The organism is Bacillus sp. MT94 (genome assembly GCF_058792475.1).
Genome location: NZ_JBXAEZ010000001.1, coordinates 230,685 through 288,355, shown reverse-complemented (window position 1 = coordinate 288,355; position 57,671 = coordinate 230,685). Strand labels below are relative to the sequence as shown.

At 34.0% G+C, this 57,671-nt stretch carries 61 protein-coding genes and 1 pseudogene (2 of these 62 cut by a window edge); 14 read left to right on the top strand and 48 right to left on the bottom strand.

What is annotated here, in order from left to right; translation table 11 throughout:
• From AC1Q51_RS01375 to AC1Q51_RS01365, 3 genes are all read right to left on the bottom strand, one after another.
• On the bottom strand, window positions 1-213 hold the beginning of the coding sequence (locus tag AC1Q51_RS01375; protein WP_000824276.1) for a peptide ABC transporter substrate-binding protein. Its footprint begins 1,449 nt before the window's first position; 213 of the gene's 1,662 nt are visible here — the first part of the coding sequence; its start codon is at window positions 211-213; its stop codon lies off the left edge, out of view.
• Window positions 214-297: 84 nt separating this feature from the next.
• On the bottom strand, window positions 298-1,302 hold the full coding sequence (locus AC1Q51_RS01370) for a DUF2628 domain-containing protein (protein WP_097924402.1): 1,005 nt from the start codon (window positions 1,300-1,302) through the stop codon (window positions 298-300).
• A gap of 7 nt (window positions 1,303-1,309) precedes the next feature.
• Window positions 1,310-1,762, bottom strand: a complete 453-nt coding sequence (locus tag AC1Q51_RS01365; RefSeq protein ID WP_000283912.1) for a methylated-DNA--[protein]-cysteine S-methyltransferase — start codon at window positions 1,760-1,762, stop codon at window positions 1,310-1,312.
• Between the two features lie 133 nt (window positions 1,763-1,895).
• Between AC1Q51_RS01365 and namA the strand changes: the two genes are divergently transcribed.
• On the top strand, window positions 1,896-2,933 hold the full coding sequence (gene namA / locus AC1Q51_RS01360) for an NADPH dehydrogenase NamA (RefSeq protein ID WP_053564694.1): 1,038 nt from the start codon (window positions 1,896-1,898) through the stop codon (window positions 2,931-2,933).
• Between the two features lie 29 nt (window positions 2,934-2,962).
• On the opposite strand, the gene AC1Q51_RS01355 is transcribed toward namA, so the two are convergent.
• Both AC1Q51_RS01355 and AC1Q51_RS01350 read right to left on the bottom strand, forming a co-directional pair.
• Window positions 2,963-3,622: an oxidoreductase gene (locus AC1Q51_RS01355; protein WP_492331322.1), complete on the bottom strand. Its 660-nt coding sequence runs from the start codon at window positions 3,620-3,622 to the stop codon at window positions 2,963-2,965.
• Window positions 3,623-3,737: 115 nt separating this feature from the next.
• Window positions 3,738-3,887: a hypothetical protein gene (locus AC1Q51_RS01350; protein WP_000540932.1), complete on the bottom strand. Its 150-nt coding sequence runs from the start codon at window positions 3,885-3,887 to the stop codon at window positions 3,738-3,740.
• A 265-nt stretch (window positions 3,888-4,152) separates the two neighbouring features.
• Here AC1Q51_RS01350 and AC1Q51_RS01345 point away from each other — a divergent pair, with 265 nt between their 5' ends.
• Both AC1Q51_RS01345 and AC1Q51_RS01340 read left to right on the top strand, forming a co-directional pair.
• Window positions 4,153-5,103, top strand: coding sequence for a metal ABC transporter substrate-binding protein (locus tag AC1Q51_RS01345; RefSeq protein ID WP_492331321.1), 951 nt, complete (start codon window positions 4,153-4,155; stop codon window positions 5,101-5,103).
• Window positions 5,104-5,241: 138 nt separating this feature from the next.
• Window positions 5,242-5,712 carry a GNAT family N-acetyltransferase gene (locus tag AC1Q51_RS01340; RefSeq protein ID WP_050843336.1) on the top strand — a complete coding sequence of 157 codons (471 nt, stop codon included), beginning with the start codon at window positions 5,242-5,244 and terminating at the stop codon, window positions 5,710-5,712.
• Between the two features lie 112 nt (window positions 5,713-5,824).
• Here the strand turns inward: AC1Q51_RS01340 and AC1Q51_RS01335 are convergent, their stop codons facing one another.
• Window positions 5,825-6,775, bottom strand: coding sequence for a CobW family GTP-binding protein (locus AC1Q51_RS01335; RefSeq protein ID WP_053564697.1), 951 nt, complete (start codon window positions 6,773-6,775; stop codon window positions 5,825-5,827).
• A gap of 164 nt (window positions 6,776-6,939) precedes the next feature.
• Here AC1Q51_RS01335 and AC1Q51_RS01330 point away from each other — a divergent pair, with 164 nt between their 5' ends.
• Window positions 6,940-7,842: an aldo/keto reductase gene (locus AC1Q51_RS01330; protein WP_097924398.1), complete on the top strand. Its 903-nt coding sequence runs from the start codon at window positions 6,940-6,942 to the stop codon at window positions 7,840-7,842.
• Window positions 7,843-7,866: 24 nt separating this feature from the next.
• Here the strand turns inward: AC1Q51_RS01330 and AC1Q51_RS01325 are convergent, their stop codons facing one another.
• Together AC1Q51_RS01325 and AC1Q51_RS01320 are read right to left on the bottom strand one after the other, a co-directional pair.
• Window positions 7,867-8,451, bottom strand: coding sequence for a GNAT family N-acetyltransferase (locus AC1Q51_RS01325; protein WP_097924396.1), 585 nt, complete (start codon window positions 8,449-8,451; stop codon window positions 7,867-7,869).
• Between the two features lie 84 nt (window positions 8,452-8,535).
• Window positions 8,536-9,999 carry a flavin monoamine oxidase family protein gene (locus AC1Q51_RS01320; RefSeq protein ID WP_001168111.1) on the bottom strand — a complete coding sequence of 488 codons (1,464 nt, stop codon included), beginning with the start codon at window positions 9,997-9,999 and terminating at the stop codon, window positions 8,536-8,538.
• Window positions 10,000-10,177: 178 nt separating this feature from the next.
• Here AC1Q51_RS01320 and AC1Q51_RS01315 point away from each other — a divergent pair, with 178 nt between their 5' ends.
• Entirely contained in the window at window positions 10,178-10,369 is a 192-nt protein-coding gene (locus AC1Q51_RS01315) for a DUF3896 domain-containing protein (protein ID WP_000683366.1), read from the top strand.
• Between the two features lie 104 nt (window positions 10,370-10,473).
• On the top strand, window positions 10,474-11,475 hold the full coding sequence (locus tag AC1Q51_RS01310) for an LLM class flavin-dependent oxidoreductase (RefSeq protein ID WP_000594040.1): 1,002 nt from the start codon (window positions 10,474-10,476) through the stop codon (window positions 11,473-11,475).
• A gap of 44 nt (window positions 11,476-11,519) precedes the next feature.
• Here the strand turns inward: AC1Q51_RS01310 and AC1Q51_RS01305 are convergent, their stop codons facing one another.
• The 3 genes from AC1Q51_RS01305 to AC1Q51_RS01295 form a co-directional block, all read right to left on the bottom strand.
• Entirely contained in the window at window positions 11,520-12,464 is a 945-nt protein-coding gene (locus AC1Q51_RS01305; RefSeq protein WP_071731025.1) for an alpha/beta hydrolase, read from the bottom strand.
• A gap of 227 nt (window positions 12,465-12,691) precedes the next feature.
• Entirely contained in the window at window positions 12,692-13,147 is a 456-nt protein-coding gene (locus AC1Q51_RS01300; protein ID WP_000488209.1) for a DUF3939 domain-containing protein, read from the bottom strand.
• 105 nt (window positions 13,148-13,252) lie between these two features.
• Window positions 13,253-13,696: a Dps family protein gene (locus AC1Q51_RS01295; RefSeq protein WP_000105199.1), complete on the bottom strand. Its 444-nt coding sequence runs from the start codon at window positions 13,694-13,696 to the stop codon at window positions 13,253-13,255.
• Window positions 13,697-13,937: 241 nt separating this feature from the next.
• On the opposite strand from AC1Q51_RS01295, the gene AC1Q51_RS01290 reads away from it, so the two are divergent.
• Complete coding sequence (locus tag AC1Q51_RS01290) at window positions 13,938-14,978, top strand: YkvI family membrane protein (RefSeq protein WP_000370207.1); 1,041 nt, start codon at window positions 13,938-13,940, stop codon at window positions 14,976-14,978.
• 34 nt (window positions 14,979-15,012) lie between these two features.
• On the opposite strand, the gene AC1Q51_RS01285 is transcribed toward AC1Q51_RS01290, so the two are convergent.
• The 5 genes and pseudogenes from AC1Q51_RS01285 to AC1Q51_RS01265 form a co-directional block, all read right to left on the bottom strand.
• Window positions 15,013-15,378 (bottom strand): DUF3979 family protein, encoded by a 366-nt coding sequence (locus AC1Q51_RS01285; RefSeq protein WP_000965063.1) that lies wholly within the window; start codon window positions 15,376-15,378, stop codon window positions 15,013-15,015.
• Between the two features lie 323 nt (window positions 15,379-15,701).
• Window positions 15,702-16,007, bottom strand: a complete 306-nt coding sequence (locus AC1Q51_RS01280) for a hypothetical protein (RefSeq protein ID WP_000539572.1) — start codon at window positions 16,005-16,007, stop codon at window positions 15,702-15,704.
• Between the two features lie 196 nt (window positions 16,008-16,203).
• Window positions 16,204-18,186, bottom strand: coding sequence for a methyl-accepting chemotaxis protein (locus tag AC1Q51_RS01275; protein WP_097821628.1), 1,983 nt, complete (start codon window positions 18,184-18,186; stop codon window positions 16,204-16,206).
• A gap of 201 nt (window positions 18,187-18,387) precedes the next feature.
• Complete coding sequence (gene rsgA, locus AC1Q51_RS01270; protein WP_065228694.1) at window positions 18,388-19,437, bottom strand: ribosome small subunit-dependent GTPase A; 1,050 nt, start codon at window positions 19,435-19,437, stop codon at window positions 18,388-18,390.
• Between the two features lie 182 nt (window positions 19,438-19,619).
• Window positions 19,620-20,146, bottom strand: a pseudogene (locus AC1Q51_RS01265) (DinB family protein).
• A 196-nt stretch (window positions 20,147-20,342) separates the two neighbouring features.
• Here AC1Q51_RS01265 and AC1Q51_RS01260 point away from each other — a divergent pair.
• Window positions 20,343-20,690: a DUF4257 domain-containing protein gene (locus AC1Q51_RS01260; RefSeq protein WP_000426317.1), complete on the top strand. Its 348-nt coding sequence runs from the start codon at window positions 20,343-20,345 to the stop codon at window positions 20,688-20,690.
• 84 nt (window positions 20,691-20,774) lie between these two features.
• Window positions 20,775-20,999: a hypothetical protein gene (locus tag AC1Q51_RS01255; protein WP_000162602.1), complete on the top strand. Its 225-nt coding sequence runs from the start codon at window positions 20,775-20,777 to the stop codon at window positions 20,997-20,999.
• 294 nt (window positions 21,000-21,293) lie between these two features.
• On the opposite strand, the gene AC1Q51_RS01250 is transcribed toward AC1Q51_RS01255, so the two are convergent.
• Window positions 21,294-22,469 (bottom strand): MFS transporter, encoded by a 1,176-nt coding sequence (locus AC1Q51_RS01250; RefSeq protein WP_097821626.1) that lies wholly within the window; start codon window positions 22,467-22,469, stop codon window positions 21,294-21,296.
• Between the two features lie 47 nt (window positions 22,470-22,516).
• The gene (locus tag AC1Q51_RS01245; RefSeq protein ID WP_097821625.1) at window positions 22,517-23,452 is read right to left on the bottom strand and encodes an aldo/keto reductase; all 936 of its coding nucleotides are present in this window, start codon (window positions 23,450-23,452) and stop codon (window positions 22,517-22,519) included.
• A gap of 106 nt (window positions 23,453-23,558) precedes the next feature.
• Here AC1Q51_RS01245 and AC1Q51_RS01240 point away from each other — a divergent pair, with 106 nt between their 5' ends.
• The gene (locus AC1Q51_RS01240; RefSeq protein WP_053564708.1) at window positions 23,559-23,867 is read left to right on the top strand and encodes an ArsR/SmtB family transcription factor; all 309 of its coding nucleotides are present in this window, start codon (window positions 23,559-23,561) and stop codon (window positions 23,865-23,867) included.
• 39 nt (window positions 23,868-23,906) lie between these two features.
• Here AC1Q51_RS01240 and AC1Q51_RS01235 read toward each other — a convergent pair whose 3' ends face one another.
• The 3 genes from AC1Q51_RS01235 to AC1Q51_RS01225 all read right to left on the bottom strand — a co-directional run bounded on the left by AC1Q51_RS01235 (window position 23,907) and on the right by AC1Q51_RS01225 (window position 27,414).
• Window positions 23,907-24,854: a S8 family peptidase gene (locus AC1Q51_RS01235; protein WP_098284416.1), complete on the bottom strand. Its 948-nt coding sequence runs from the start codon at window positions 24,852-24,854 to the stop codon at window positions 23,907-23,909.
• Window positions 24,855-25,129: 275 nt separating this feature from the next.
• Window positions 25,130-25,417 (bottom strand): AbrB/MazE/SpoVT family DNA-binding domain-containing protein, encoded by a 288-nt coding sequence (locus AC1Q51_RS01230; protein WP_000648324.1) that lies wholly within the window; start codon window positions 25,415-25,417, stop codon window positions 25,130-25,132.
• Between the two features lie 116 nt (window positions 25,418-25,533).
• A complete protein-coding gene (locus AC1Q51_RS01225; RefSeq protein WP_097924388.1) occupies window positions 25,534-27,414 on the bottom strand; it encodes an FtsX-like permease family protein in 1,881 nt (626 codons plus the stop codon).
• Between the two features lie 274 nt (window positions 27,415-27,688).
• Between AC1Q51_RS01225 and nadE the strand changes: the two genes are divergently transcribed.
• On the top strand, window positions 27,689-28,507 hold the full coding sequence (gene nadE / locus AC1Q51_RS01220) for an NAD(+) synthase (RefSeq protein WP_000174904.1): 819 nt from the start codon (window positions 27,689-27,691) through the stop codon (window positions 28,505-28,507).
• A 44-nt stretch (window positions 28,508-28,551) separates the two neighbouring features.
• On the opposite strand, the gene AC1Q51_RS01215 is transcribed toward nadE, so the two are convergent.
• The 4 genes from AC1Q51_RS01215 to AC1Q51_RS01200 all read right to left on the bottom strand — a co-directional run bounded on the left by AC1Q51_RS01215 (window position 28,552) and on the right by AC1Q51_RS01200 (window position 31,413).
• Window positions 28,552-29,013, bottom strand: a complete 462-nt coding sequence (locus AC1Q51_RS01215) for an NUDIX hydrolase (RefSeq protein ID WP_000024996.1) — start codon at window positions 29,011-29,013, stop codon at window positions 28,552-28,554.
• Window positions 29,014-29,044: 31 nt separating this feature from the next.
• Window positions 29,045-29,242, bottom strand: a complete 198-nt coding sequence (locus tag AC1Q51_RS01210) for a DUF4083 domain-containing protein (protein ID WP_001048104.1) — start codon at window positions 29,240-29,242, stop codon at window positions 29,045-29,047.
• 107 nt (window positions 29,243-29,349) lie between these two features.
• Window positions 29,350-30,510: a transglutaminase domain-containing protein gene (locus tag AC1Q51_RS01205; RefSeq protein WP_000520865.1), complete on the bottom strand. Its 1,161-nt coding sequence runs from the start codon at window positions 30,508-30,510 to the stop codon at window positions 29,350-29,352.
• A gap of 150 nt (window positions 30,511-30,660) precedes the next feature.
• Entirely contained in the window at window positions 30,661-31,413 is a 753-nt protein-coding gene (locus AC1Q51_RS01200) for a YwqG family protein (protein WP_090976248.1), read from the bottom strand.
• 218 nt (window positions 31,414-31,631) lie between these two features.
• On the opposite strand from AC1Q51_RS01200, the gene AC1Q51_RS01195 reads away from it, so the two are divergent.
• A complete protein-coding gene (locus AC1Q51_RS01195) occupies window positions 31,632-31,772 on the top strand; it encodes a YjcZ family sporulation protein (RefSeq protein WP_000540419.1) in 141 nt (46 codons plus the stop codon).
• Between the two features lie 87 nt (window positions 31,773-31,859).
• Entirely contained in the window at window positions 31,860-32,825 is a 966-nt protein-coding gene (locus AC1Q51_RS01190; RefSeq protein WP_000686807.1) for a patatin-like phospholipase family protein, read from the top strand.
• Window positions 32,826-32,932: 107 nt separating this feature from the next.
• On the opposite strand, the gene AC1Q51_RS01185 is transcribed toward AC1Q51_RS01190, so the two are convergent.
• The gene (locus AC1Q51_RS01185) at window positions 32,933-33,100 is read right to left on the bottom strand and encodes a DUF3933 family protein (RefSeq protein WP_000816390.1); all 168 of its coding nucleotides are present in this window, start codon (window positions 33,098-33,100) and stop codon (window positions 32,933-32,935) included.
• Between the two features lie 12 nt (window positions 33,101-33,112).
• Window positions 33,113-34,555, bottom strand: a complete 1,443-nt coding sequence (locus AC1Q51_RS01180; protein WP_069355447.1) for an aminotransferase-like domain-containing protein — start codon at window positions 34,553-34,555, stop codon at window positions 33,113-33,115.
• A gap of 118 nt (window positions 34,556-34,673) precedes the next feature.
• On the opposite strand from AC1Q51_RS01180, the gene AC1Q51_RS01175 reads away from it, so the two are divergent.
• The gene (locus AC1Q51_RS01175; protein WP_001287303.1) at window positions 34,674-35,288 is read left to right on the top strand and encodes a LysE/ArgO family amino acid transporter; all 615 of its coding nucleotides are present in this window, start codon (window positions 34,674-34,676) and stop codon (window positions 35,286-35,288) included.
• 53 nt (window positions 35,289-35,341) lie between these two features.
• Here AC1Q51_RS01175 and bcbE read toward each other — a convergent pair whose 3' ends face one another.
• From bcbE to AC1Q51_RS01070, 21 genes are all read right to left on the bottom strand, one after another.
• Window positions 35,342-36,571 (bottom strand): bacillibactin exporter BcbE, encoded by a 1,230-nt coding sequence (gene bcbE / locus AC1Q51_RS01170; RefSeq protein WP_141241086.1) that lies wholly within the window; start codon window positions 36,569-36,571, stop codon window positions 35,342-35,344.
• 235 nt (window positions 36,572-36,806) lie between these two features.
• The gene (locus AC1Q51_RS01165) at window positions 36,807-37,013 is read right to left on the bottom strand and encodes an alpha/beta-type small acid-soluble spore protein (RefSeq protein ID WP_000113545.1); all 207 of its coding nucleotides are present in this window, start codon (window positions 37,011-37,013) and stop codon (window positions 36,807-36,809) included.
• Window positions 37,014-37,136: 123 nt separating this feature from the next.
• Window positions 37,137-37,979: a sugar phosphate isomerase/epimerase family protein gene (locus AC1Q51_RS01160; protein WP_000877687.1), complete on the bottom strand. Its 843-nt coding sequence runs from the start codon at window positions 37,977-37,979 to the stop codon at window positions 37,137-37,139.
• A 37-nt stretch (window positions 37,980-38,016) separates the two neighbouring features.
• Complete coding sequence (locus AC1Q51_RS01155) at window positions 38,017-39,000, bottom strand: DUF6005 family protein (RefSeq protein WP_139213213.1); 984 nt, start codon at window positions 38,998-39,000, stop codon at window positions 38,017-38,019.
• Window positions 39,001-39,023: 23 nt separating this feature from the next.
• Window positions 39,024-39,299, bottom strand: a complete 276-nt coding sequence (gene asbD, locus AC1Q51_RS01150; protein ID WP_001250560.1) for a petrobactin biosynthesis protein AsbD — start codon at window positions 39,297-39,299, stop codon at window positions 39,024-39,026.
• Complete coding sequence (locus AC1Q51_RS01145) at window positions 39,296-40,534, bottom strand: AMP-binding protein (RefSeq protein WP_000909573.1); 1,239 nt, start codon at window positions 40,532-40,534, stop codon at window positions 39,296-39,298. The genes asbD and AC1Q51_RS01145 overlap by 4 nt, the downstream gene beginning before the upstream one ends.
• Complete coding sequence (locus AC1Q51_RS01140) at window positions 40,521-42,359, bottom strand: IucA/IucC family protein (RefSeq protein WP_492331320.1); 1,839 nt, start codon at window positions 42,357-42,359, stop codon at window positions 40,521-40,523. The genes AC1Q51_RS01145 and AC1Q51_RS01140 overlap by 14 nt, the downstream gene beginning before the upstream one ends.
• 60 nt (window positions 42,360-42,419) lie before the next feature.
• Window positions 42,420-44,228, bottom strand: coding sequence for an IucA/IucC family protein (locus AC1Q51_RS01135; protein WP_001163337.1), 1,809 nt, complete (start codon window positions 44,226-44,228; stop codon window positions 42,420-42,422).
• A gap of 316 nt (window positions 44,229-44,544) precedes the next feature.
• Window positions 44,545-45,087: a GNAT family N-acetyltransferase gene (locus AC1Q51_RS01130; RefSeq protein ID WP_090976241.1), complete on the bottom strand. Its 543-nt coding sequence runs from the start codon at window positions 45,085-45,087 to the stop codon at window positions 44,545-44,547.
• 92 nt (window positions 45,088-45,179) lie between these two features.
• Window positions 45,180-45,860, bottom strand: coding sequence for an MgtC/SapB family protein (locus AC1Q51_RS01125; RefSeq protein ID WP_000119510.1), 681 nt, complete (start codon window positions 45,858-45,860; stop codon window positions 45,180-45,182).
• Window positions 45,861-46,019: 159 nt separating this feature from the next.
• Window positions 46,020-46,676: a YkyA family protein gene (locus AC1Q51_RS01120; protein ID WP_000873563.1), complete on the bottom strand. Its 657-nt coding sequence runs from the start codon at window positions 46,674-46,676 to the stop codon at window positions 46,020-46,022.
• Between the two features lie 14 nt (window positions 46,677-46,690).
• Window positions 46,691-47,512 (bottom strand): peptidoglycan-N-acetylglucosamine deacetylase, encoded by an 822-nt coding sequence (locus AC1Q51_RS01115; protein WP_061661212.1) that lies wholly within the window; start codon window positions 47,510-47,512, stop codon window positions 46,691-46,693.
• A gap of 101 nt (window positions 47,513-47,613) precedes the next feature.
• A complete protein-coding gene (locus tag AC1Q51_RS01110; protein ID WP_000824526.1) occupies window positions 47,614-48,972 on the bottom strand; it encodes a sensor histidine kinase in 1,359 nt (452 codons plus the stop codon).
• Window positions 48,969-49,658 (bottom strand): response regulator transcription factor, encoded by a 690-nt coding sequence (locus tag AC1Q51_RS01105; protein WP_000036074.1) that lies wholly within the window; start codon window positions 49,656-49,658, stop codon window positions 48,969-48,971. Before AC1Q51_RS01105 ends, AC1Q51_RS01110 begins: the two co-directional genes overlap by 4 nt.
• 12 nt (window positions 49,659-49,670) lie before the next feature.
• Window positions 49,671-50,918: a hypothetical protein gene (locus tag AC1Q51_RS01100; protein ID WP_001174878.1), complete on the bottom strand. Its 1,248-nt coding sequence runs from the start codon at window positions 50,916-50,918 to the stop codon at window positions 49,671-49,673.
• A gap of 162 nt (window positions 50,919-51,080) precedes the next feature.
• The gene (locus AC1Q51_RS01095) at window positions 51,081-52,082 is read right to left on the bottom strand and encodes an LCP family protein (RefSeq protein ID WP_002093954.1); all 1,002 of its coding nucleotides are present in this window, start codon (window positions 52,080-52,082) and stop codon (window positions 51,081-51,083) included.
• 319 nt (window positions 52,083-52,401) lie between these two features.
• Window positions 52,402-54,705: a glycoside hydrolase gene (locus tag AC1Q51_RS01090; RefSeq protein WP_090976239.1), complete on the bottom strand. Its 2,304-nt coding sequence runs from the start codon at window positions 54,703-54,705 to the stop codon at window positions 52,402-52,404.
• Window positions 54,706-54,912: 207 nt separating this feature from the next.
• Window positions 54,913-55,122 carry a DUF6366 family protein gene (locus AC1Q51_RS01085; RefSeq protein ID WP_001031479.1) on the bottom strand — a complete coding sequence of 70 codons (210 nt, stop codon included), beginning with the start codon at window positions 55,120-55,122 and terminating at the stop codon, window positions 54,913-54,915.
• Window positions 55,123-55,255: 133 nt separating this feature from the next.
• Entirely contained in the window at window positions 55,256-56,149 is an 894-nt protein-coding gene (gene thrB, locus AC1Q51_RS01080; RefSeq protein ID WP_090976237.1) for a homoserine kinase, read from the bottom strand.
• The gene (gene thrC, locus AC1Q51_RS01075; protein WP_000276434.1) at window positions 56,146-57,204 is read right to left on the bottom strand and encodes a threonine synthase; all 1,059 of its coding nucleotides are present in this window, start codon (window positions 57,202-57,204) and stop codon (window positions 56,146-56,148) included. The genes thrB and thrC overlap by 4 nt, the downstream gene beginning before the upstream one ends.
• Window positions 57,197-57,671: the end of a homoserine dehydrogenase gene (locus AC1Q51_RS01070; RefSeq protein WP_001066894.1), read on the bottom strand. The gene runs 821 nt beyond the window's last position; 475 of the gene's 1,296 nt are visible here — the last part of the coding sequence; the start codon falls outside the window, past its right edge; it ends in the stop codon at window positions 57,197-57,199. Before AC1Q51_RS01070 ends, thrC begins: the two co-directional genes overlap by 8 nt.

Sequence of the window (57,671 nt, the reverse complement as noted above, 5' to 3'; positions counted from 1 at the left end):
TACAAATACACGGAAAGATACAGAATCCGTTGATTTAGATGTATCCATTGAAGGAATTTCAGCTGTTTCTAGCAAATTTAAAACTTGTTTATCGGCCATTCCCTTATTCGATTCTTTCTTCGTTGTCGAAGCCTTCTCACCATTCCCACATCCTGCAACCAATACACTTGTCGTTAACGCAAGTGCAGCAATTGTTGTTGTCTTTCTCTTCATTCTTCCTTCCCCCAATCTATATGTATAAGTTAAATCCTATATAATATATTTCATTATACAAAAGATTCTGATTATTTTAAATATTTATTTTAACAAACATAGAAAAAAGCGATCGGAAATTTCTTTCCAGTCGCTTTCTTGAATAGCATTTACTTGTAATCCATCCTCTATATCAAATGGATTTTGAACTTTAAATATTTCTTCCATCAGCTTCAAAAACTCTTCTTCAGTTTTAGATTCACCATTAACCATAAGTGAGTATGGTTCCACTTCACCTAATTTATAATCGACAACAAATTGAATCTTCACCTTTTGTCTTGGCGTTCCGGTGTTATATCCTTGGAATTCTACTAATTCTAACCCTTCCGTTCCACGATAATATATCCAACCTGAATTTTGAAAATAATTTTCGAAAGATTCACCTATTGAAAAGAAAGGATATTCATAAAGCGAGCTTGTACGAACCTTTTGAATAACGTCTCGATCAGTCGGAAAAAAGAAATGACTAAAAAATATGCTAGCAACTGCTAAAATAGTAACAATTGTCGCTCCCATTTTGCTCGTTCCGCCGCTATCATTGATTAGATAGTTTTCAACTGATTTATCTTTTATTTCTCTTGCTTTTATTCGGTATATACGTCTTTCCGCAAATTGATAGTATAATCCATTTGCAAAAATCCCCATTCCAAACAGAATAAAAATGAGTAATAAAAACGTCAGAGGCACCATATTAATGATTGGCAACGCTACATTAAATCCCATATAGTACGAAAATGCATCACAAGCTACTAATAACAGCATAAATAAAGCAGCTGGTATATAATATTTACGATATCCTAGCCAGCCTATATTGAAAATTGCAGCCCAACCATTCCAGCTCCACCTAGCAATCCGCTTATTCTCAAGCTCCCATTTCCTTTGATAATACGGATATTGTCTCCCTACATATACTTCCAGTTCTTTATCTATTAACGAGCTACCTTCATCTTGTTCATTATCCAAGTTTCGCTGACAACTTGCACAATTTAACTGTTCCTCCTCGCAAGGTTGCCCACAATTTATACATTTCAAAACAATCCCTCTTCCCATCCATACGTCATTTCAAAATACCTTCGTGTTTTAATAACCACTCTTTCCTCCATAAACCACCAGCATATCCAACAAGCTTTCCACTCTTTCCTATTACACGGTGACATGGAACAATTATTGAAATTGGATTCCGACTATTAGCCCCTCCTATTGCCCGTACAGCTTTTATATTTCCAACTTTCTCTGCAATATCTAAATATGAAGCACTTACGCCGTATGGAATAGTATAAAGTGCATCCCATACATTTTTTTGAAATGCTGTTCCCTCTGCAGACAGCGGGACCGTAAACTCTTTTCTTTTCCCTTTAAAATATTCATCTAACTCATTTATACATTGTTCTATCATTTCATTTTTATTTTCTTCTTGTCGTTCATCAACAAATATAACAGACGTAATTCCTTCTTGATTCGCTGTAATTTCAAGCAAACCTACTTCGCTCTCATAATAAGCCTGGTACATATGCCATCCTCCAATTCAGTTCATATTAGTCATTGTAACACGAATATACAAAATTTTTCGTATAAGCGTTTTATTAGAGAAACAAAAAAGAGAATGGTAAAATATAAGAAAATTCAATCAAGGAGGCTATTTGATGAATTCCAAGCTTTTTTCACCTTATACAATTAAGAACGTTACACTAAAAAATCGTATCGTTATGTCGCCTATGTGTATGTATTCATCAGGGAGTGAGGATGGCAGCGTTACGAATTTTCATCTCATTCATTATGGAACTCGCGCTGCTGGCCAAGTAGGTTTAGTTATGGTTGAAGCAACTGCGGTGTTAGCTGAAGGACGAATTTCTAACAAAGACTTGGGCATTTGGGATGACAACCTAATTGAAGGCTTACATAAAACAACTACTTTTATACATGATAACGGTGCAAAAGCTGCCATTCAACTCGCTCACGCCGGAAGAAAAGCTGAATTAGATACGAATGCTTTCGCTCCTTCTGCAATTCCTTTTAATGATACGATGAAAATACCAGTAGAAATGAATATACAACAAATCAAAGAGACTATATTAGCTTTTCAGAAGGCCGCGTTACGTTCAAAACAAGCCGGATTTGATGTTATCGAACTACATGGCGCTCACGGTTACCTTATCAATGAATTCCTATCACCACTTACTAATAAACGAACGGATGAATACGGCGGCTCACCTGAAAACCGTTATCGTTTCTTACGCGAAATCATCGACTCTGTAAATGAAGTTTGGGACGGACCAATATTTGTTCGTATTTCAGCAAATGATTATCATCCTGACGGGCTAACAGTTCAAGATTATGTTCAGTATACAAAGTGGATGAAAGAACAGGGAATAGATTTAATCGATTGTAGTTCTGGTGCAGTTGTACCAGCACATATTGATGTGTATCCTGGTTACCAAGTACAATACGCCAAACATATTAAAGAGCATACTAAGATTGCAACTGGTGCAGTTGGATTGATTACGACTGGGTCACAAGCAGAGCAAATTTTAAATAATAACGAAGCAGATTTAATTTTCATCGGACGTGAATTACTTCGCAATCCGTACTTCCCAAGAATAGCGGCCAATGAACTTGGCTTTGAATTGCAAGAACCTCACCAATATAAGCGAGCACCAGGAAAAATTCATACGAATAAATAAAACCGAGAAGTCATTCTTCTCGGTTTTATTTATTCTATCGTTGTAATTTCATTTGAATTATAAGTATGGATACCCGATTCTTCTCGCAGCGCGGTTATATACATACCTTTCGCCACATCTTTAGCTGAAATTGGTTTATACTTTTTGAAAGCCCCTTTAAAAATAAAAGGAATAATACGAGATAAATTTTCAGCCATTCGTTCGCCGAAACGAAATTCTTGTCGGTTTCCTACTAATAATGATGGTCTAAAAATGTGAATACCACCAATCACTAACTTTTGCAATTCTTCTTCCATTTTTCCTTTCACTTGTGAATAAAAGAAAAATGATTTAGGATTCGCTCCCATAGAAGACACAACAAGGAAATTTTGCACCCCTTGTTTTTCAGCTAAACAAGCAGCTCGTAACGTATATTCATAATCTACTTTTTTAAAATTTGCTTTTGTTTTTGCTTTTTTTATTGTTGTTCCTAAGCAACTAAAAACATCATCCACAGCAAAGAACTCTTTATATTCCTCTAATATCGAAAAATCAACTTGTTTCTGCTGTAACTTCTCATGTTGCAATTGCATTGGCTCTCTTACAAAAATAGTAACCGAATCGTAGTAATCTGATTCAAGTAATAGACGCGTTATCTCTTGTCCAACTAAACCACTTGCACCAAGTATTAACGCTGTTCGCTTATTCATATATGCATATACCTCTTATTTTACTTTTCTCTCCTTCAGTAAAATACAACCTTTAGGAGTTTCCTGCTCTTATTTTACCACAAGTAAAACACTATGCGTACGCATAGTGCTTTACTCACTCTTTTTTCTCATCTCTCTCTTGTAATTTCGTTATTGTTGTAGCGTCCCCTAAATTACTTATTAATCTTCTTAAAAAAATTAATACGAAAGATAATGGCAATACTACCGCTAATATTAATAAAATAGCTTCCATTAAGTAACCCAAGCGCTCATCCCCCTCTTTACCTCCTTTTCAATATATGAAAACAGCGTTGTCACATATGCATGCATTTGCAAAAATAATACACCTATATTTGACAACTTTATAACAAAAACAAATCGGAATGATTATTATTTATTGCAACTTTATTAAAGATGTATTATACTAAGTTCGCAAACTAAAACGTAATTATTCCGTTTTGTATTAAAATGATATTTTTCTTCTATAATTGGGGAAAATATATCCGTAAAAAAGAAAAGAGGAGAACTTCATGCCTAAAAGATTGACTATATTTTCATTCTTACTTATTTTTATCTTAATTTTCGCTGGCTGCTCAAATAAAAAAGAAAGTAATGCCAAGAAAGATGGAAAGCTAACAGTTTATACAACGATTTTCCCACTTGCTGATTTCGCAAAGAAAATCGGTGGCGACTATGTAAATGTTGAAGCAATTTACCCACCTGGTGCAGATTCACATACATTTGAACCAAGTCAAAAACAAACAGTACAAGTTGCAAAAGCCAATTTATTCGTTTATAACGGCGCTGAATTAGAACCATTTGCTGAAAAAATGGAAAAAACATTACAAAAAGAAAATGTTAAAATTGTAAATGCATCTAAAGATATTGAGCTTCGTGCTTCTACTGAAGAAGAGCATCATGATCATGGAGATGGCCATAAAGAAGATGAACATCATCACGATAAAGATCCACATGTTTGGTTAGATCCTACTCTAGCAATGAAACAGGCAGAAAAAATTAAAAATGCACTTGTAGAATTACAACCTGAACATAAAAAAGAATTCGAAAAAAACTTTGCAGCACTTCAAACTAAATTTACTGATTTAGACGATCAATTTAAGGCAGCTGTAGCGAACGCAAAAACGAAAGAAATTTTAGTTTCTCATGCTGCCTATGGTTACTGGGAACAACGATACGGCCTAAAACAAATTCCTATCGCTGGAATTTCAGCTTCTGATGAGCCATCTCAAAAACAGCTTGCTGACATTACAAAAACAGTAAAAGAACATAATCTAAAATATATTTTATTCGAAACTTTCTCTACTCCAAAAGTAGCATCTGTTATTCAAAAAGAAACTGGTACAAAAGTTTTACGCTTAAATCACTTAGCTACTATTTCTGAAGATGATGCAAAAAATAATAAAGATTACTTCACTTTAATGGAAGAAAACGTAAACACATTGAAAGAAGCAACAAACTAATCCATTATATTTTCTAGGCAGCTGAATCTAATATTCAGCTGCCTTTTTATGTATTTATCCTTGACTTGACCAAAATAACAAGTAAAATTATCCATATTAGCTTTAAAGCTATATTAATTTAGAAGGTGAGTTGGAATTATGAATCTTCACATTTGTGAAGTAACAGCAAAAAATTGGCGTTCAGTAGTTGCTTTAGACGTCGCAAAAGATCAGCAACAATTTATTGAAAGTAACGCGTTTTCTTTAGCAGAATCATTATATGAAGGAAACGGAACGTCAGTAGGTTTATATGATGGAGAAACACTTGTAGGTTATGCAATGTATGGATGGTATTCAGTAAAACATAAAAGTGTATGGCTCGATCGCTTTATGATTGACCAACAATATCAAGGAAAAGGATACGCAAAACGTTTCCTTCGCTTACTCATTCAATTCTTACAAGAAAAATTTGAATGCAAAATAATTTACTTAAGTTTACATCCAGCCAACAAACTTGCAATGGGACTGTATGAATCATTTGGTTTCCGCTTAAATGGTGATATTGATGATGAAGGTCCAGTTGTGGGTGTTGTAATGGAGTTACTAATAGACGAAAATACAAGCCTGTGAAAACAGGCTTTTTATTATACATGTATCAATTTTTAGTTTCTTTCCCTTATTTAATTCTGTTTTGTAATCTAATAGAATGCTCATAAAAAATAAGCCTGCAATTTACGCAGACTTATTTCACACACTCCTCGAAATGTTCTTGGAACCACTCTTTATTAATATCTCTTCCGATAAAAACTACTTCACTTACTCGCTCTTCACCCTCTTGCCACTCTCTATCGTATGAAGCGGCAAATAACGTATGTACACCTTGGAAAACGATACGTTTATCTACTCCGTCTATCGATAAAATTCCTTTGTAACGATATAAATATTCCCCTAGCTCTTGAACGACAGCTGACATCCACTCATTAAGCTTTTGTAAATCCAGCGGACGTTCTTCACGTAATACAAATGATTTCACACCTTCTAAGTGGTTATGTTCTTTATGAGGGTAAATTTGCAACGTATCTTTCGTTTTAAACGTTTGAATTTGTAATAAAGATGGTATATCTACCTCACAGTTAGTCGCCTCGATTAACTTTGCAGTCGGGTTAATTCCTTGAAGTTCATGCAAAAGATTTTCTTTCTCACTCTCTTCAATTAAGTCTAATTTATTTACTAAAACGACATCAGCAAACGCAATTTGCTCTTTTGCTTCTAATCCTTTTTCAAAATGTTTATGTATATGATAACTATCTACCACCGTTACAACACCATTAATTTGGTATGCAGATTGAATGACTGGATCTAAAAAGAATGTTTGAATAATCGGCCCTGGATTTGCAAGGCCAGTCGTTTCAATTACTAAACCATCAAAATCCATTTTCCCTTCTGCTTTTACGTCCAGTAACTGTTTTAAAGCAACAAGTAAATCTTCACGTACAGTACAGCATAAACAGCCATTTGTCATTTCCATAATTTCTTCTTCTACATTCATAATCAACTGATTATCAATGCCAATTTGCCCTATTTCATTTACAATCACCGCTAATTTCTTACCGTGATTTTCTGATAAAATACGATTTAATAAAGTCGTTTTCCCTGATCCAAGAAAACCAGTTAATATTGTTACTGGAATCATTTCGTACCTCTCCTTATCGCTATATGTTTCTACATTATAGCATATAGAGAAAATCATTTTTGTAGCAACACATATTTATTGTCTGTACACCTAATTAACTATATAATAACATGTAGTAAGAAAGCCTTTTCAAAACATTATTATTCATCAAGGGGGTACTTATAATGGAACGAGTTCAAATGGCTGAAACGCTAGAATTCTCTCGTATTATTCAAGGATTTTGGCGTTTAGCAGAATGGAATATGACAAAACAAGAATTACTTTCTTTCATTGAAGATTGTATGGATATGGGAATTACTACTTTTGATCACGCTGACATTTACGGCGGATATACGTGTGAAGGATTGTTTGGAGAAGCTTTACAATTAAAGCCTTCCTTACGAGAAAACATGCAAATTATTACAAAGTGTGGAATCGCTCCCCCATCACCGAAATTTCCAGAGCGATATGTTGCTCACTACAATACTAGTGCAGAGCATATTATGCAAAGTGTAGAAGCATCACTTAAAAATTTACATACAAATTATATTGACGTATTACTTATTCATCGCCCCGATCCTTTTATGGATCCAAATGAAGTGGCAAAAGCATTTTCACAATTAAAACAAGAAGGAAAAGTTCGTCACTTCGGTGTATCTAACTTCTTACCTTCACAATTTAATATGTTAAGTTCGTACTTAGATTTCCCGCTTATTACGAACCAGATTGAAGTTTCTGCATTGCAGCTTGAGCATTTTGAAAAAGGGACAATTGATTTATGCCAAGAAAAACGAATCAATCCAATGATTTGGTCACCTCTTGCTGGTGGGGAAATCTTTACTGGTCAATCAGAACGCGCCGTACGTGTACGTGAAACTATGCAAAAAGTTGCTACTGAGCTAGGTGTTACTAGTATCGATACGGTTATGTATGCTTGGTTACTTGCTCATCCAGCTAATATGATGCCAATCGTTGGATCTGGTAAATTAGATCGTGTAAAAACGGCGGCTCTTGCTACAAACGTTAACTTAAATCGTCAACAATGGTTTACAATTTTCGAAAGCTCTAATGGACATCCTGTACCATAATGCATAAAAAGAAGAGCTGTTTTCTTACAGCTCTTCTTTTTCATATGTATTTCTAGTCATGGCAAATACACACATATCCCTTAATCCGTTTCCATCTACCGCAACACTCGCACTTTCTAACGTACCTTCTAACTTAAAGCCTAATTTCTCAGGTATCGCTCTACTCTTTTCATTTAAAGAATCACAACGAATTTCTACACGGTTTGCTTTCAATTCAGAAAAAGCGTAATCCGTTATACCTTTCGCAGCCTCTACCATATAGCCTTTTCCGCTAAACCTTGTATCAATCCAATATCCGATTTCAAATTGAGGTATATCCCAATTAATACGATGTAATCCGGCTGAAGCAATAAATTCACCTGTTTCTTTCGAAAACACTAGTAATCTTAAATCCTCACGTTGCAAAAATTGAATATGTGATTTTCTAATACTTTCTTCTATTTCTTGCTCTGTTTGCTCTTTTTGTGCAAACACCATCCAAGGTTTTAGTTCTTCTATTGAAGCCTGAATTGCATCATATACAACTTTACCATCTCCTGGTTTCGGCATTCGAATAAAAAGCCTGTCAGTATAAAATTCAGAAGGAAAATCGAATAATAACGGATTCACTGTAAACACTCCCTATATTTCTTTTATATATAATAATATCCATCTCAAATTATATAGTAAAGAATTTTCTGAATTGAAAACCTTTTACTCATTCACTTCCGCCGCTACACGAATTCCAGATTCAATCGCACCTTGAATCCATCCGTGATATAGCGTTGTATGATCTCCAGCGAAGAATATTCTCCCCTCTGGTTTGACAATCGCTGGTTGCAGCTCAGATTCTTGACCTGCTTGAAAAAGTGCAAATCCTCCAAGCGCATACGGATCCAATGTCCAGCTTTTTGATATTCCAGATATGAACTCATCATACACTTGACCACCTAATATTGTTGCTAAGTTGTGTAATGCGTAATAAATACGATCACCTTTTGATAAACCATCCCATAACAATGCGTCATAAGACCATGTATAGCTACCTAACATCATAGCCGGTCCTTTCTCACCAATTCCATAACTTGGATAATAGGCATAACGAATTGGCAAATCTGTTATAATTCTGCCACCTAATTGTCCTTGTTCTTCCCAAAATCGGCTTTTAAATTGAATTCCTATTTTCGTCGCAGGCATATAATGTAATTCACGAATTGCTTTCCATTTTTCATGAGATATAGAATCAAACGGATCTACTTCTACAAAACGCATTGTCGAAAACGGAATGGTAACAATAACTAAATCTCCTGTAATACTGCTATATTCAAAAGTTTCCTCGTTCCGATAGAAAGCTGTCACACCATTATCGTGTTGATGTAGCTTCATTAATTTTTGATTATATATAATATTCTCTTCTAATTGCGGTAAAAATGACTTTGGCAATCTATCGTTCCCGCCCACAATTTCACAAAATCCGCTCTCCTCTTGCATAATGTATAGAAAGCGTAAAGTCTCTACAAACGATCGTTCCAAAAAACCTTCTAAATCTAATAGAACACCAATCATCTCAATTGTTACTGGCGAAAAGTAAGTATTATACTGATAAGGGTGATACTTCAAAAATTGTCCTGTGGAATATCTCCCAAAATCCTTCACTACAACATCCCAATTTTTCTCTGGATTTCTTTTAATAAAATTTATTATCGGCTGTACTGCTAATAACAATAGTTCTTCAGACGTTTTTCCCACTTCATTCATTTCCACAGGATACCTTAAAATACTTGGATCCTTTTCATATTGTTTCAACGTCGTTTTTCGTCCATTTACGTATATAATATCCGTCTCATTTCTATTAATAAATGGACTCACCTGTAGCCCAAATTTTCTTATATAAGCCATCGTTAATGTATGCGAATACGGAATTCTCATTGCTCCGACATCTAAATATAATCCGGTATCTTCCATTCTAACCGTTTCTATACGGCCACCTACCCGGTTGTTTGCTTCAAAAATTTTCACATCATGTCCTGCAGCCTTTAATAAAGATGCTGAAACTAATCCAGCCATACCAGCTCCCACTACAATAATTTGTTTTGGATTTATCGTCTTCTTCAATCCTTTATCTATAACTTTTAACGCTTCATCCATTTCAGTGTTATACATTATATCTTTCTGCACAATTCCACCCCTTACTTCATCAAATGGACGTTAGTGGTTTAGTGCATTTTATTCATAAATCTCCATAAACATAACACCATTGCAATTTGAATATTCACTAAAAGTACATAAGAGACAGATTTCATATTTCTTTATGCTTCGTATAATATAGCAACCGCAACGAAGGAGTGACTAAAAAATGAAACATACTTATGATTACCACGCTACAAAAAAGCATTTAGAATTAAAGAAACAAAACTTATGTAAAAAACTTAGCAATATGACACTATCTGAAAAAGAACGTGAACAGCTAAAATGTGAAATTGACAACTATGAATATATTTTAAATCTGGTCGAAATGAATCATTATGAACGCGGATTTTCTCGTTAAAAGCGGAAATAGGATTATCCGCTTTTCATTTTGAGCATTTCACTACGCATTTTTCATAAGTAAATATATAATAGGATGTACATTAAGATTGAGAGGTATATTCTATGATCAAGTTAAGTGTATTAGACCAATCACCTATTTCAGATGGTAGCACAGCAGCCCAAGCTTTTTCACATACAGTTACGCTTGCACAAGAAGTTGAAAAACTCGGATTCACACGTTTTTGGGTATCCGAACATCATAATTCCGTAAGCTTAGCTGGTTCAAGTCCAGAAATACTTATTTCTCATATTGCAGCAAAAACGGACCGTATTAGAGTTGGTTCAGGTGGTGTTATGTTACCACATTATAGCCCATATAAAGTTGCTGAGAATTTCCGTGTTCTAGAAGCACTGTATCCGAACCGCATCGATCTCGGTGTTGGTAGAGCTCCTGGTGGTATGCCAATAGCAACTCGCGCACTTCAAGAAGGGAAAATGGTCTCACTTGATCAATATCCAGAACAAATTGCAGACGTTGCAATGTACTTACATGATCAAATACCAGAAAACCATCACTATGCAAACTTAAAAGCTACTCCAGTTATCCCAACATCTCCTGAAATGTGGATGCTCGGTTCTAGCGGAGAGAGCGCTAAAATTGCTGCAAACAACGGAGCTTCTTTCGCATTTGCACAATTTATTAATGGCTTCGGAGGCCCTGAAGTTATGAGGGCTTACCAAGAACAATATCAGCCTTCATTTTTAGGAGATAAGCCTAATTCAATCGTTGCCATCTTTGTTATATGCGGAGAAACAAATGAAGAAGCGGAAAAAATTGCTTCTAGTTTAGATTTATCAATCTTATTATTAGAGCAAGGAAAACGAACTACTGGTACACCTTCTATTGAAACTGCTCAAAATTATTCATACAGTGCTTATGATTTATTCCGTATAAAAGAAAATCGTCAACGTATGATTGTTGGTGATCCGTCTTCTGTAAAAGAAAAAATAATAAACTTAAGCAAAGCATACAATACTGACGAATTTATGATTGTCACGATTACCCATCAATTTGAACATAAATTAAAGTCTTATCGCTTACTAGCAAATGCTTTTAATTTATAACTCTAAAAAGAGATGCATCACATATGATGCATCTCTTTTTCTTACTACTTATTGTTTTTATTTCCTATATATTCAATAGCTTCTTTTAATAGCTCATCAAAGTTAATAGGATAATCATGATCTAAGTTAGGCACAACTTTATACTTATGTTCTATATTCTTATCTCTTAATAATCGTACAAATTGCTGCGTGGATTCGAAACAATCTTCATCTTGATCCCCGCATACTATATATCCTTTTATATGTTTATCCTGCAGCACTCTTAGCAACTCATCCCATTCTTCAATCTCAGGAAGCCATGGTGCCATAAAAATAAAACCATCTACATCTATATCTTTTTGTAAAATCGTATATAAAGCTACTCTTGCCCCTGCAGAAAAACCACCAATTATCACATTTTCTACTGTATGATTTTCTATAAACTTATTGTAATGCTCTTTTAATTCCCCTTTCCCTCTCTCTAAATCATCCCAAACAAATCCATCTGAAAACTGAATTTGTGAAGACTGTAGTAAAGCTAACGTGTAATCTTGTGTCAAAACTGATTTCCAATATGGCTCTATTATTTGAATATTTTCTTGGTCACCATGTATTGTAAGTAGTAGATTCCCCTCTTTCTTGCTATATATATATTTCACATCTGGTCTTTCCTTTTTATGTGCTAATTCTTCTCTTTCTTTACATAATTGCACCATTGTATGAAATTCTTTAAATTTATGTAGTGATTTTAAATCTTCGTCGGAAATCAAATATTCATTTCCATACCAGAATCCCTTTTCTATAATGGCCTCCCTCATTAAATGTAATGCTTCTTTTTCAAGTCCTGATGCACTTGCGAGCGCATACTTAAAATTATATATTTGCGCCTCATTCCCTATTACACCTATAGCGTTTTCCATTATATAATTGTACGCTTCAAAACTTCCTTTATTTGCATAACAACGTAACGTTTCATTTAATAATTGAATGTAAGTCATACTATTTTTCATGTACCAATTCCCCCGAAACTTTTTATAATATTTATTTTGCGAATCTTTATACCACTTTGTGAAGATTTTATATAACTCGCCCTAGCAATATCTTATTCTCCGAATGATACTTAATAGTTATCCTTCTCTGTCCAATACATTTAATATAAATATTAATAAACTGAAAAGTCAATATTTTAACAAACAAAAAAAAGACAACAATATATGTATTGTTGTTTTCATTACGTCTACCCGCTCTTTTGTTTTTTTCTATCTGGTTTACTTGAAACTAAATAATGTTTTTCTGAAATATATAAGTCTCTTTTTAAGCTACGATTTAAGTAAGGTCCTAGTTTCATTCCGCATATGAGGCGATCTTCGCTACCTTCAACAATTGGGAACATTTCTTTTTCTGTTACGTATTGATCTACTGCCTTTTGTACGACATCAATTTCTTTCACTAGGTTTAAATTTTCTGCTGTATGTTCAAATACCTCAAGCGTTTCCTTCGTTATGAGAAAATCATTTGTTGGAAATGCAGGTAAATACGGTTTTAACAAATCATAATTTACTGTATAATCTTCATTTACTAATACTGTATAAACGATATTAGCATTCGTTTCTAAAAACTGAGCCATCGCTTGTTCTAATTCATCTTTCGTAATTTCCCGCTCTTCTTTTCCAGTTCTGAAAAAGCGAAACATCGCATCGCCTCCTTTTTACTATATTATAGCATAAAAGAAAACTGAAAAATCATAAAAAAACCCATTGAAATAATTTTTCAATGGGTTTCTTTATATTTTTTATCGTTATTTTAAGAATGCACTTAGCATCCATACATGTTGTTCTAATGTTGTATGAATTGCTAACAGCATGTCAGCTGATGTTTCATCGCCAGCTTCGCCCGCAACTTCCATACCTTCTTTTAATTCTTGAATAAGTGCAGAATAATCATTCACTAATGTTTGCACCATTTCTTCTGCAGATTCTTTGCTTGTCCCTTCGCTGACACTAGATGTTGCGAGATATTCTTTCATTGTCGCTAATGGTTTACCTTCTAAAGCTAAAATACGTTCTGCTAACTCATCAATATACGTTCCAGCTTCATTATAAAACTCTTCAAATTTCTCATGTAATGTAAAGAAGTGTGGCCCTGTCACATACCAGTGATAATTATGTAATTTCACATATAACACATTCCAGTTTGCTACCTGCTTGTTTAATACTTCAACAACATTTGTTTTCGTACTCATACAATCCACTCCTCTTATCATTTTGTAATGTTTATCTTTTAATAACCTAATTACATTTTACCATACATTCCCTTTCCTTTCGAACAATCGGCTTATATGTAACAAAGTTTTAACACCTTTAATACTTCCCTAATATCATTTAATTCATGTATTTTTTCAAACACTTCATACGTCTAATTGTCCAAGCTCATACATATGCATAATAGTACATCAAGCTCATCATAGTAGAAAGAGGGATAACATGGACAATCAACAATGGCAAGTAGCAAAGAAAGTAGCTGCTACTTATATCGGAACTGTCGTTGGAGCTGGATTTGCTACTGGACGAGAAATTGTTGAATTTTTCACAGTGAATGGATTATACGGGACAATTGGCATATGTGTAAGTGGATTTTTTTTTATTTGGCTCGGCACAAAGATGATGTTACTTTCATCACAAATCGGGGCATTTTCAGCGCAAGAATTTAACAAATATTTATTTGGGGATGTATTTGGGAATGTTGTAAACACATTATTATTACTCGTTTTATTCGGTGTAACGAGCGTTATGTTATCAGGGGCTGGTGCAGTATTTGAAGAGCAACTTCGCTTACCAAGACAACTCGGTATTCTCATTACAGTTATCGCTTGTCTCATTATAAGTAGCCGCGGATTACAAGGTGTTTTTGAAGTAAATACACTTGTCGTACCTATTATGATGATTTTTATTATCGGACTTGCTATTACAACCTTTTTTCACGGTACACCTTCCATTAATAACACTATTCCTGCAGAGAGCTGGAATATGAAATGGATTACTAGCCCTATTACATATGTCGCCTTAAATCTTTCTCTCGCCCAAAGTGTTCTCGTCCCATTAGCCAGTGAAGTAAAGGATCGAAAAGCCATTTTTTGGGGTGGGATTTTAGGTGGTGCTGGACTTTCTTTAATTTTATTATGCAGCCATTTAGCAATCTTATCAGTCGATCAATTTTATCAATATAACATCCCAATGGCTGAAGTCATAAGAAGATTTAATGCAACTTTTCACTTCTTCTTCGTTCTCATTATTTTCGGTGAAGTTTTCACAACTTTAGTTGGTAATGTGTTCGGAATGACAAAACAGATGCAATCTATTACTGGGTGGAAAAATCACAATATTATTTTCTTCATTTTACTAATTAGTTATTGCTTTAGTTACATCGGTTACAGTGACTTACTTCATATTCTATATCCTATCATCGGATGGGTAAGTATTGTTATACTTCCAATCATTGCGTTTAAACAACTTCAAAAAACATAAAAAAGCATCCATGTTATTGGATGCTTTTTTATGTTCATTCACAATCATCACATACTTCCCAGTACGGTCCCATTTCTAATGCTAAATACGGCTTTAACTGCAACCGGATCATTCGACTAGGCATGCGCTCTAAAACAAATTGAATACCTTCTTCATCTTCGTCTAATTCAACTTTTGAAATCACAATTCTTTGTATAGTCGTAATGGGAATTCCATCTTTATATAAAGTGATTTTCACCTCATCGTATTCATTAAAATACAATTCGACACTCATTTGATTTTTCAGTATTTCATCAACAATTTTATATGTATCATTTTGTTCTTGGATTATATATTTCCATCCGCCTCTATCTTCTTTCGGAGCTGTTTGAAATAATGTCTCCAAATCCTCGTATAGCATAAGATAACCCCTCTCTTACTAAAAAACGATGAGTATTTTATATACCCTTTATCTCTATCACTATCCATAGCTATTGTACCATATATCACCGTTCTTACCGTATTCATTTGCTTCATAGATACTTATAAAATAACTAATTCTATCTCCATTATTATGTTATATTACCTCATTACTCCATACACTCTTACAAGTTTAAATAGCGTCAGGATTTAATCCATGCAAATATTGTCTACTCTCCGCTTTTATTAGCTCACAGCATTCATACTTTTATATATAGTAAGACTACCACAAATAAAAAAGGAGAGTGACTTATACCACTCCCCTTAAAAGAAATTCCCTATAGCTGCTAAAACTAATACGATTATTAAAATTGCAAATAATAATGAGACAATGAAACTAAAAATAGGTAACGCTTTCTTTTCATTCTTCTTAAATAGTAACTTTAAACTAAGAAAAATATTTACTGGTACAAGTATAAAATAAAAATATTTAACAATTTGTACCGAGCTATTCGAAAGTGTTTTTAATATAAACACTTCAATTAGAAAAACAATAAAAAATGAAATACTTAGCCAAAATGAGACGTAACTAAGCCAAGAATGTCTTTTTGTCCCCCAATACACTCCCATAATACTCTCCTTTTATTTGTATTCTATACGTTAATAATTATACACAAAGCTAACAAATACCTCTATTTTTCGACAAACATTATGCAAAATGCCATTTTAAACGTCATAAAGGAAGTCTACATCCCTATTTGATTTTACACAATAAAACAGACTACCCTCTAGTGGCATAATGCTACTAGGGATAGTCTGTTCTCTATTAAACTTTAAATCTGTCAATTAGTCCTTGTAACTCTTCAGCCATTTGAGATAACGTGCCCGCTGCGGATCCAATTTCCTCCATCGAAGCTAGCTGTTCTTCAGCTGAAGCCGCAACATTTTGTGTGCTTGTTGCATTATTTTGCGCTGTCATTGCAATTTGTCCTACCGAAATAGATACTTCATTTGCCCCTTTTGACATTCCATTAGCCGTTTCAACCATCGTCTTAATTTGATTAGCTATTTCATTTGTAGATTGTAAAATTTCAGCAAAGTTTTGCTTCGTTTCATTTGCGATAACAAGTCCAGATTGAACTTCCTCATTTACATGATTCATAGATTTGACTGTCTTACCCATATCATCTTGTATTTCACATATTAATTTACTAATTTCACTAGAAGATACGCTAGACTGCTCTGCCAATTTACGTACTTCATCTGCAACAATTGCGAAACCTCTTCCATGCTCACCGGCTCTTGCGGCTTCAATCGCCGCATTTAGAGCTAGAAGGTTTGTTTGATCTGCAATATTTTGAATTACTTCTAAAATATCACCAATTTGTTTTGATTTATTATTTAGTAATTGTATAACTGCATCTGATTGTGACACAGATTCTGCAATAGACTGCATCTGGTTTACTGTTCTTCCTACTAGTTTCCCACCATCTTCTGCTTTTTCACGAGTATGTGCAGAAGCCGTATTAATAGATGATGAACTATTTGCTACATGTTGAATTCCTTCCGTTACATCAAACAGTAACATAGCGCCATTTTCTACGCTTGTTGTTTGCGTCGTTGCCCCACTTGATATTTCATCCATTGCGATTGTGATTTGCTCAGTCGCTTCACTTGCTTGCCTTACACTTGCAGTTAGCTCTTCTGATGCCGCTGCAACATGCCCAGCTGAATCGTTAATTCTTCCGATTAACGTCCGTAACGAATTCGTCATCTCATTAAATCCTTTAGCAAGTTGGCCGATTTCATCATTAGAATGAATTTCAATTGTTTGCGTTAAATCCCCCTCACTTATTTCTTTAGAGGTAACAACTAATCTCTTTAAAGGCTTCGTAATTGAAAGTGTTACAAAATAAATAAGTGCTCCACCTATTACTAATGAGATAAGCATAACAATTAACATATTATAAAATACAGGTTGAGCAGCTTCAATTACTTCACTTGAGTACATAGTCCCACCAATTTTCCAACCTGTTTTTACATTTGTAGCAAATACCATATTCTTTTCACTACCGCCATAAGAATATGAAAAAGCACCGTGATTATCTTCATAAATTTTCTTTGCCCAAGAATCAGCCGCTTTTTCCCCTGATTTTTCTTGTGGATGAGCAATTATTTTTTGCTTTCCATCTAAAATGAAGGCATATCCTTTTTTACCAATATTAATTAACTTTGATGTTTTTAATAAATTATCTAAACTTAAATCTAGCGCAACAACCCCATTTTTATCTTCTGTTTGTTTTGCGATTGTTACGACAATATGTCCATTTCCTTTTGCCTTATATGGCTCAGTAACAACAATACCACCTTGTTTTGCAACCGCATCTTTATACCAAGAACGCTCTGTTGGATCATAGTCTGTTGCCATTTGTATATTTGGTTCTTGTACAAATTTTTTATCATTTCCGGCAACATATACTTGTTCAACATCTTTATTTAAATTTATATATTGAGATAACATTTTTCTTAATTCATCCTGATTATCTCCTTGATACATATTCCCCTGAATCACCCGTGCAAAATTATTCACATCATTAAATTTTGCATCAATCATTTGATTGATTAAATTATCCAGTATTTTTATATTGTCGTTGGCACTACTCTTAATTTGCGATTCAAAATTCTTTTTGGCTGTTTGATAAGACATGCCTCCGATAATAGACACAGCCGCAATTAAAATTACAAAGAATGAAATTAATAGCTTTTTTGCTACTTTCATATCACGAAACAAATTTAATAGTTTATCCATTATGAACCTCCTAATTTTCAAATTTAAAAGTTAAATTGAGTTAATTATGAATATTTCCCAATCCCTAATTATTATTTTCATAACCTATTATGATGAATACTTTGTAAAGTTTAAACAATTAAATTCCCTTTGTCTATATATATGAATAATATTATTATAAAATTTACAAATAGAAAAAACCAAAGGGGCACCCTTTGGTTTTTACATTTTTTTATGTTGTTTAGAAAGCTTTTTCCACTTATCACGCTCTGCTCTGGCAAGGATTACATCTTGTTTTCTCATAAAATACGCCAGTTCTCTTTGTAATTTTTTATAGCTTTTCAAACGATCTATCGTAATAAGTCCGTTATCAATTGCACTATGCACCGCGCATCCTGGTTCATTCTCATGCTTACAATCACGAAAACGGCATGTTGTCGCAAGTTTTTCAATATCAGAGAATGTTGTTTGAATCGCTTCGCTTCCTTCCCACAGTTGCAATTCTCTCATGCCGGGAGTATCAATTACGAGAGCGCCACTTGGCAATTGAAATAACTCTCGATGCGTTGTCGTATGCCTCCCCCTACTATCCTCTTCACGTATATCTCCCGTTTTTGCTACCTCAATTCCTATTAGCGCATTTAACAAAGTTGACTTTCCTACCCCTGATGACCCAACTAAAGCAATTGTTTTCCCTGAAGAAACGAATTGTTTCAACGAATCAATACCTGTATGCTCTAAACTATCAACAACGAAAATAGGAACACCAATTGCTATAGCTTCCGTTTCTACAATTTTCCGTTCCACATCATTACATATACTACTCTTTGTTAAAACAATAACTGGCATAGCACCGCTTTCATACGCTAATAATAAATAACGTTCCATCCTTCTAACATTAAAATCATGATTAAGTGCATTCACTAAAAATAAATAATCTACATTTGCTGCTATTACTTGTTCTTCCGTTCGAGTACCAGCCTCTTGTCTAGAAAAAGAGCTTCTTCTCGGAAAAATACGATGAATGATAGCTTTCTTTTCATTCTCTATTTTCTTTATATACACCCAATCACCAACAGCTGGATAATCTCCCTTCGTTACTGCTTCATGCCGAAACTTTCCAGACAGTTCTGCCATATATTCACCATCATTACAAATAATTCGATATATATGCTTATGCTCAAGTAAAATACGCCCTACTTCAAAGTTCTCTACAGCTTGTTCCTCAAAAAAAGAATCCCAGCCATACGATTCTAAAATATTTTGATTCAAATTGATATCCTCCCTAGTTTAAGCTAAGTGGAAGGATAGTGCGCTCACTTATATCGTTTCGCCCTTTCCATCCACCTTTGTATTTGATTTATTATTCATATAAGTTATTTTCGCCATAATACATCACCCCGTTCTTATTTTAATTACTCTCATTATATGGAATTCTCCTATAAAAAGCTACATCATTTAACGTAATTTTCAAATAACTTGTTTTTGAGCATTCTAATTTGTCCTCGGTGACTAATTTCATCTTCTAGCACATGAAACCAAAGATAGTGCTGGTTATATACTACACCGTTAGGCCACTTTCTTTCTGACATGAGCCACTCATTACCTTGTTCACTTAAATACTTCAGAGATTCTTCTCGAACACTTTGTAGAAGTTGTACATAATACTGTATTTCATGACCACAGATTGCTCTACCCGCTTCCCCTAAATACAGTGCATCTTCCCATATTTCTAATTCTTCTTTTGTAAAGTCACGATCTTGAAATGAAATAAGCTGATGAACTTTTTCAATAGCTGCTATATGCTTTAATAAGGCGCCAATTGAATTTCCGCTGCTTTGCATAATTAAATCTAATTGCTCAACTGATAAATTTTTTACTTCGCCTAATGTTACAGCTCTCGTATGCTCAAGCAGGCTTACTAATTCCCCTATTTTTTTGTATAACCATCTACACTTCTTATTCGATAATCTATATTCATATCACGCACCCCTTTCTGCATTCATATTATTGTAAAAATGATTCATATAATAGACTGAAATCTATCTAAATTTTCTGTTATAATTAATTTGAATACAAAATATACCCAAACAAACTTTCTCAATATGCTTATATGAAATATTAAAAGGAATCAATATAAAATAATCGAATCTTATTCACTAAAAGGAGTGGATTCGATGGAAATGTATCAATGGCTAACCGCTGTTCTCGTTGGTGGCATTACCGGCTTCGTTTCCCATCTAATCAATAACCAAGGTAAGTTATTGCTTCCACGCCGTTTGAAAACATTTTTTCATTTTGGATTTTTAACTGATATTTTTACTGGTAGCCTAGCCGCACTTCTTGGGCTCGTTTTATTCGATGTCACCGCAATAAAAGAAATTATAAAAGTATCCATTGTAACTGCTATTTCCGGTCAAACTTTTTTACTACATCAAGCTCTTGGTGGCGAACAGGCTAAAAATACGCAAATTGGGAAAGCTGATGAGAAGATTCAAGAAATTGACAAATTATTGCGACGTTAGTGTATACTTTCTTTTAAAATTATTGTTATAATGAGAAATAAATATTTTCTATTGCGTCGTTTGTCAGGAGAAAGGGTGTTTCGTATGACAAAAAAGAAAATAGAAGATTTCTTAACAAACTCCGAAAAAGAGGAACTGCTAGAAAACTATAAATGTTTACGAGAAGCCCGCACAAAAAGCGAAGCTAACTATTTTGGCGAAGCAGTAAACCATCTATTAAATAAAGCAAAACAACGAATTATTAAAGATGCAGGTATACATGATGAAAATGCTGCAACTGTTCAATCAAAGAGAAAAGCACTGTTTTAGCTACATTAGCTAAAACAGTGCTTTTTATTACAACATTTTTCACATTACTTTCACATCTATTTCACAATTATAAGTACTCCTATATGTTAAACTAGGTATATCCTTTTCCGAGGAGCTATATGCCGATATATAAACCCCTATCTATATAGGGGTTTTTTATTTTCCCATAATTTTATTACAAATCCTTTTCAATCATACAGCTCAACGACGAATTATTAAAAATACAGCAACTATGCAATCAAAAAGCACCTTTTTAACTTATCCTAAAAAATTGTTTTTTGATTTACTAAAACTTTATGATGCAATTCCTTTTTCATTATCTTTACTAATGTGTTCACCTTTTCTAAGCAGAAATAAAGCTACAACATATAATAACGCTGTAAAGCTACCTACTAGTATAAAATTGTGAGATGTTGCAAATAACATTCCTGCTATTACCGCACCAATCATTTGGCCAATGTACATCGAGGCGTTAGCAAGGGCAGCACCTGTTCCCCGTGCTATAGTAGACATGTTTTGTAAATGTCCCATCATTAATACAAACAAAATTCCTGTCACAAAAAATAAAACAAAGAAAAAGAATTCAACAAAAATAAGATTCTTTAAATAGGGAAGTATTACATATAACACTGCCGTAAATACAATTCCACCATAGAAAGAAAGATTGTATCCAATTTTATTTACAAGTCTAGGGCCAAAAATATTACCAGCTAAATTTCCTAATCCTAGTACAAGCATAGCCGTACCTACTTCATGAACCTGTAAGCCAAATTGAATGGAAAGCCATACACCAAAAAATGAAAATGCAGCAAAATTTCCGGTTTGAAAAACAAAGTATGCAAAATAAGAAAGTGAAACCTTTGAATCTGTAAGTAATTGTTTATAACGCTGTAAAATCACTTTTTTATTTCCATCTATATGAACCGACTGTATTTCTGGTAATACAACATAAATAAGAATAACAAGTAGTGCTGATAATATACCAATGAAATAGAATGGGATTGTATAATGTATCGTTGCTAAATAAGCTCCCAGTGGCAGCCCTAAAATTTGAGAGATTGATAACCCTGCTGTTGCAACCCCAATTGCTTTCACAATTTGCTTTTTCTCTATAAGGAGCGGAATGGATGCCCACACTTGTGGAGATACAAAAGCTGCACTTACACCTGCTAAAAATCTAAATGTTAGCATCCATAAAAAACTCGGTGCAATTCCACACAAAAACGTACTTATTGCAAAAAAACTCATACCTAGTACCATCACTTTTTTTCTGTTTAATCCATCTGATATAGGACCAGCAATAAGCGCAAATCCAGCATACCCTAAAGCATACGAACTCACCATCCATCCTGACAACTCGGTTGAAACATGATACACCTGTTGTAATGTCGGCAACAGTGGTGAAATTAAGAAAGTGTCTGTACCGATCATAAACATTATCGTGAAAAATACAGCTAGTACTCTATTCATTTAGACCTTCTCCTTATATAAACAGAGGGTACTATCCCTCTGTTTCACTAATCTTCTAAAATAGATTGGATTTCTTTCATGACTCTTTCATTCAATGAAACGTCTACCGCTTTCACACTTTCTCTTATTTGCTCTGCCCGCTTTCCACCAGGTATAACTGTATCAATTCCTTCTTTATTTAATAACCATGCTAACGCTAAATGAGACACTTCAATATCATTTTCTTTAGCTAGCCCTTTTAACTTTTCCACTTTCTTAAAATTACTCTTATATGTATTTTCTTCAAATAGATTTACATTTTGGCGCCAATCGACTTCGTTCAATTTAAAATCTTCTGTATATTTCCCACCTAATATTCCAAAAGCAAGAGGCCCATATGGAATAAATGAAATACCCGCTTCTATACAATACGGCAACAGTTCTTCCTCTGCCGTACGTTCTAACACATTGTACGGAGATTGTACAACATCTATATGACCATGTTGGTTCGCTTCTTTTAATTGTTCTATGTTTACGTTCGATATTCCAATTGAACGAATTTTCCCTTCTTCTTTTAAACGAGTAAGCTCTCCGATTGAATCTATGTAACTTGTTTCAGGATTTGTAAAATGTAAATAATATAAATCAATATAATCAGTCTGTAATCTTCTTAAGCTATTCTCCACAGCATTTCTTAAATAACTTGGTTCATTGTTAATATAAGTTTCTCCATTTAACAACGGTTGAATTCCACCTTTTGTAGCAAGTATAAACTCATGACGTTTTCCCTTTAATACTTCTCCTACTAATTCCTCTGATCTACCAAAACCATATGAATCTGCTGTATCAAAAAATGTAATCCCTTGCTGAATAGCTTCTTCTACTAATTGCTTTCCCTCTTCTTCATTCACATCAGCATATAAATTATGTCCCCCTACTGCATTTGTACCTAAACCCAACTTTGAAATATTTAGTCCTGCCTTTTGCAATTTTGTATACTTCATTTTTTCTCCCCCTATATTTCTATTGTTCGAATATATTCGAACAATAGAAATATATCACTTTATATGTTATAGTGCAAATATCTTAACTTATACAAGTAGGTGAAATATGCGTACACTCTATCATCCAAATCGAGAAGAAATTCAATTTTCTTCTGTCTTATATGCACTTAGCGATCAAATTCGTTTACAAATTGTAAATATGTTACTAGAGAAAAGTGAACAATCTTGTGGTGCTTTAAACATCCCTATTGCGAAATCAACTTTATCTCACCATTTCAAAGTTTTACGTGAGTCAGGTGTTATGTACACGCGCCTTGAAGGAACACAACGTTTCATTTCAATTCGTGAAGAAGATTTAAATGCTAGATTCCCAGGTTTGTTACAAGTTGTATTACATGCGACAAAGCCATATTAAAAAACATCTCATATTCATATGAGATGTTTTTTAATATGGCTATTCTTTTAATAAATCTATTAATCCATTCCCTTCAGATGTACGTTCGTACCCTAAAGGTACAGTTCTTTTAATAAGTTGTGCATATACTTCCGGCTCTGATAACTTTCGACCGTATTCTTTCTCACACTGTTTAATGAGCAAGGCGAGCGCCCCAGCAATATGCGGCGTCGCCATGGAAGTTCCACTTAACACGGCATATTTCCCATCTGGATACGTAGATAATATTTCATCACCTGGCGCTACTAGATCAATTTCTTGATTTGAATTACTAAAACATGCAATCTTCCGCTCTAAATTAACAGCACCAACTTCAATTACCTCAGAGTAAGCACCTGGGAAATCTAATTCCTCTGTTTCATCATCGCAATCTCCATTATTTCCAGCAGCACATACAACGAGAACATCCTGCTTTACCGCATTTTGAATTGCTTCATGTAATTCTGGAACATCTTGCGGACCACCAAGTGACATTGAAATAATTCTCACTTTCTCTTGATTCGGCCCTCTCCAATTTACAGCATAATGAATTGCCTCAATAATTTGCTCATAACTTCCAGAACCATCTCCCGCTAAAACTTTTAATACTAACATTTTAGCAAGTGGTGCAACTCCTAATACACCGACACCATTTTCAGTCGCGGCAATCGTCCCCGCTACATGAGTACCATGTCCGTTATTATCAAGATACACATTTGGATCAGCTTCATAATCTTTTGTGAAATTTCTTCCGTCGATAATACGATCTTTTAAATCCATATGATTAGTATCACACCCTGTATCTAATACGGCAACGACTACATCTTGCCCCTTCACACTCTTTTCCCATACTTGCGGAGCGTGAATCATTTGTACACCTGGTGGAATTTCATTTACTTGTTCTACCACCTTATTTACGGTAAACGGAATCAATTGTATACCTTTTTGTTTATTCACTGTACTACTCATCGTAATCCCTCCTGAAAATGTATTATTTTCATTTCAGACCACTTTTGAATACGTGTAAATGTAACATTCGTTTTATTCTTTTTGTTTTCCTTCTTTTCAAATATTTCTCAACATCATTTACTAACTCTATACTACTTTTTTATTTTCCCTATGATTTGTAGGAAGTAACACCCCATGTCGTTCAACTACTAACCAAAATAAGAGAACCAATTAATGGTCCTCTTACAGTCTTTTAAAAGAATGATATGTAATTTGAAAAATAATATAAATTAAGACTAAACCTCACTCTTGTTTAAAAACTTTTCTATCTCTTTTACTAAATATTCCGCTCCCTCTATCCCAACAGTAATATTTCCATTTGCTAATGATATGTTCTGTTCTGAAACATCACCTGTGATTTGGCAAGCATTGTAAGGTTGATATTTTTGTAAAATGATTTTATCTGCTTCTACAAAAATTTCAAGCGGTGATTTGATTTGTATTCCCAATACATCGCGTAATTCTTTAGGGATAACAATTCGTCCTAATTCGTCTACTTTTCGAATAACTCCTGTTGCTTTCATATTTCTCCCCCCCTTACTCTATATTAATTTTTTCACCTCGCTTTTTCCATTTTATCACTTTTTGGCAATACTTGCCTCTTTTTAGAAAATTTTGTACTCGAGTTAAAAAAACACATTTAATGCATATGTAATCTCTCTTTCAATTGTTTTACATAACGGGATCTTATAAGTAAGAAGTATACAATTTGAATACCTATGAAAATACTTAATACAACTGTATTTTCTTTAAACAATGAGTACTCAAACATTTGCCCTAACGCAGTTAAGGCTACTGCCCCATGTAATGTTGCAACACCAATTGGAACGAAGAATAAAAGCGCTAATCGAATTGTAACTACCTTCGATAATTCCCCACTCGTCAATCCAACTTTTCGAATCATTTCGAACAAGCGAACATCATCCTCCAAATCGGAGAATAAACGGAAGTAAAGGAAACTTCCTGCGCAAACGAAAAATACTATACCAATAAAGAAACCTACAAATAAAATCGGTCCTGCAATTTGTAAACTTTGGTTTTGTTCGTACTCTTCCGCACTAAACGTTGACTGTTCTTGATACGGTTTAATTTGATGAGTAAGCTCTTTACCAATTTCAATCTCATCTTTCGTTCTTTCAGTTTTATACATATAATCTTTTGTCTCTATAAATCCATCTTGTAATGAATCATATTGATTATTAGAGATTACATAAACATTTCCTCTTAATATTTTCCCCAATGAAGATGAAGTAACTTTTTTCACCTTTAAACTTTCATTCATATTGAGTAAAGTAATTTCTTTTCTTTCTTTCATCGCTGGCCCTGGTATATCAGCTGACAAAAATACAATCTCTTTATTGGCTACAGTATTAAATGGTTCTCCTGTTAACTTTGCATATTCCTTATAATCTGATTCTTTTATAAAAGTGGCGCTTCTTAACGACTGTTCCTCCGTTTTCTTTGTCGAAATATTAGTTTTTGAAGCTGCTATATTATGTTTCTTTAATCCTTTGTCAATCATTTGTATATGTTGTGATTCGTTACTATTCCCTTGCTTAGAATGGTAATGAAACGCAATTGGTCTCTCCATTATCCCTTTCGTCATGGATGCGAAGCCGACTAATGTCCCTATTGCGGAAAATGCTACAGTAGAAATAATGGTTACAATAAAGAACATTCTTGCGTTATCTCTCATGCGATACGCTAAATCTGATAACGTAATAATATTAGTCTGTGTCCAATAGAAACGTTTACTTTTTTTACATAATCGAATAATAAAGACACTCAGCTGCTTGTACAACAAATACGTCCCAATAATAACTACCGTTGTAACAGGAATCATCATAATAAATACCATTGCGCCATGCGATAGAAGAGCTCCTACATAGCCAGCACTAAGCAATACTACTGCTAATATTGAAGAAATGATTGATGCTTTCGGTTCCGGTTTTGCCTCTGCTGACCCTCTAAACAACTTCATAATTTTATTTTTACGAATCATTCCTGCACTAAACAATGATATGATCATAAATAATATGAAAAACATAATACTTGTTACAACAATTGCTTTCATCGGTATGTAATAGGATAAGGATATATCTAGTTTTAATATCATCGGGGCGACAAATAGTAATACCCCTGAAAATAACATACCTGAAAGAATACCAAAAATAATTGCCCCTATTCCAATCATAATATTTTCAAAAAAGATAAGACGCTTTAATTGATATTTCGTCATACCTAGCATCATTAAAATTCCTAGCTCACGCTTTCTCGTTTTTAAAAACATTCCCATCGAATACAAAATAAAGAAGAATGTAAATAAGTAAATAATAGACTGTGCAAAAGACATACTTACGAATACGTACTGACCCAATTCTCCTGCACTTAATGCCGGATGAAACGCAAAAAATGAATACACAAAAAAGGCCATAATAGCAAATGCACTACTCAAAAAATAGGCTGAGTATGTCCGTCTATTTCGCGTTACATTCCGATATGCGAGTTCTCTAATGTTCATATTACTTCTCCGCCCTTCTTTCTACTAACTATGTTTTTATATTAGTAAAGTACGGAAATACCTTCCATCGATTCAAATGACAAAAACCTTACAGTTTTGAAAGGTTTAAAAAAATTGCTTATACGTAGTACTTTATTTATAATGACTACATTCGTATTCATACACACATCCTATTGTATATTCGTTAGTTTTGCGAAATAATAAAGGATAGAAGTATGTACCATTATACATATAAACTTATTTACCGCTTTAATATGAATAGGAGGAAAACATAATGACATTACAAGAACAGATTATGAAAGCATTACATGTTCAGCCTGTAATTGATCCAAAAGTTGAAATTCGTAAACGAGTTGATTTCTTAAAAGATTATGTAAAAAAAACAGGTGCAAAAGGATTTGTACTTGGTATTAGCGGCGGTCAAGACTCTACATTAGCAGGACGCTTAGCACAACTTGCAGTTGAAGAAATTCGTAACGAAGGTGGTAATGTAACGTTTATCGCCGTACGTCTTCCTTATAAAGTACAAAAAGATGAAGATGATGCACAATTAGCATTACAATTCATTCAAGCAGATCAATCTGTTGCATTTGATATTGCTTCAACTGTTGATGCTTTTTCAAATCAATATGAAAACTTATTGGGTGAATCATTAACAGATTTCAATAAAGGTAACGTGAAAGCACGTATCCGTATGGTTACTCAATATGCAATTGGTGGACAAAAAGGGCTTCTTGTTATCGGAACAGATCACGCTGCAGAAGCTGTAACAGGGTTCTTTACAAAATTCGGAGATGGTGGTGCAGATTTATTACCATTAACGGGATTAACGAAGCGCCAAGGACGTGCATTATTACAAGAGTTAGGTGCAGACGAGCGACTTTACTTAAAAATGCCAACAGCTGATTTATTAGATGAAAAACCAGGTCAAGCTGACGAAACAGAGTTAGGTATTACTTATGATCAATTAGATGATTATTTAGAAGGTAAAGCAGTTCCAGCTGACGTTGCAGAGAAAATTGAAAAACGTTACACAGTGAGTGAGCATAAAAGACAAGTACCAGCGTCAATGTTTGATGATTGGTGGAAATAAAACATAAAAAAGAAGCTAATCTCATTTAGCTTCTTTTTTATATGTTAACGATATACCCCTACTCTTTTCTCCAATAAATCTTGCAGGCAATCTTCATGCTGTTTACAAAATAACGGTGGCATGTCGTCTAACGGGAAAAACTTCAAATCCAACGTTTCATCACCATCTACTTTTTTGTCGCCCCCAACTATTGAGCATGAAAAACACATCACAATTGACTGTGCCTTGTCTCCATTTGGATATGATTGAAAATATTTTGTATACACTCCAATAAGCTCATTTATTTCTACATCATACCCGGTTTCTTCTTTTATTTCTCGGATTGCAGTTTCCGCAGCCGATTCCCCTATCTCCATTGCGCCACCTGGAAAGCCCCAAGCGTTAAAGTCTCCTCTTTTTTGCAGTAATACTTCTCCTTCTTTATTAAATACACAACCACCGGCAAAGTTTAAGAAAACATAATCATGTCCTACTTTTTCACGTAATTCTTTTATATAATTCGCCATTCTCTTTCCCCTTTTCATACTTCTTCTATCGCTATTTCTTATCTTTTTCAAGCAATTCAATAATTCGATCTAGCTTCTGGTTCATATTAATCACATGGTGTTTCTTTGCAACGCTGCTTTGTAATACTCTTCTAATAAACAAAGTAAATGATATGAAAAACAAAACGATAAGTCCGATTACTAAACAAGTATATATCAATGTGAAAATATTACTTTCGAACAAGTTCATTCAGCATTCACATCCTCTCCTTTTTATTTTATCACATAATTCCCAATATTTTAAAGTGATCAACAAATATAAAAAGAGCATCTTTTACAGATGCTCTTTCTCATTGCTTAATACGTAAATGTAATTGTCGCCAATGAATAACCAGCCAATGCACTATAAGGTGCTACTTGATAAGACACACGCTTTGCACCTTTTGGCCAATTTATTTCATTTAATACTTTCTTTATATCTTGCATCGTTCCATCCATGGACTGCTTATATCGTACTTCTACTTTTTCTGGTTTGGCTGCAAACTGTTGCTGCAACTTTTGCTTAAATTCATTATAATTTTCTGCTCCGTATTCTGCAGATAAGTATTGTAAATTTGTTTCTTTTAACATCTGCTCATATACAACAGTTTTTGAGCTACCAGCTTTTATTTTATTTGTTAATTCACCAAAATAACTTGTAGTTGCCGCTGGATATTTGCTACGATCCCATTCATGATCTTTACTTAACTGTTCGTCAGACATATTAAAATATGAGTAAGTTACACGCCCTGCTTTATCTGGTACTGGATCATCAAATGTAGTATCTAGGTGATACCATTTGTTTTCAATGTTCACTAAATTCCACGCGTGAGCTTGTCCATTTCCTGTGCCTGTTACAATATGATTTTGAATACCTGCCTCTTTTAACAACTCATACGTTAATAATGTATATCCTTGGCAAACGGCAGAACGATTCGCTAATGCTTCATATGCTGTATACGCTTGATAAGACGTATCATAAGACACATGCTTCACAACGTAATCGTGAATAGCTTTTACTTTCTCATGCTCATCCATTCCTGGTTTTACAATTGATCCAACAATTGATTTTGCCTGAGCTTTTACATATTGAGTTTGTTCTTTTGATTCACGGTATTTTACTTGCAGTGTAAACGTATAGTCCCCTGGCATTCCTTTAATAGAATATCTAGTAGACGCTACATTATATTTTACATACTCATCAGCATCTACAATTTTATTAAACTCACCATACAATTGATCCATAATATTTCTAGCATTTCTATCTTTTGTTTTATATGTGATTGTAATATTTTCTTCTCGATTATCAATCTGTTTTTTTAATTCTTTTCTGAAATCATCTAATAACTTTACATCTGATTGTGCTGTCACCGTAGTCGGATTTGTAGCTGCATAAGATACAGATGACGCTTGTAAGCCTCCCATTACTATAGTTGAACAAAGTGCGGCAGCTGTCACATACTTACTTGTCTTTCCCATCTTGTCACTCCTTATATTCTATAACTATACGAAAAAGTATCGTATAGTTTCAGAGTATACAATACTTTTTCGTATAGGTCATATGAGATTATGCATATTAACTAATTCACATAAAAAGGTTGTTCTTTTTAAAAGAACAACCTTTTTTCATTAGCATGTTTGTAATACACAGCATGTATTTTCAAAACGTTGATTTTTCAAATCTTCATTACTAATACAGAAATATAGCATCCCTAGTTCTCCCCAAACCATATTACAATTTTTATGATCTGAATCAATTTGGAATAAAAGAGTCATTTGCTGCGGGTCTACTCCCATATATTCTCCTGTCTCATATAACACTTCTTCTTGTACAGAGAATGGCTCACCAAACATTTGATGGTTATCGTAGTTATCTGGAATTAGCTCTTCAAGTAATTGCAAGAAACGATCTGAATCAGCCTCATCTTCAATGAAAAGTTCTGGTAATTTGTATGTCAGTTCAAAAGTAATTGCACACTGGTTATATTTCGCTTGTATTTCATTTTCTCTTCGTAATTGCTCTACAGGAACATCATAATAAAGTACACGCCCAGCTTCTGTTAGATTCACATTTTCTTCAAAATAATTTTCAATACAAAAGAAATACAGCATCCCCGTCTTAGGAAGATTGTGATCCATACCAACGTTTTGTAAATCACTTAAGTTAAATTGTGCGATAAATTGTAGTGGATTTCCCTTATACTTTGGATATTCAAATAAAGCTGGTAAATCAGGAACTCCTCCCATTTTCGAACTACCTATCGCAACAGTTTCCTGCTGCTTTGGCACAACTTTTATACAAGGAAATACAGTATTAATAAGTTCTTCTTTCAAGTGTGTTAGTTCATATTTATCAATTAATACTTCAATTTTTTTATTCATAAATTCTCCTTACATTTACATACTTATTTATATCATAGTACAAAGATTATACTTCATTCTTTACAAAATCAACAAGCCTCTAAAAAACGGGCTTATCCTTCGTACGCGAACAAGTTTAAAAAAGCATACTATACATTGTTCCTACAAACACGATAATTCTTTATTTCTTCCAGTACATTTTCCCCTCGTTCATTTTTAAATATAAGGAGGAATTCCACATGGGTTACGGATATAGTTGCTGTGGTTACGGATACGGTGGCGGCGGTTGTGGTTACGGAGGTTTCGCTTTATTAATCGTTTTATTTATCCTTCTAATCATCATCGGAGCTAGCTGTTGGGGCGGCTTTGTAGGCTGCTAGTAAACTTAAAAACTATTAAAAAAAAGCACGTACAATACGTGCTTTTTTGCCATTTCCAAATCTTTTATTCGAAAGGAAGTATGTTTAATGAAGATTGATGGTGTTTTTGAAGGAGGCGGTGTGCGCGGTATTGCGCATGTCGGGGCAATTTGCGCGTTAGCCGAAAAAGGTTATGAATGGGAACGTGTAGCTGGTACATCGGCTGGTTCGATTATTGCAGCGCTCCTAGCGGCAGGATATTCTTGTTCAGAGTTAAAAACGATTATAACTGATATTGATTATAATAAATTTACGAAAAGAACTTTTATTGATAGAATTCCTTTTATCGGTAAGGGACTAAGTGCATGGACTACTCTAGGTATATACTCTAATGTATTTATAGAAGAATGGATTGAAGAATTACTTCGAAAAAAAGGTGTTCATTTATTTACTGATTTACCAGATCTAAACAAACTCAAAATCATCGCCTCTGATATTAGTAATGGTAAAATGGTTGTCTTTCCTGACGACTTACCAAACTACGGATTTTTAAATTATCGCTTCTCTATCGCTAAAGCGGTAAGAATGAGTAGTACAATCCCCTTCTTCTTTGAACCCGTAAAATGGAGAACTCCAAAATGGAAGCAGCCTTGTTATATGGTTGATGGAGGAATTCTAAGTAATTATCCAATTTGGATCTTCGATTCACCTACCGCTCCTCGCTGGCCGACTTTCGGATTTCATTTTGTAAAAGATGAGATTCAAGCTGACCCTGCTCACTATAACGAGCCTATTTCTATGTTCAAAGGACTATTTAAAACAATGATGCAAGCTCACGATTTACGTCATTTAGATAAGGAATCAAAAGCAAGAACCATTACAATTCCAACAGGAACGATTACAAGTACTAATTTTGAACTGACAAAGGAAGAAAAAGAATGGCTTTACAATTCTGGTTATAACTCTGCTAATAAATTTTTACAAGCTTGGAACTTTAGGCAATATATTGATGAATATAGAAAAGGAAATCAAGACCGAAAGACAAATCGATTTTTTCGTCAACTTGACTCATAATATTATTATTTTGCATACAAAAACGTTTGACAAATTAATAGTAAATAAGCCTAGTAATTTCTTATATTACTAGGCTTATTTACTTCCTATACAATCTCGTACATTGTTTAAGGGTACGATAACCCTTCGGCTTCTTCTGCAGTAATAACTATGTAACGATTTCCCGTTCTTAATCCTAACAGTTCTGCTTTTTCAATTGCTTCTTGCTGGGTCTCCGCATAAGCAGCTAAATATTTTTCTCCATTGATCATTTGGCAAATTACATATTGTTTCATTACTTTCTCCTCTTACTTTTTCATTAGTTGTGCAAGTTTTTTTATACCTATTTCAATTTCTTCTAACGTTGCGTATGAATACGATAGGCGCAAAAATTGATTTGCACTTCTATCATATAAAGTACCTGGGTTTAATAAAACCTTTTCTTGCAGAGCTTTATCAAATAAACTGCGATATGAAATGGGTATTTTTATATGTACCCATATATAAAACCCGCCTGTTGGTTCATGCCAAGTTGCTATTTCACGAAGATATTTATCTAACATTAGTAACATAAAATCTCTTCGTTTTTTCAATTCACTTCTTACAAATCGCAAATGCTCATCATATAGACCATTTGTAAACCACTCTGCTGCAATTTGCTGGGATATAGTGCTTGAACCATAATCTGTTTGCATTTTTATGTCTGACAATCTTTGAATTACTGGCTCGGGTCCAACAATCCATCCAATTCTTAAACCTGGACTAATTACTTTGGACATGCTTCCAATATGTAGTACAATTCCATTTTTATCATAGGCTTTTAAAGGTTTCGAACTAGGTGCATCAAACCATAAGTCTTGATACACTGCGTCCTCTATAATAGGTAATCCAATTTCATTACATACTTCCATTATTTCTTTTCGCTTCTTAGTATTCATACTAAAATTCGTCGGATTATGAAAAGACGGGATCGTATATAAAATAGAGGCATTGAACTGCTTCTTATATTTCTTAATATATGATGTATGTAACCCGCTCTCATCCATTGGGATTCCAATTAAACGTACTCCTGCTGATTGAAAAACATTAAGCGAATATAAATAGGATGGTTTCTCTAATAAGATGGATGCCCCTTTCGAAAGAAGCCCCATAGAAATAAGTTGCAGCGCTTGAATTGCTCCTGAAACAATTAATATAGAGGCAGGAGATACATATACGCCATGCTCCTTTAAGTATTCGGAAATCTTTTCCCTTAAATACAGATTTCCTTTCGGCTCTTCATACCCAAGCGTCACATTTGACTTTAAAAGCTTATTCATAATTTCTTTCATCTTTTTCTCAGGTAAGAGACTCGGCGCGAGCTCACCTGTTCCTAACCGAATTACATGTGGATAAAATTCAGCTTGATTAATCTCTTGAATAGCTGGGAGATTCGGATAATGAACTCCTGTTTCTACATAAGACTGCCAATTAGGCGGGGGTGCGTAAGTTGAAGCATTCTCATTATTATTTACAACAATTGTTCCTTTCCTGCCATTCCCTTCAATATATCCCTTCGCAACTAGTTCATCGAAAGCCATTACAATTGTGCTTCGATTCACACCAAATGTATGGGCCAAATCTCTTTGTGAAGGTAATTTTGTTCCAACGGTCCATTCTCCATTAACAATCCTTTCTTTTATATACGTTTCTATTTGTTTATACAGCGGCGTCGCTAGAGACATATTCGGTTTCCAAACGAATCTTTCCATCATATCACCTTATATTCTTTTTGGTTGGTAACCTCCCCAACCATATGGATGGATACAAATTTTCATTTCTTCTATACAATATACACTATCATAATGAATTAAAATAGGAGGTAATATGATGAGTGAAGCAATTATTCATGGTATCATTCTTGCATTTGGACTTATCATTCCATTAGGTGTACAAAATGTTTTTGTCTTTAACCAAGGCGCTAGCCAACCAAACATTTGGAGGGCAGCCCCTGTAGTATTAACTGCCTCTATATGTGATACGTTACTCATATTGATTGCGGTGCAAGGTGTCTCCCTTGTACTCCTTACTTTTTCTTGGCTAACTAACTCGTTATATATAATTGGATTTTTCTTTCTCCTATATATGGGCTTTGTTATTTGGAGAAGTAACCCTTCCAACGATGTAAAACAAGAAAAAAGTATGCCCTTAAAAAAGCAAATCCTTTTCGCAGCATCAGTTTCGTTATTAAATCCACATGCAATTTTAGACACAATCGGTGTAATTGGAACAAATTCTATTCAATACATAGGAAGTGAAAAATGGGCTTTTACACTTGCAACTATTATCGTTTCTTGGATTTGGTTTATAAGCTTAGCTTTAGCGGGGAAATTTCTAAAAAGACTAGACTCAACCGGAAAGACAATCTTATTATTAAATAAATTTTCTGGTCTCATCATATGGGGTGTCGCGCTTTATATGTTAAAACAAGTTATTTATTCTTAATGAACGAAAGAGAATTGCATGTTACTGAAAACATCATGCAATTCTCTTTCAAATTATGAAGTAGGTTCCGGTTTCTGTTTTACCGTCTTTGCATCTTTTGCTGGTTTAATCCAAATGATTGCTATAACAGCACCAATGGCAGCGAAAATACTTGTCAAATAAAACACTTCATGGTCCGCCCCTTTCATAAAAAAAGAATATAAAGGTGGTCCAGCTGCTACACCGATAAATCGCATTGAACTATAAAAGGACGTAACCGTTCCCCTTTGCTCCTTTTCAATCCCTTGTGTAATGAGAGCATCTAAACATGGGAGTGCCATACCAATTCCTATCCCCATAATAACGAGACAAAGAAGTAGTAAGTAAATCCCTTTTATAAATAAAGGAATGATGACTGATGCAGCTGCCATTAAAAAACCAATATAAATACACTTCTTCATAACATTTTGATTATCTCCAATTTTTTTACCGGCCATATAGGAACTAAGTGACAGTACAAGTAACGGGATAGCAAGCACACACCCTTTCCATATACCATGAATGTCATACTTTGATTCCAGTATAGTCGACAAATAAAAGAGAATTCCGAATAAAATAAGCATAATAATTGCACCTAATGCAAAAATGGCAATTAACCATCTTCCCTTTTCTCGAAACGTAGAGATAATAGATCGAATAAACTCTTTTAGTGGCGGTACTTCCCCTTCTTGTTTTTTTGCCTTTACTAATACCAGCAATAAAACAATTGCTACGACACATAAAACTGGAATCGCCCAAAATGGTAAGAACCATACAATGGCAGCAAGAGCAGATCCTAAAATAGGGCTCAGCACTTTTCCAAATGTATTGGATGTCTCAATGATTCCCAAACCTGTACTAACTTGTTTTTCATCTTTGTATAAATCACCAACACACGGTATAACAACCGGCATTGCACCAGCAGCACCAATACCTTGAATCGCTCTACCGATTAGTATCCAAATGTAGGGATTATCAACTTTCCATGATACCCAACCAGTTATCGCTCCTCCTATAGCCGCAATCAGCAAACTCGGAACCATTACCATCTTTCGTCCCCATCTATCTGATAAATAACCAGCAATCGGTATAAGTAAAATGGCTACGATAGAGTAAATTGTAATAATCATGGATACTTGAAACGATGAAATATGTAATTTCTTTTCAATTGTCGGCAAGATTGGAATGAGCATTGAATTCCCTAATGTCATGACAAGTGGAACTGATGCAAGCGCAATTAAACAACAGTTTTCTTTTTTTAACATGTTGATTTCGGAACCTTTCATCATATATTTCTTACCATATAATAGCCCTGCTGGAACATAATTTTCATTCCACCAGGGCTATTACATCTTTAATACTTCCCATTCACAACAAAAGAAATTGGGTAAAATATAGTATTACTTCTATTCTTTGAATTCTGTTCACTATATATCCATACCAATTAATTGAAAAAAAAAGAAAGGAAGAATCCTTCCTTTCTCCTATAACCTTCTACATTTAGCGAGTATATCCGCCACCAAGCTGTTGTTCTGCCATCGCTACTAGGCGTTTTGTGATTTCACCGCCTACAGAACCGTTTGCACGTGAAGAAGTATCAGCTCCAAGTTGTACACCGAACTCTTGTGCAATTTCATACTTCATTTGATCTAAAGCTGCTTGTGCTCCATGTGATGCTAATTGATTAGAATTACGATTTCTAGCCATTACCAATCACCTCCTTATTTATATATAAATTGTGTTAAATTCAAATTAAAATACATGGAAATTTTTGGTTATTTTTTACCATAAAAAAAGAGCCTCTAAACGAGACTCTCACATCATTTCACATTACGAAGTTACTACTTCTAATTTTCTATTTATTAATACTTTCATTTCTTCTTTTAATATCTCTTTTGAATTATGTCCAAACCATTCTAAGGAAGCAAAAAGATCCGTATTTCTCACTTCCTGAATAATCTCATCATAATTTACAATACCTTCAAATAACGGAACCATACCTATACGACTTCCTGCTGCAGCATATACATTATTAGGTTCAAACACATGCAAATAATCCGCTGAAGATATATTCTTAAAATGGTAATGTAGTGTCCACGGCTTTAATCGATGGAAACTGTCTATTGGATCTGCGCCAGACTCCCATATATGAAGAAAATCAAGATTTATTTTTAAATTCGGATGGTTTACTTCTTCTAATAACTCTATAGTAGAAGGCAATGTGTCCGTTAGTGTATTGGGATGTGTTTCTAACAGCACATACATATTGTTCTGAGCAAACACATCACAAATCTTACGTATTCGCTTCACATACTCTTTTCTCTCTTGTTCCGAGAAGTCCTTGCTCCCTTTTTGCCCAGCAAACGTGCGAATTTTATTCGTATTAAACCAATTAGCTAGTACTACAAGTTGTTCACTTTTCTCTATCGTTTTTTCAAAATCTGCTGATAATGATATATCTAAGTAATCACTTATCATCGTAATTTCTAAGTTTTTATCCTTTAGAAAATTCAATTCTCGTTCTGTCGTTTCACGTTCTTGCATGTACAAATTTTGTGCATGCGTCCCCCATAATTCAATTCCTTCAAAACCGTTTTCATATGCAAATTGAACAATATCAGTAAATGAAATTAATTGATGACGAAATGAAATGGTACATAGCGAATATTTCATAGTATTAAACTCTCCTATCTTAAATTCAGTTAGCTTATTAAAGAGTTGCGACAGATTGATTTGTTTTCATACCTTTCCATGATAGAAACTGTCTCTCTAATTCCTTCTTAATTTGCAGTTCAATTGCATTCATTTCATCCAGTTTTTCAATAATCGATACTAGCATACCTTTATTATTCGTCATTGCCATTTTAATTGCACGATACTGTACATTTGTAAATCCTTGTACAATATCCTCTACTCGATCACACCAATAATCAAATTCTTGCTCCGAATATTGCAACGTTTCACGGAAGTATGCAAAGGCATGCTCATAACTATATTTACGAATTGCAAGTACTGGTATTTGTTTTACTGCTGCTACAAGTCCAGAAAGCGCATATCCTTCTTCCTCATTTGCCATTTTTACAATTAAATTTTTCAGTTCCATAGTCAGTTCATTGTCGTTCTTTTTGAATGTTTCTGTGAAATAACTAGCTACTGTTTCTTGCGTTGGCTCTCCAATTCCTTCTATATCAATGAAATAACCTCCACCAAATGGGTTATCTTGAATAGAGTGAAGTACTTTTTCTCTTTCCATATTTCCTTCCCAACGAAAATCAGGATCTAGCATGAACCATTCTTCTTCTTTCTCTGTTTTTGATATCATTAAATAATGTGGAAACGGTTTTTGATGAAATTTATTTTCCCTCTCTGGTAATAGAGACATATCAACCATTACAATGACATAACGATTTTCCGGCTTGTTTTCTACTAATTCTAAAAACGTTTCTACATTGCTATCTTTATCTTTTGCATGATCATACCATTCGTTTACTTTAATACCGTACAATTTTTCAAACCAAATTAAATAATGATCATGGTTAATGTTTTCAGAGTGATATGAAATAATTCCGCCTTGTGTTATATCAAAATCTCCATCCCATAGTCCAAAATAAAATGGACGAAAATCAATGTCGCTACGCCTTTTTATAATTTCACAAAAACAACTCACTAAACAGTGCACTTTAATTGAAGTCATACTCTCATCCACTTTCCTAAAGGTTAGTTATTCACATTTACTTCCTGTAACGGCTCTAACTCTTCCATAAAATCAAGCAAAGATCCTACAGTAAGAAATGCCTTTGGGTCTACCTCATCCTCTGGAACGCATAGCTTTACATCCATTTCTATGTATACAATAAGCTGTAACATCATTACCGAATCTATATATAAATCTTGATTTAAGCGCATCGTTTCTTCTAAATGCGTTACATTTTTCAGTTCCATTTTTTCTATCATAATTTTTAACACGGCATTCTTTAACGCTTCCCGTCTCATGTTGTAACCTCTCCCATCTCTAGTAACTTTCTACTTACTTTTCCAGTTTTATTTTTAGGAATTTCATTTACACTTTCAATTTCATGCGGAACTTTATAAGAAGGTAAGTGCTGAATACACCATTCTCTTATTTTCACTGGATCAACATGAGAGATCACTTTCGCTTTAACTATTTCGCCCATCACAGGATGTTTCCCCCGATATACAATTGCCTCTTGCACACCTTCCAATCGAAGCATCGTTTCTTCTACCTCTATAGGAAAGACTTTTAATCCTGAGACATTAATTACATCGTCCATACGCCCCATAAAATGAATGCCACGCTCAGATTTATACCCTAAATCCTTCGTGAAAATTTCCTTATCATTCATTTTCACGACGATTTCTTCCGGTGCATTTTCATCTGAACCTATGCTTATACTTGCATGAGGTAGAGGGTTTCCTAAATCTAAATGGCTTTTCATATCATGACATATACTAATACAACCTGCTTCAGAACAACCGTATTGCTGCATCATATATGTTGTCATTTTTTTTAGTTTATAAAATAGTGCTTCTGGCAAAGGCGATCCTGATGTCATAATTTTATGAAACTGGAACGTTCCTAATGGAAAACTCCCCATAATGTGTAACATAAGTGGTACTGCATATATAATATGTTTTTCTGTATTGCGAACTATATTTAATGCGAATTTAGGATTTTTGTTCGTAATGATTACAGGCTTGCTCCCCCTCGTAATTGCTGATAACGTACCACATATTAGTCCGTATGAATGTGAAACAGGAGCCATAACGATTGGCACTTCATCTACTTCACAGTTTAAAGCTTCATTATAGGCAGTAATTTCTGTATCAACTTCCGTCCATGCTCTACGAATCAGTTTCGGTTCTCCCGTAGTTCCCGAACTATATTGCAATAAAGAAGGCTCTTCTAGTAAAAAGTTCCCTACTTCTAATTTTGTAAAATCGCCATATTCTCCATATAAAATCCCTACACAATTTGCACGCTTTGCCATTTCAATAGCCGTTTCTTTTGGCGTATCTTCATGTATAAGTAATACTGATGATTTCTTTTCTTTTAAGAAAAACACAAGCGTAATAATATCGAATGGATCTTTCAGACAAAGTGCAAATCTATTTCCTTCTGCTTTTTGAAATTGTTCCATTTCCTCATAAACTTGTAATCTCAATTCAAAATCACTTTTGCTATACTCTTGTTTATTAACGATTAGCATAATTTCCCCCTGTAACAGCTGATTTTTGTTTCATAAGTTGTCTTACTCTATACAATGGATTTGGAACTTCATGAACAAGCGATTCCACATCCATATATAATCGACGTTTCGTTAATTGTTCAGCATAGAATGTAGGTGCATATAATTGAATATTTTCAAATCTACCTTTCAAATGTGGATATATTCTTAAATGATTTTCAATTTCTTCAACAACCATCATCCAAAAATGTTCTTCTTTCAATCCATACTCATCCGCAAGTACGAATGCTAATTCTCCTAAATTAAACAGAAATAGTGCATCTAACACCATCTCTTGCAAACATTCAATGCGATCCATTTCAAAGAAATCATTCATTTTTCCATTCGCATATGTTTTATGCATTTTAGTAAAGTCGGGACATTTGTCAACTTCTTTCAAATATGGACGATAAAACTCAAGCCCTTCATGAAAATCCTTTAACGCAATACGAACAGGCACCCCTTCTTTATGGACTAGAATCATATTTTGTCCATGTGATTCCAGTGCGATGCCATGCTCTACAACAAGATGTATAACTGGTATTATCGCTTTTTGAATAAGTAATTGTAGCCAATCCTTCATTCCATATTTATTCAACCACGCATCAATAATTGGTGTACCATCTTTCTCTTTAGCGTATAAACCATTAAAAGGAATTGCATCCTCTTGTGCATCTAAATACTTGTGAACGCTTTCGCGCCAAATACATCCTAATGAACCATATATAGCTTTCTTATTCGTGTCATACGTTACACTTGAAAACTCACTTAACAAGATTAAACGTGCTTCATCCATTAAATAGGCGTCATTACTTACAACATCATTTAACCAATTTGATATTACTGGTGCACTTACAACAGAGTATGGTTTCAGTGTACGGAGTGTTGAAGTGTTGAGTAAATTCATCGATAATTTAACGTACGGTTTCTTTTGACTCGTAATATTTCTTAACGTTCTCATTGACTGTTGCGCGCAATAATCGTCCTCTGATGTTCCTAAATAAATAATAAAATTACCCTGTATATGATCCCCATAATTTGAAATGATGAAATTCTCCCACTGCCATGGGTGAACAGGTATAAACACGTACTGTTTTGGATAACATCCCCTATTACGAATTCGTTCCATAAACTCTTCTAATTTACGATCGCCAATCTCCTCTTTTAAAAGGTCGTTATACATCACTTCATTCTCATAACCTACAGTCGCATAATTCTTATGCGCTGCAATCCATATGAGTTTTATTGGCTGCATAAATTCATATCCATATTGAAAATTGTCACGATATTGAAATCCAACACGTGCTTTATAACTAGGGTGATATGGATGGCCGTCTATTAAATGGCTTTCAAACTCATCGTAAGATTTTTGAGTATATTCTTTCTTATTATTTCTTTCATATTGTGCAATCGTGTCTTTAAATATTGTTTGTTCTAATTCGTGCATAAAAGAATCTACTTTAGCTTGTTCTACACTAGCAACCCGAAAAACTTCTTCTAGAAATTGCGAGACAGATTGTATTTCTTGCTGTTCATCTTGGACTCTTACTATTAATGAGTCTAAAGAAATACGTCCAAATGTCATCCGTTCCCTGCCATAGCATTTGTACGTGACACTTTTGTCTTCTTCATCAAGTCCTTGTATTATAAAAAGAATTTGTTCTTCTTTTTCTATGCGAACCGGTGTAATAATCCCCTCATAAATTAACGATTCTACTAATTGACGTAGCACTCTTCTTCGTACTGAAATGTAATCTTCTGATTCGAGCGCCTTCAATACTTTCGTATGATACATGTCCACTCTCATAAAACCCTCCACCTTATGACAAAATACCATTATTTGTATTACGTGAAATTTTAACGCTATTTATGAACGAACAGCCACTTCTCTAACGAGCGGATTATGTACTTGCACATAAATTGCTTGCTCTAATGGATTACTTAACTCATCGACATCGAAAAATCTCGTTAGTAAATTTGCTTTACACGCTAACTTATCTTCGTCCAATAATTCTCTTAAAAATGTTGAAGGTTCCCGGTTATACGGAAGGAATGATTCAAGTACAGACCTTAATTCCGAGAGAAGAATTTCCTCCTTAATTAATCCTGCTGTGCCAAAACCATTAATGAGACCAAACATATGATTGAAAATTAAGTAGTAACGAAATCTCTCATCCACAATATAGTCGTCATATAAATTTCCAGTACGTTCTCCAATACCAACTAATTCATTATTAAGCATCTCTTTCATTGAATTACAGAAATAAAATCCTTGATTATCACGGAAATAATATTTGACCGGATAACCATCTTTTAGCTGAACAACGCTATTTTGCTGATGAGCTTCTAATGCAACACCATACTGTAAATACATCCATACCATTGGCTTTAAAGAAATATTCATATATCGTCTAAACCACTCTAAGCTTACTTCTTCACAGCTTTTACTTTCTAAATCTGCTAGGCGATGAATAATATTCGATAACCGCGTACGCTCTCCAGGTATAGCGTCTTGAACTAGCCCAGCAATTAATGTTGCGTCGTTTGCATGTTCACTATAAAAAGGGTTCTCGCGAATAATCACTTCAAATCCAGATTCTTGTGTTCCATAATTTAATGTAATATAGGCTGGATCACAAATAAAATCAAAGCCTGGAAACCTTTCTCGTACTTCACCAATAGCCGTCTTTAACATTTCCTTCCCTTCAAGACCACTCTCAAGTTCTTTCAGTTTATTAATACGCATTGAATTCGTTACTTTCACCGGAAATGAAAACTTAAGCATATACTTCGAATCGGGATGATATAGCGTCCTTAGTGATGATGTTGCCATATAATACTTACCTACAGGTCCAATATACTCAAGCAATTCTTGAACTATCCAATCTTGTACGTAAGCTTGATGCAAGAGCCATTCTGCCTGAAGCGGATGAATTGGAATTAATGCATATTGATCTTCCTTACAGTACTTCTCTATAAATTCCTTACTAACCATCTCATCATTACTTAATTCTTCTTTTATAATCGTTGTTGTAGAATCTGATAATAATGATTTTTCATTTACTATACTTTTATGGGCCCGAAAATAATGAAGCTGACATTCTCCTTTTAATTCTGGAGAATACATTGCATTTTTCCAATCCAATATCCCCTGTCTACTCTTTGGTGTAGGATGAGTTAAATGCCCAAATAATAAAGACTGCTCCGCTTCTATAAAAGTTGTATGGAAACCGTATAATGCGGACGTATCTTCTATTCTCTCTTTTGTAAATTCCTCAATATTTTGACAACTACGGATAACTCGAAGCATAAGTTCCGCAGGATTCGTCCCTTCTCCGTAGTTGATAGACATCTCTTTTATTAAAAATGTAATAACTGTAACGTAATCTGCTTTAATAACAGAATTACTATCTCCAATTTGATAATAAAATTGTTCTCCAAACAAATGACGATCTGTTGATGATTTATATATAACTTCTCCATACAAAGTAACGTTCTGTGCCGATAGCCGACAACATAAATATGTGGGGACTGTATCTCTATTCAACGTATTACTGAAGATAATCTTCATTCTTTCATCCTCTGTAATCCATTCTCCACTCCCTGTTTCTCTTAAATAACAGTTTAAAAAGCTTTGTAATGTTGCATGTTCTGCGATTTGTTTCGCATGCTGCATGTTGGTCCTCCTCTTTATATTAAAGCTATCGAAATTTTATATAATAAACGATAATTGAATGTCGTTATCAATTATGATTCTAATTGATAATGATATTCAATTCAAGAGTATATTTCAGAATTTTTTTATCTGATTTAATTTTTCTTGTTTTCTCTCTTTTCTTTAATCTAGTTAAAAATACAAGAAAAAAAATACTCAGTTTCAAACTACATACTTACTATTTTTCATTAGTAATCTATCCAAAATGGTTAAACAAAAGAGGTATACCTTAATTGGTATACCTCTTTCAAACATAAAGTTTACATAATAATATTATTTAAGCAAATCTATATAACTTTTTGTATAACAAATTCAAATCTCTCCAACAATACGCTGTTTCTTCTACCCTTACTCTCTCTAAAAATTTCGTATCAATTTTTTCAGGGTTAAATTTTTCATAAAACTTTTTAGAAGGATTATTCGTAACAACCCAAACTAAAAGTGATTGTATATCATTGTTTATACAATCCGATAATAAAGCTTGAAATAACTTTTGTCCTATTTTCATTCCTTGATACTCTTGTAAAAGGTAGATTGCATATAATTCTCCATCACAATTATATGTACCAGTTCTTTCTACTCCCCCATCGACGAATCCAACTATGTCTCCATTTAAATTCTCTGCTACAAATCTAAATTGATGATTACCTTCTTTTTGAAAAATATCTTCCCATTGTTTTTCTCGTTTCTCATATGCTACATTATCTAGAATTTCGTCAGCAAATATCCCTTTATACGTTGTTTTCCAACTATCAACATGCACCTTTGCTATACCTGGTATATCATCCTTTATTGCTCTTCTAATATGTATTCCCATCATTTCTCCCCCTTGTTACTCATCATTATATCAATTTCATTCCTTAAAAATCCAAATAAAAAAGAGTGAATTCACTTCACTCTTTTTTATCACAATTATCTACTTTCCACTTCAACTGAAACTACTCGATCAATCTCTTTCAGGGAACTATATAACTCTGTTGTATATAAATCTTCTGGAGCTAAAATAACCATCTCCAGTTGCTGAAATGCTCCACTATCTATATCTTTAATTTTCACGCGTTTCACATGCATGCCTAAATTTTTAATTTGCTTAAATATACCATCTAACTCATGATGCTCTTTAACAGTAATTTTTATAGATAAATCCTTTTGTCTTAATGAATACGGTCCTGCAATTTTCACAAGTTGCGGAAGTACATTAATCGCTAAAATAATTAAAACCATAGCAACTGTCGCTTGTAAATAGAATCCCGCACCAATTGCAATCCCTAAAGCTGAAGCAGCCCACACCATAGAAGCTGTTGTTAATCCAGAAATAACATCATTACTTCTTCGTAAAATGACACCTGCGCCAAGAAAACCAATTCCACTAACAATTTGAGCGGCCAGTCGCATCGGATCCATATTTGTATGTCCTGGAACAGAATATACATGCACAGATTCAATTGAAACCATCGTAATTAAACAACTTGCTACAGAAATAACCATACTTGTTTTCACACCAAGTGGTTTATTCTTTAGCTGCCTATCTATCCCGATGAATAATCCTAAAAAGAGTGCTAAACCTAATTTGAGTAAAAATTCATATGACATATTTCCATTCTCCTTACTTTACAATGTTTCCCTTAGAATAACTCACTATAACTCTTTTATGATATCAATTCCAGTCTTTTCTATTCATTTAACGTAAAAAACCGAAAAAACATTTATAACGATGTTTCTCCGGCTTTTTATTACACTTTAGATTCTTCTTTATTTCTGATCTTTAATCTTAATTTCTGCATCTTTGTAGAATGCTAATTTACTGTCATTATACTCTTTTGTAAATTTGTTAAACTGCTCTTTCGACTTTTGTGCTTCCACATTTAATTCATTAACAGTTTTAACTTTTTCACCGATTTCTTTTAATTTCGTTTCTTTTACTTTTAATTTTTCATACAGTTCTTTTTCAGTCGCTAACACTTTCGTGTAATTTTCATTCATCTTTTTGAATGCATCATAACGGTTTTTATACGACTCTTCTACTGCTTTTGCTTGTTTTTGTAACTTCTTATCTTCAATCTTCTCTATATTACTTTGAACAGATTTTGTTTCCTTCTGTGCTTTTTCTAACATTTCTTTTTCACTTTTCAATACTTTTTCACGATCATCTACATTTGCAGTAGCTTGCTCTATTTTCTTCACAACTGCTTCATTATGATCTTTACCTTCTTGCAAAATTTGAGCATATAATTCTTGCCCTTGTTTCTCTAACTGCTCTAATTTTTTTGCTTCATCCACTAAAGATTTTTCTTGTGTTGCTGCTGTTTCAAAAGCTGTATATAGATTTTCTTCTGGCTTTTCACCGAAACAACCTGTTAAAAGTCCTACTGATAATGCTCCTACTACTGCTACTTTTCCATACTTCAACGTTCATTCCTCCATTACATACGGTTATCATGCCAGAGGTTCACTGGGAAGTGATTCTCTTCATGATAAGCTTCAAACTCATAACCCTTTTCTTTTAGCCCCTTTAAAATTGCTGGCACAGCAGCAACTGATTGCGGGTGAATATCATGCATTAAAATTACTTCTTGTGGTTTTGTTGCGTTTGTTAATACATTTTGAGCAATTTGTGCTGCAGCTGCATCAACTGGCATTTTATTGTATTTCCAATCTGATGAATCAATTGTCCAATCCCATACTTTAAATCCGCTTTCTACCACTTTATTTCGAAGACCTTCATTCAATCCAGGCATCGAACCATATGGAGGACGTGTTAATTTAGGTGATTTCCCAATAATATTAGCGATTAAACCTTGATCTTCTTTCATCTCATTTACATACTCGCCATTTTTATATAACTTTGCGAAATTATGTGTCATACTATGCATGCCTACATAATGACCCTCAGCATTTTCACGTTTCACTAAATCAGGAAATTCTTTGACATTCGCTCCAATTAAAAAGAACGTCGCCTTCGCATCATGTTGTTTTAGCGTATTTAATAATTCAGCCGTATATTTCCCTGGCCCATCGTCAAATGTAAGATAAGCAACTTTTCTTTCTTTTCCATTAAAACGACTTGGTGCCGTTTTATTCATTTCAACTTTCGGCTGTTCACTTGCAAGCTGCACTACATTTTCTTGTTTCGCAACAGCTTTTGCTGGTGAAGTAATTGATTGAAACATGTAATACCCAATAGCTACTGCGGCAATCGCTATTAAAACGACTACTATTTGTTTAATTTTTAAAGCTTTTTCCATTCTATCGAATTCCTCTCCCTATTAATCTTATATATAAATCGCCCAATATAATTATACATCTATTTATTTTTATTTCACCATATAAATAGATTTTATTTGTATTATAATGGGAGTTTTATCAAAATTGTTGTTCCTATTCCTTCTTTACTTGTAACACTAAGCGCACCGCCATGAAGCTCCACCATTTTTTTAACGATAGCTAAACCAATACCTGCACCTGCAGCATGATTATTAATTTGGTAAAATGATTGCTCAATATATGGTAAATGTTCTTTAGCAATTCCAATTCCTTCGTCTCTTACCTTAATCACTGCTTGTCCTTCTATTTTAGTCGCTTCAATGTGTATTGTGCTTTTTTTATGTGAATACTTAATTGCATTTTGAACAATATTCAAGAAAACTTGCTTTAGCCTATTTCGATCTCCCATCAATTCAATTCGGTCTATAGTAGTAATAAATTGAATTTCCTTCTCTTCCGATTTAGGAGTTAATTGCCAAATCGTCTCCTCTAGTATATCGTACAATTGCACCTTTTGTTTATATAAATTAAAATGATTTGATTGTAATCTTGAAAAATCTAACAATTCTTCTACTAAATGAATCAACCTATCTGTCTCACCTGAAATAATGCCCATACCTTGCTTTATTTCTTCTTCTGTTAAATGATCTACTGTTTTTAACGTCTCACTCCAACCTTTAATTCCTGTTAAAGGCGTTCGTATTTCGTGCGAAATAGAAGCAATGAATTCATTTTTCATCTGCTCAGCCTTATCTATTTTATAGGCCATATAATTTAAACTATGTGCCAAGTCACCTAATTCTCCAGGATAATCTTCTTTAATTTTTTGCTTTAATGTGCCTTCTGCAATTTGTGAAGAGGCTTGAATAATGGATTCAATTGGCTCAACAAATGAATTTGCCAAACGTCTACTAATTAAGAAGACGACTCCCGAAATAACAATACCTACAGAAATAGTAAACGTAATAATTTCAATAATCTTTTTATTTACATTTGTTAAAACAGTCGTATATTTTAAAACACCAATAGTTTGTCCTTGATGTATAAGTGGGCTTAGCACCTCTAGTTGTTTTTTATTACCTTTCTTAGTAACTTGATTATACATTTCACCTTCTAATAATGATTGTGGAATATTGACTTTACCTTCTATCTTTTCACCACTTGAAGATTGTATAACCGAGCCGTGACGATCAATTAACTGTAATTCTGTTCCTTCTAATTGAAAGCTACTAATTATGTCACCACTATATTCTTGTAACCGAATAAAGTATAGTGAATTGTATTCTGAAAAAAAACGTGTACTCGTTTTCGCATGAGACTCTATATATTGCACAATACCATTATAATAGTATCGATAAATTGAGACTGAAAATACAACTTCAAATAATACAAGCATAAGTGTAATGACCGTCATAAAATATAAAGTCACTTTCCGTTTCATCTTATACTTTCCTTCCACACATATCCTTTTCCCCACACCGTAAGAATAAATTCAGGTTCTGATGGATTACATTCTATCTTTTGACGTAACCGTCTCATATTTACATCTACCACTTTCGTCTCACCTACGTAATTGGTTCCCCAAATCATATTTAAAATTTCATCACGCGAAACTGGCTTTGAAGCCTGATTCATTAAATACTGTAATATCATATACTCTGTAGGTGTTAAATCGACTAATTGTCCATCTTTATACAATCTTTCTTCTATAATATTTAACGAAAATGGACCTGACGTAACAATATTCGTTTTTTCTTCATGTACTTCTATTCTTCTTAATAAAGACTGTATACGTGCAGTTAATACTACTGGACTAAACGGTTTTGCAATATAATCATCTGCACCTATTCCTAGTCCTTGCACCTTATCTTCATCTTGTACACGTGCGGTTAACATAATAATACCCATTTTTTTATTTTCTTTCCTGATAGCCTTACAAACTTCTAAACCATTAATCCCCGGTAACATTACATCCAGCAGTGCTATATCAACAGTTTGTTCACTCAAAATTTGTAACGCTTCTTCTCCAGTAGTAGCTTCTATTACATAAAATCCAGCACGTTTTAAATTTAAAACAATAAAGCTACGGATTGTTAATTCATCTTCTAAAACTAAAATTTTTGACATAATTCTCACCTCCTACTCTTGTTGATAATCCGCTAGCGGTTTTATATATGCTTTCACTTTTTCAAATTTTGATTGCTTCGGTACTGCATATACGTGAGAAGCCGTTTTAATTGCTGCACTGTAGCCTTTTATATTGAACCATTCTTTCCGCTTAAAAATATGAACTTCAAGCCATATTTCATTTGTTCTTGTATCCAAAAACTTTTGAGAATTTGATTCTTTTTGCTGATCTGGTATTGTAATTTTCCCTATTAACTCTTTAGGGATTTTCACATAATACCCTTTTTCTATATCTATATATCGTTCTTCAATTGGTTTAATTCCAGATTCACTCCACTGTATGTAACGTTCGAAAAGCGGACTATCACCATGTGATTTATCTTCCCAACCTTTTGGGCGTACAGTACGAACAAATTCAATAATGCCGTCTTCATTAACATCTTTACTTTCTACAACATATTCATTAAATAAATCTTCTTTCCCATCTATAGGTAATACTTCATAATGATCCTGATCAAATTTTGCTACATAAGTTATACCTGAATGAGCCCCTGTTCCCGCATCGATTACAACTGCCTTTAATGATTTAGAAATACGACCCATTTGTATTCTTTGAATACTATTTATATACGGATCAAATGTAACCTCTGACAATACCTTAAACTTTTCAATGAACTGAACCTTCAACTGTTCATCTTTCATATGCGAAACAAGGCTTATGTCTTTAAAACCATTTTTGTTTAAATCATCTATAAATAACTTTGTATACTTCTGTCTATAAAATTCCTTTATATCGTCACTCTCATCGGAAAAAACATACATTGTGTTTTCTAATAAATCACGATTGGTAGTTATTCCTATCAATAGTTCCCTTTTCCCACTCCCTGTGAAATCTCCTACCTCAACAATATCTACTTCTTCCCCATCAAATGTATAGGTTGACTTCATATTCCATCCATTATTTTTCTTCTCATATACGGCTAAATATATATGATAATCTTCATTAGGTATCTTATATACGATGACAGCTTCTTTTTTATTATCTCGCTCGAAATTCATTGACCATGTCGTCTGTTTATCTCTATTAGACATTGGAGTAAGTAAGCGATAATTAACAGGTAAATCTTTATCAATTTGTTCATTTAATTCATTAATCCATTTTTTATTTGTTGGAGCTTCCATTAGACTTGTTGGAGCTTCAGACATTTTACATCCAGTCAATATAAAGATAATTCCCATCATGCTTAACCATTTCTGCATATGATATCTTTCCTTACCACAAATTTTGAATATGTCCTTTTACTTTTTTACCTATCCATTATACTCATACATATGAGTATAATTTTTCTAAACTAAAAAATCGTTACAGAAAAGTTACAAATACATTCCAAAAAAAAGATTGGCAAAAGCCAATCTTTTTTATTATTCGTTTCGAACTGGTTTTGGCGTTACACCTAAATGATCATTTAATTTTTTTGAAATATCTTTTACATTTTTTTCATTTGGAATGTAATAATAAATACCACCGATACGTTTATCTGTACCTTCTATTTGCATTTTTTCCATTTCCAAATTAGATCCTGCCATATTTTTTGTAATGGCAAGCATATCGTCAAATGTTAAGTTCGTTTTCATGTTTTTATCAACCGCATCTAGTAAAGAGCCCATTTTGCTAATTGATTGAACAGACATCGCTTTTTTGGCAATTGCTTCTATTACAAGTTGCTGTCTCTGTCCACGCATTGCGTCACTATCAATTTTACGCGTTCTTGCAAGTGCAAGTGCTTGTTCTCCATTTAAATGTTGGTAACCTTTTTCTAAATGGATCATACCAGCTTGGTCTTTACTATCTTGTTCAGTGAAAGTAACTGGTACATCAATATCAATACCACCAATTGAATCGACAATTTGTACGAATGATTCAAAGTTAAACTTCACATAATAATCAACAGGGACATTTAAAAATCTTTCCACCGTATCGCGTGTGCTTTCTACGCCACCAAATACGTGAGCATGAGTAATTTTATCTAATTTTTTTCTAGTTGGAATATAAACACGTGAATCACGTGGAATACTTACTAGCTTAACAGACTTATCATCTTTATTAATTGTTGCTAATAAAAGTGCATCTGTTCGAACTGCTTCGCCATATTGGCTTTTTCTCATTTCACTTCCATCTACACCCATGATTAATATTGAAATATTATCCTTTAAAGGTTCAACTTCTTTATCACGCTTTGATGACTTTTCAATTTTCGCATACGCATCATTTACAACAGCTTTTGCTTTATTATATATAAACGAACCATATCCTACTCCTCCAAAAATAAGTAGGAAAAATGGAATTAATATGAACCATTTTATTGACTTTCTTTTAGAACGCTTTTTATTACTTCTCGTATTTTGTTCTAATTCAGAGCTCATACCCATTCGCCTCTCTTTCTCTTTACCAAGTATAATGTAAGTCTATTTATCTTCATATTGAATTTCCTTTCATTAACCTTACAATTTTGTAAGGTTACTACTAAACCCAATATGTATTCCATTTCACATTATACTCTCGTACTTATTTTTGGCAAGTCACTATTTACCAATTTCAAAAATTTAGCACTTCGCAACATGCAAATTTATAAATTCATTAACTCTTTCATTTTAAATTAGGATATCTTTTTCCAGATAAACGATATGAATAAAGAGTCCAGCTAATGATAAAACCTCTATGAATACAGTATATTTCACGTTATTATTTCTCAAACGGCGTATACATGCTTTTCTTCCCCTGATTATCAATAAAAGCCGACTTTGCTTTTATTTTCGCTTTTTCTACTTCCATGTCTTCATTTGAGAAGTTCACAATGATTTTAATATTTTTTCCATAAGAAACAGATTGTACTAGCTTATCTTCTGACAAATACGCAAAATTCGTCATCTCTTCTTTTACTGCTTTTTCATGAACTTCATTCCAAACTTTTAGATGCTCTGTAATTTCTTTTTTATGTTTATTCCACTCTACTTCATCTAAATGGTACAACGGAGGAACATTATACAATAATTCAGACAGCATTCGATTTCCCACTTCATCTTTTACCTTTAAACTTCCCCATTCCCAATGGTGCGTTGTAATAACGGAATCATTGTATACTAATTTATATAATGGTACCGAATATACTGGGTTTAAATACACTTGTTTATATTCTTCTTTCAATGGTACTTGTTTTGCATATTTTTCGGGAACATTTTGATTGGGTGACCAATATCCACCGACATAATACGGACTTGTTTTATTTTTCCGCATATCTTCATCGTCCCATTTAATAACAGGTGTTTCAATTCCGTGTGCAAATGCAATCGTACTACTAGCAAAATCATTTCCACCTTCAGAACCAACGACCATACCCTTTTCTTGTGCAATGTAGTCCATTCGTTTTAAACGTGCTTTTAAATCTTGCTCTTGTGTCGTTATATGTTTCGCTGAATAGTCATCGTAAATTTCACCTGTCGCATCACAATCAATAAACCATGAATTATATTTAGGACCATTTTGTAATATATCATTCATGCGTTCCTTTACACTAGGCAGCGATAAAGTCGGGTTTAACTTGCGACCTCTGCCTAAAAAGCCTTGCACCTTTTCTCCGTTTTTCTTCGTTACAGTAGCCTCTTCATATAATGATGGGTCATTAAAGGATGCTGTGTTCCAATTTTTATCACTTTTTTCGTGAATGGAATGATATGAATCATACGGACCAACTAAATACCCCATTTCCTTCGCTTTTGTCACGAAATTAGGTTGCATAAATCCTTGTTCCCAGTTCGGCAGACCAATCCACGCTTTTTCTATTCCTACCTCTTTCATTTCCTTTAGTATGTCCGTTCCATCTGCATTACCCCATTTACTTACCTCTTCAACCGCATCACCAAGTAGCGACTTTAATAAATGCTTATTTAAGCTATACAATTCTGTGTTCGTTAAGTGACCTACACCTTTCTTTAATAGCACACTAGCTTCCTGATCGACGTTTTGAAAAATATCCTCTTTATAAAATTCCTTCATGGATAATACTTCGTTTATATAACGTAAAATAACATTTTTTTGATACTTATCAATGAAATCTTGTTTACTTACTTGATCTAATACATTCAGTTCCCCAGGCTCTGAACTATTCTTTTGAATAAGTTCTTTTATATGACTAAACAGCGGGCTATTTATTTGCTCCCTTAGTTTTGGCCAATTTATATTATTTTCTGATAAACCATTTTGATTCCAAAAATAAAAATGCGCCGCTCCATATAACTTTTCGATTTCTTTATTTTTTCTAGCCTTTTCTTGTAATGTTTTAAATTCACCTTTTCGAACAATATCATCCTTATACAGTTTAGCAATGCTTACCGCATCATTATTTGTCACATATAATTGAAATCCATATGTTTTATTTTTATTTATGCTCGGAAATTCATGTGTAAAATCAAATCCTATTTTCGGATCCGAATGAAATTTCAATTCATTATTAAACATATTGTTTGCAATATATACAATTGAATATTTCGAACCATTTAAAGCGAAAAACTTCATAGAAAATGATTCAGCAAATGAATATGCATCATCCTTTAAAAACTTCTTCCAATTCTCATCATTGCTCGGAATTTGCTTACCCTCCCATAACGGAAGTGTATAATTTTCAGCTTCTACTTTCGGCCATGTAAAGCTTTCTGCACCAGTCGATTCCACTTCAATGTTTAAGTGGTCTTTTTTCTTTTCTAATTTTATTTTTACTTTTTGATCTGGATATTCCCACGATGTACGATCCTTTTCTTTTTTTACATTCGATACCTTCATTTTCGGTAGGGGTTGTGATGCCTGTTCCTTTACCCCCTCATGTTCTACAGTTAATGTGAATGTTTCTGGATTTACATCATAAGTAAAATCTTTATACGTCGATTTCTTTATTTTAGACTCTTGTACAGCATTACTACCTTTTACGTCACAACCGACTAAAGTCGAAAATGGCATAGTTGTTAGAAGACATATCGCTATCATTTTTTTCATCCTCTGCACCTCCACCAATGAATATACAGGTGGTTTGTTACAGGAATGTGGCAAAAAATAATAGAGCTAGCATTTTGCTAGCTCTATTTGGAGTATTAAAAGTTGATATGAACAACTATAATTCGCTTAGAAGACATGTAATACAGTAACTGCATTTTTTCTCAACAATTATGAAACTAAACAAATCAAAATTTTAACAAGTATTCTTTAACTGAAAAAATAAGTGTATACAATGTATCCTAAAAGTAGTACTAAAATGATTATCCCTGTACCTTTCCAATTCATACCGCCTGCTATATCAACTGGACTACCTGTTTCCGCTCTATTGAGTCCGTCATGTAAAGAACCCGTAGGATTACTTTTTAATTCACTTTGTCTCATACGCTCTCTTTTTTCTTCTGGTGACTCTTTATTCATTTAATCACCTCCAAAATGAATGCACTCTTTACTTACATTATTCAAAATCAACATTTGTTTTATATTTTTTTCCGAAAAAACCTAATTTAAAATAGGTTTGCAACGTAAAGAAAGCTAGCCATGCCAGCTTTCTTTACGATTCAATATGCTCTTCCTTATTTACAATAATACCTTTATGGTCGATTTCAAGCTCACATACTTTCATATCTGTAAATACTCTCGCTAATTGCTCAGCGATTTCTTGACGTTTCTCATATGGCGTTAATATAAAAATAGATGGTCCCGCACCGCTAAGTGCTGTACCGTACGCACCAAATTCTTTTGCGCATTTACGAATAGATGGTAATAACGGTACGAGTTCTAAACGATATGGCTCGTGAAAATGGTCTCTCTCCATCATTTCACCTACAACTTCCCACCGCTTTTGACATAATGCAGCTACTAATACGTTACTTATCGCACTAGCTTTAACTGCCTCATGAAACGGAAACATCTTTGGTAATACAGATCGACTTTCATCTGTATTTAATTCTTCATTCGGAATAAGAGAAATTACCCCTAACTCCTTGCTCTCAATTCTTACGACGGAAATATCCTTTCCATCAAGTGCTCCGATTACAGTTCCACCTAATATAGAAGCAGCAACATTATCAGGATGTCCTTCAAAATTTGTAGCAATTTGAACTTTTTGATCAGCAGTTAAGTTCAACTTGCCTAGTTGATTCGCAAGTTCTATCCCAGCTACAATCGCTGATGCACTACTTCCTAGCCCTCTTGTTAATGGGATATTACTAGTAACTTCTATTATATGGGGTGATATAGAAGGACAGACTTTACATGCCGTGCTAACGATTAAATTTTTATCGTCTGTCGGAATTGATTCTTCAAAGGAATGGATTACTTGCCATTTATCAGCTTTTTCTTTAACCACCACATCTAAATACAATGACAAAGCTATTCCAACTGAATCAAATCCAGGACCAACATTTGCCGTACTAGCAGGGACACGAACACTTAATGGTATCACGACATAATCACCCCTTTAATATGATCTTTAATCTGTTCTATATCATTTGACAAACTTGCGATGTCTAGTTGATTTGAAGAAATAGCGATATCAGGATCCTTCAAACCATTTCCAGTTAATACTGCAACAACTGTTTCTCCCTTTTTGATTTTTCCAGATTTAACATGTTTAATTACGCCAGCTAATGAAGCATTTGATCCTGGTTCAGCGAAAACTCCTTCAGTTTTTGCCAATAACCTATACGCATGTAAAATTTCTTCATCTGATACCATATCTATTTCACCACAAGACTGCTCGGCAGCCTCTACTGCATACGACCAACTTGCTGGGTTACCAATGCGAATTGCTGTTGCAATTGTTTCAGGCTCTTCAATTACATGCCCTTTTACAATTGCCGCTGCTCCTTCTGCTTCAAAGCCATGAATTCTTGGCTTCTTATAACCTTTTTCTTTCTCATATTCACAGAAGCCTTTCCAATATGCTGTAATATTCCCTGCGTTCCCAACAGGGATAGCTAGAACATCTGGTGCATTTTGCAATTGGTCACAAATTTCAAATGCTGCTGTTTTTTGTCCTTCAATTCGATAAGGATTCACTGAATTTACTAATGTAATCGGCTCTTCTGCAGCAATATTTCTTACAGCCTTAAGTGCATCATCGAAATTCCCTTCTATTGAAATAATTTCAGCTCCATAAGCGACCGCTTGCGCTAATTTTCCATGCGCAATCTTTCCTTCAGGGATTACGATTATACATTTCATCCCAAGACGTGCCGCATATGCTGCAGCTGATGCTGATGTATTACCTGTTGATGCACAAATGATTGCTTCTGAACCTTCTTCTTTCGCCTTAGCAACTGCCATCACCATACCACGATCTTTAAAAGAACCTGTCGGATTCGCTCCTTCGTACTTACCATATAGCTGAATCCCTAATTGCTTTGATATATTTAATAACGGAATAAGAGGTGTGTTTCCTTCCATTAAACTGACATCAGGTGTGTTTTCATTCACCGGTAAATAAGAAGCATATTGTTTTAATAGTCCTTTATACATATTGTTTTTCCTCCTCAATAATGTAGTAACTGTTTATTTCACTTGCGACAGCTTCTATCGCTCCTAAAACTCGTTCGAATTGATACTTGGAAGTTCGATGTGTCACAACAACAACTTCTGCCAGTTCACGGTTTAAAGGTAATTGAATAACTTCTTTTAAACTTACAGAATAATTAACGAAACATTCTGTTATTTTTTGTAACATCCCAGGCTCATCTCGTAATGAAATACGCAAGAAATATTTCGAAACTACTTCTTCATCACCTTGTAATTCATAAGGAACTGGTTCTTTTAACGCACTTTTATTTTTCGGCACTTGATTCATATTTTTAACGATGGAAATAATATCACTTACTACAGCAGAACCAGTTGGCAACTTTCCAGCTCCAGGTCCGTAAAACATTACTTCTCCTACCGCTTGACCGTGAACATATACTGCATTAAATTCATTATTTACATTCGATAAT

Bases quoted from the DNA above. Each gene is read 5' to 3' on its own strand.
- AC1Q51_RS01370 (WP_097924402.1), bottom strand. From the start codon at position 1,302: ATGGGAAGAGGGATTGTTTTGAAATGTATAAATTGTGGGCAACCTTGC.
- AC1Q51_RS01365 (WP_000283912.1), bottom strand. From the start codon at position 1,762: ATGTACCAGGCTTATTATGAGAGCGAAGTAGGTTTGCTTGAAATTACA.
- namA (WP_053564694.1), top strand. From the start codon at position 1,896: ATGAATTCCAAGCTTTTTTCACCTTATACAATTAAGAACGTTACACTA.
- AC1Q51_RS01355 (WP_492331322.1), bottom strand. From the start codon at position 3,622: ATGAATAAGCGAACAGCGTTAATACTTGGTGCAAGTGGTTTAGTTGGA.
- AC1Q51_RS01345 (WP_492331321.1), top strand. From the start codon at position 4,153: ATGCCTAAAAGATTGACTATATTTTCATTCTTACTTATTTTTATCTTA.
- AC1Q51_RS01340 (WP_050843336.1), top strand. From the start codon at position 5,242: ATGAATCTTCACATTTGTGAAGTAACAGCAAAAAATTGGCGTTCAGTA.
- AC1Q51_RS01335 (WP_053564697.1), bottom strand. From the start codon at position 6,775: ATGATTCCAGTAACAATATTAACTGGTTTTCTTGGATCAGGGAAAACG.
- AC1Q51_RS01330 (WP_097924398.1), top strand. From the start codon at position 6,940: ATGGAACGAGTTCAAATGGCTGAAACGCTAGAATTCTCTCGTATTATT.
- AC1Q51_RS01315 (WP_000683366.1), top strand. From the start codon at position 10,178: ATGAAACATACTTATGATTACCACGCTACAAAAAAGCATTTAGAATTA.
- AC1Q51_RS01310 (WP_000594040.1), top strand. From the start codon at position 10,474: ATGATCAAGTTAAGTGTATTAGACCAATCACCTATTTCAGATGGTAGC.
- AC1Q51_RS01305 (WP_071731025.1), bottom strand. From the start codon at position 12,464: ATGAAAAATAGTATGACTTACATTCAATTATTAAATGAAACGTTACGT.
- AC1Q51_RS01300 (WP_000488209.1), bottom strand. From the start codon at position 13,147: ATGTTTCGCTTTTTCAGAACTGGAAAAGAAGAGCGGGAAATTACGAAA.
- AC1Q51_RS01295 (WP_000105199.1), bottom strand. From the start codon at position 13,696: ATGAGTACGAAAACAAATGTTGTTGAAGTATTAAACAAGCAGGTAGCA.
- AC1Q51_RS01290 (WP_000370207.1), top strand. From the start codon at position 13,938: ATGGACAATCAACAATGGCAAGTAGCAAAGAAAGTAGCTGCTACTTAT.
- AC1Q51_RS01285 (WP_000965063.1), bottom strand. From the start codon at position 15,378: ATGCTATACGAGGATTTGGAGACATTATTTCAAACAGCTCCGAAAGAA.
- AC1Q51_RS01280 (WP_000539572.1), bottom strand. From the start codon at position 16,007: ATGGGAGTGTATTGGGGGACAAAAAGACATTCTTGGCTTAGTTACGTC.
- AC1Q51_RS01275 (WP_097821628.1), bottom strand. From the start codon at position 18,186: ATGGATAAACTATTAAATTTGTTTCGTGATATGAAAGTAGCAAAAAAG.
- AC1Q51_RS01260 (WP_000426317.1), top strand. From the start codon at position 20,343: ATGGAAATGTATCAATGGCTAACCGCTGTTCTCGTTGGTGGCATTACC.
- AC1Q51_RS01255 (WP_000162602.1), top strand. From the start codon at position 20,775: ATGACAAAAAAGAAAATAGAAGATTTCTTAACAAACTCCGAAAAAGAG.
- AC1Q51_RS01250 (WP_097821626.1), bottom strand. From the start codon at position 22,469: ATGAATAGAGTACTAGCTGTATTTTTCACGATAATGTTTATGATCGGT.
- AC1Q51_RS01245 (WP_097821625.1), bottom strand. From the start codon at position 23,452: ATGAAGTATACAAAATTGCAAAAGGCAGGACTAAATATTTCAAAGTTG.
- AC1Q51_RS01240 (WP_053564708.1), top strand. From the start codon at position 23,559: ATGCGTACACTCTATCATCCAAATCGAGAAGAAATTCAATTTTCTTCT.
- AC1Q51_RS01235 (WP_098284416.1), bottom strand. From the start codon at position 24,854: ATGAGTAGTACAGTGAATAAACAAAAAGGTATACAATTGATTCCGTTT.
- AC1Q51_RS01230 (WP_000648324.1), bottom strand. From the start codon at position 25,417: ATGAAAGCAACAGGAGTTATTCGAAAAGTAGACGAATTAGGACGAATT.
- AC1Q51_RS01225 (WP_097924388.1), bottom strand. From the start codon at position 27,414: ATGAACATTAGAGAACTCGCATATCGGAATGTAACGCGAAATAGACGG.
- nadE (WP_000174904.1), top strand. From the start codon at position 27,689: ATGACATTACAAGAACAGATTATGAAAGCATTACATGTTCAGCCTGTA.
- AC1Q51_RS01215 (WP_000024996.1), bottom strand. From the start codon at position 29,013: ATGGCGAATTATATAAAAGAATTACGTGAAAAAGTAGGACATGATTAT.
- AC1Q51_RS01210 (WP_001048104.1), bottom strand. From the start codon at position 29,242: ATGAACTTGTTCGAAAGTAATATTTTCACATTGATATATACTTGTTTA.
- AC1Q51_RS01205 (WP_000520865.1), bottom strand. From the start codon at position 30,510: ATGGGAAAGACAAGTAAGTATGTGACAGCTGCCGCACTTTGTTCAACT.
- AC1Q51_RS01200 (WP_090976248.1), bottom strand. From the start codon at position 31,413: ATGAATAAAAAAATTGAAGTATTAATTGATAAATATGAACTAACACAC.
- AC1Q51_RS01195 (WP_000540419.1), top strand. From the start codon at position 31,632: ATGGGTTACGGATATAGTTGCTGTGGTTACGGATACGGTGGCGGCGGT.
- AC1Q51_RS01190 (WP_000686807.1), top strand. From the start codon at position 31,860: ATGAAGATTGATGGTGTTTTTGAAGGAGGCGGTGTGCGCGGTATTGCG.
- AC1Q51_RS01185 (WP_000816390.1), bottom strand. From the start codon at position 33,100: ATGAAACAATATGTAATTTGCCAAATGATCAATGGAGAAAAATATTTA.
- AC1Q51_RS01180 (WP_069355447.1), bottom strand. From the start codon at position 34,555: ATGGAAAGATTCGTTTGGAAACCGAATATGTCTCTAGCGACGCCGCTG.
- AC1Q51_RS01175 (WP_001287303.1), top strand. From the start codon at position 34,674: ATGAGTGAAGCAATTATTCATGGTATCATTCTTGCATTTGGACTTATC.
- bcbE (WP_141241086.1), bottom strand. From the start codon at position 36,571: ATGTTAAAAAAAGAAAACTGTTGTTTAATTGCGCTTGCATCAGTTCCA.
- AC1Q51_RS01165 (WP_000113545.1), bottom strand. From the start codon at position 37,013: ATGGCTAGAAATCGTAATTCTAATCAATTAGCATCACATGGAGCACAA.
- AC1Q51_RS01160 (WP_000877687.1), bottom strand. From the start codon at position 37,979: ATGAAATATTCGCTATGTACCATTTCATTTCGTCATCAATTAATTTCA.
- AC1Q51_RS01155 (WP_139213213.1), bottom strand. From the start codon at position 39,000: ATGACTTCAATTAAAGTGCACTGTTTAGTGAGTTGTTTTTGTGAAATT.
- asbD (WP_001250560.1), bottom strand. From the start codon at position 39,299: ATGAGACGGGAAGCGTTAAAGAATGCCGTGTTAAAAATTATGATAGAA.
- AC1Q51_RS01145 (WP_000909573.1), bottom strand. From the start codon at position 40,534: ATGCTAATCGTTAATAAACAAGAGTATAGCAAAAGTGATTTTGAATTG.
- AC1Q51_RS01140 (WP_492331320.1), bottom strand. From the start codon at position 42,359: ATGAGAGTGGACATGTATCATACGAAAGTATTGAAGGCGCTCGAATCA.
- AC1Q51_RS01135 (WP_001163337.1), bottom strand. From the start codon at position 44,228: ATGCAGCATGCGAAACAAATCGCAGAACATGCAACATTACAAAGCTTT.
- AC1Q51_RS01130 (WP_090976241.1), bottom strand. From the start codon at position 45,087: ATGATGGGAATACATATTAGAAGAGCAATAAAGGATGATATACCAGGT.
- AC1Q51_RS01125 (WP_000119510.1), bottom strand. From the start codon at position 45,860: ATGTCATATGAATTTTTACTCAAATTAGGTTTAGCACTCTTTTTAGGA.
- AC1Q51_RS01115 (WP_061661212.1), bottom strand. From the start codon at position 47,512: ATGGAAAAAGCTTTAAAAATTAAACAAATAGTAGTCGTTTTAATAGCG.
- AC1Q51_RS01110 (WP_000824526.1), bottom strand. From the start codon at position 48,972: ATGAAACGGAAAGTGACTTTATATTTTATGACGGTCATTACACTTATG.
- AC1Q51_RS01105 (WP_000036074.1), bottom strand. From the start codon at position 49,658: ATGTCAAAAATTTTAGTTTTAGAAGATGAATTAACAATCCGTAGCTTT.
- AC1Q51_RS01100 (WP_001174878.1), bottom strand. From the start codon at position 50,918: ATGCAGAAATGGTTAAGCATGATGGGAATTATCTTTATATTGACTGGA.
- AC1Q51_RS01095 (WP_002093954.1), bottom strand. From the start codon at position 52,082: ATGAGCTCTGAATTAGAACAAAATACGAGAAGTAATAAAAAGCGTTCT.
- AC1Q51_RS01090 (WP_090976239.1), bottom strand. From the start codon at position 54,705: ATGAAAAAAATGATAGCGATATGTCTTCTAACAACTATGCCATTTTCG.
- AC1Q51_RS01085 (WP_001031479.1), bottom strand. From the start codon at position 55,122: ATGAATAAAGAGTCACCAGAAGAAAAAAGAGAGCGTATGAGACAAAGT.
- thrC (WP_000276434.1), bottom strand. From the start codon at position 57,204: ATGTATAAAGGACTATTAAAACAATATGCTTCTTATTTACCGGTGAAT.